Source organism: Pseudomonas sp. ML2-2023-3 (assembly GCF_037055275.1).
Lineage (GTDB): Bacteria > Pseudomonadota > Gammaproteobacteria > Pseudomonadales > Pseudomonadaceae > Aquipseudomonas.
In genome coordinates this window covers 240,687-298,357 of the sequence record NZ_CP146343.1, presented here as the reverse complement: position 1 = coordinate 298,357, position 57,671 = coordinate 240,687, and the positions used below count along the sequence as shown (strand labels likewise).

General features: G+C 59.9%; 42 protein-coding genes (2 of these 42 cut by a window edge). 15 read left to right on the top strand and 27 right to left on the bottom strand.

Features of this window, described 5'->3' with window-relative positions:
* The 13 genes in view from V6P94_RS01230 to V6P94_RS01170 are tightly spaced (at most 9 nt apart) and all read right to left on the bottom strand, a layout consistent with a single transcriptional unit that may run on beyond the window.
* Positions 1 to 595: the 5' portion of a sodium:proton antiporter gene (locus tag V6P94_RS01230; RefSeq protein ID WP_338648909.1), read on the bottom strand. Its footprint begins 569 nt before the window's first position; the window shows 595 of its 1,164 coding nt (coding positions 1-595); the start codon lies at positions 593 to 595; its stop codon lies beyond the left edge, outside the window.
* Positions 592 to 2,904, bottom strand: a complete 2,313-nt coding sequence (locus V6P94_RS01225) for an MMPL family transporter (protein ID WP_338648908.1) — start codon at positions 2,902 to 2,904, stop codon at positions 592 to 594. The genes V6P94_RS01230 and V6P94_RS01225 overlap by 4 nt, the downstream gene beginning before the upstream one ends.
* Complete coding sequence (locus V6P94_RS01220; RefSeq protein WP_326397235.1) at positions 2,894 to 3,592, bottom strand: outer membrane lipoprotein carrier protein LolA; 699 nt, start codon at positions 3,590 to 3,592, stop codon at positions 2,894 to 2,896. Before V6P94_RS01220 ends, V6P94_RS01225 begins: the two co-directional genes overlap by 11 nt.
* Positions 3,589 to 4,014, bottom strand: a complete 426-nt coding sequence (locus V6P94_RS01215; RefSeq protein ID WP_133076721.1) for a thioesterase family protein — start codon at positions 4,012 to 4,014, stop codon at positions 3,589 to 3,591. The genes V6P94_RS01220 and V6P94_RS01215 overlap by 4 nt, the downstream gene beginning before the upstream one ends.
* The gene (hutH, locus tag V6P94_RS01210; RefSeq protein WP_133076720.1) at positions 4,007 to 5,551 is read right to left on the bottom strand and encodes a histidine ammonia-lyase; all 1,545 of its coding nucleotides are present in this window, start codon (positions 5,549 to 5,551) and stop codon (positions 4,007 to 4,009) included. The genes V6P94_RS01215 and hutH overlap by 8 nt, the downstream gene beginning before the upstream one ends.
* On the bottom strand, positions 5,532 to 6,470 hold the full coding sequence (locus V6P94_RS01205) for a glycosyl transferase (RefSeq protein WP_338648907.1): 939 nt from the start codon (positions 6,468 to 6,470) through the stop codon (positions 5,532 to 5,534). Before V6P94_RS01205 ends, hutH begins: the two co-directional genes overlap by 20 nt.
* Positions 6,467 to 7,201 carry a glycosyltransferase family 2 protein gene (locus tag V6P94_RS01200; protein WP_219262171.1) on the bottom strand — a complete coding sequence of 245 codons (735 nt, stop codon included), beginning with the start codon at positions 7,199 to 7,201 and terminating at the stop codon, positions 6,467 to 6,469. The genes V6P94_RS01205 and V6P94_RS01200 overlap by 4 nt, the downstream gene beginning before the upstream one ends.
* Entirely contained in the window at positions 7,194 to 8,864 is a 1,671-nt protein-coding gene (locus tag V6P94_RS01195; protein ID WP_338648906.1) for an AMP-binding protein, read from the bottom strand. The genes V6P94_RS01200 and V6P94_RS01195 overlap by 8 nt, the downstream gene beginning before the upstream one ends.
* Positions 8,861 to 9,406, bottom strand: a complete 546-nt coding sequence (locus V6P94_RS01190; protein ID WP_133076716.1) for a hypothetical protein — start codon at positions 9,404 to 9,406, stop codon at positions 8,861 to 8,863. The genes V6P94_RS01195 and V6P94_RS01190 overlap by 4 nt, the downstream gene beginning before the upstream one ends.
* A complete protein-coding gene (locus V6P94_RS01185; protein ID WP_133076715.1) occupies positions 9,403 to 9,657 on the bottom strand; it encodes an acyl carrier protein in 255 nt (84 codons plus the stop codon). Before V6P94_RS01185 ends, V6P94_RS01190 begins: the two co-directional genes overlap by 4 nt.
* A 9-nt stretch (positions 9,658 to 9,666) precedes the next feature.
* Positions 9,667 to 9,927: a phosphopantetheine-binding protein gene (locus V6P94_RS01180; RefSeq protein WP_133076714.1), complete on the bottom strand. Its 261-nt coding sequence runs from the start codon at positions 9,925 to 9,927 to the stop codon at positions 9,667 to 9,669.
* Positions 9,902 to 10,714, bottom strand: a complete 813-nt coding sequence (locus V6P94_RS01175; protein WP_133076713.1) for a 1-acyl-sn-glycerol-3-phosphate acyltransferase — start codon at positions 10,712 to 10,714, stop codon at positions 9,902 to 9,904. The genes V6P94_RS01180 and V6P94_RS01175 overlap by 26 nt, the downstream gene beginning before the upstream one ends.
* Positions 10,690 to 11,409 carry a beta-ketoacyl synthase chain length factor gene (locus V6P94_RS01170; protein WP_338648904.1) on the bottom strand — a complete coding sequence of 240 codons (720 nt, stop codon included), beginning with the start codon at positions 11,407 to 11,409 and terminating at the stop codon, positions 10,690 to 10,692. The genes V6P94_RS01175 and V6P94_RS01170 overlap by 25 nt, the downstream gene beginning before the upstream one ends.
* Before the next feature lie 304 nt (positions 11,410 to 11,713).
* Here V6P94_RS01170 and V6P94_RS01165 point away from each other — a divergent pair, with 304 nt between their 5' ends.
* Positions 11,714 to 12,487: a ParA family protein gene (locus tag V6P94_RS01165; protein WP_133076711.1), complete on the top strand. Its 774-nt coding sequence runs from the start codon at positions 11,714 to 11,716 to the stop codon at positions 12,485 to 12,487.
* Here the strand turns inward: V6P94_RS01165 and trxC are convergent.
* Positions 12,484 to 12,924 (bottom strand): thioredoxin TrxC, encoded by a 441-nt coding sequence (gene trxC / locus V6P94_RS01160; protein ID WP_133076710.1) that lies wholly within the window; start codon positions 12,922 to 12,924, stop codon positions 12,484 to 12,486. The genes V6P94_RS01165 and trxC overlap by 4 nt on opposite strands.
* Before the next feature lie 53 nt (positions 12,925 to 12,977).
* On the bottom strand, positions 12,978 to 14,774 hold the full coding sequence (locus V6P94_RS01155; protein ID WP_219262168.1) for an SLC13 family permease: 1,797 nt from the start codon (positions 14,772 to 14,774) through the stop codon (positions 12,978 to 12,980).
* A 304-nt stretch (positions 14,775 to 15,078) separates the two neighbouring features.
* Between V6P94_RS01155 and V6P94_RS01150 the strand changes: the two genes are divergently transcribed.
* Positions 15,079 to 15,366, top strand: coding sequence for a type II toxin-antitoxin system HigB family toxin (locus V6P94_RS01150; protein ID WP_219262167.1), 288 nt, complete (start codon positions 15,079 to 15,081; stop codon positions 15,364 to 15,366).
* 5 nt (positions 15,367 to 15,371) lie between these two features.
* Positions 15,372 to 15,773 carry a type II toxin-antitoxin system HigA family antitoxin gene (locus V6P94_RS01145; RefSeq protein WP_133076707.1) on the top strand — a complete coding sequence of 134 codons (402 nt, stop codon included), beginning with the start codon at positions 15,372 to 15,374 and terminating at the stop codon, positions 15,771 to 15,773.
* Between the two features lie 9 nt (positions 15,774 to 15,782).
* Here V6P94_RS01145 and selO read toward each other — a convergent pair whose 3' ends face one another.
* The 3 genes from selO to V6P94_RS01130 all read right to left on the bottom strand — a co-directional run bounded on the left by selO (position 15,783) and on the right by V6P94_RS01130 (position 22,506).
* Positions 15,783 to 17,246 (bottom strand): protein adenylyltransferase SelO, encoded by a 1,464-nt coding sequence (selO, locus tag V6P94_RS01140; RefSeq protein WP_338648903.1) that lies wholly within the window; start codon positions 17,244 to 17,246, stop codon positions 15,783 to 15,785.
* A 134-nt stretch (positions 17,247 to 17,380) separates the two neighbouring features.
* Entirely contained in the window at positions 17,381 to 20,728 is a 3,348-nt protein-coding gene (gene mscK / locus V6P94_RS01135) for a mechanosensitive channel MscK (protein WP_133076705.1), read from the bottom strand.
* A gap of 35 nt (positions 20,729 to 20,763) precedes the next feature.
* Entirely contained in the window at positions 20,764 to 22,506 is a 1,743-nt protein-coding gene (locus tag V6P94_RS01130; RefSeq protein ID WP_133076704.1) for a potassium/proton antiporter, read from the bottom strand.
* On the opposite strand from V6P94_RS01130, the gene V6P94_RS01125 reads away from it, so the two are divergent.
* On the top strand, positions 22,490 to 23,434 hold the full coding sequence (locus tag V6P94_RS01125) for a hypothetical protein (protein WP_219262165.1): 945 nt from the start codon (positions 22,490 to 22,492) through the stop codon (positions 23,432 to 23,434). The genes V6P94_RS01130 and V6P94_RS01125 overlap by 17 nt on opposite strands.
* A gap of 87 nt (positions 23,435 to 23,521) precedes the next feature.
* Here the strand turns inward: V6P94_RS01125 and putA are convergent, their stop codons facing one another.
* A complete protein-coding gene (gene putA, locus V6P94_RS01120) occupies positions 23,522 to 27,475 on the bottom strand; it encodes a trifunctional transcriptional regulator/proline dehydrogenase/L-glutamate gamma-semialdehyde dehydrogenase (RefSeq protein ID WP_338648902.1) in 3,954 nt (1,317 codons plus the stop codon).
* A 458-nt stretch (positions 27,476 to 27,933) separates the two neighbouring features.
* On the opposite strand from putA, the gene putP reads away from it, so the two are divergent.
* Together putP and V6P94_RS01110 are read left to right on the top strand one after the other, a co-directional pair.
* On the top strand, positions 27,934 to 29,421 hold the full coding sequence (gene putP / locus V6P94_RS01115; protein ID WP_338648901.1) for a sodium/proline symporter PutP: 1,488 nt from the start codon (positions 27,934 to 27,936) through the stop codon (positions 29,419 to 29,421).
* 169 nt (positions 29,422 to 29,590) lie between these two features.
* A complete protein-coding gene (locus V6P94_RS01110) occupies positions 29,591 to 30,427 on the top strand; it encodes a 23S rRNA (adenine(2030)-N(6))-methyltransferase RlmJ (RefSeq protein ID WP_133076700.1) in 837 nt (278 codons plus the stop codon).
* Positions 30,428 to 30,555: 128 nt separating this feature from the next.
* Here the strand turns inward: V6P94_RS01110 and msrA are convergent, their stop codons facing one another.
* The 5 genes from msrA to aceE all read right to left on the bottom strand — a co-directional run bounded on the left by msrA (position 30,556) and on the right by aceE (position 40,086).
* The gene (msrA, locus tag V6P94_RS01105; RefSeq protein ID WP_338648899.1) at positions 30,556 to 31,203 is read right to left on the bottom strand and encodes a peptide-methionine (S)-S-oxide reductase MsrA; all 648 of its coding nucleotides are present in this window, start codon (positions 31,201 to 31,203) and stop codon (positions 30,556 to 30,558) included.
* A 67-nt stretch (positions 31,204 to 31,270) separates the two neighbouring features.
* The gene (locus tag V6P94_RS01100; RefSeq protein WP_219262162.1) at positions 31,271 to 33,964 is read right to left on the bottom strand and encodes a bifunctional diguanylate cyclase/phosphodiesterase; all 2,694 of its coding nucleotides are present in this window, start codon (positions 33,962 to 33,964) and stop codon (positions 31,271 to 31,273) included.
* Positions 33,965 to 34,139: 175 nt separating this feature from the next.
* On the bottom strand, positions 34,140 to 35,525 hold the full coding sequence (locus tag V6P94_RS01095) for an alkaline phosphatase D family protein (protein ID WP_338648898.1): 1,386 nt from the start codon (positions 35,523 to 35,525) through the stop codon (positions 34,140 to 34,142).
* 269 nt (positions 35,526 to 35,794) lie between these two features.
* Complete coding sequence (gene aceF / locus V6P94_RS01090) at positions 35,795 to 37,429, bottom strand: dihydrolipoyllysine-residue acetyltransferase (protein WP_326427516.1); 1,635 nt, start codon at positions 37,427 to 37,429, stop codon at positions 35,795 to 35,797.
* A gap of 11 nt (positions 37,430 to 37,440) precedes the next feature.
* Positions 37,441 to 40,086, bottom strand: a complete 2,646-nt coding sequence (gene aceE / locus V6P94_RS01085; protein ID WP_133076695.1) for a pyruvate dehydrogenase (acetyl-transferring), homodimeric type — start codon at positions 40,084 to 40,086, stop codon at positions 37,441 to 37,443.
* A gap of 383 nt (positions 40,087 to 40,469) precedes the next feature.
* Between aceE and glnE the strand changes: the two genes are divergently transcribed.
* The 9 genes from glnE to V6P94_RS01040 all read left to right on the top strand — a co-directional run bounded on the left by glnE (position 40,470) and on the right by V6P94_RS01040 (position 51,461).
* On the top strand, positions 40,470 to 43,412 hold the full coding sequence (glnE, locus tag V6P94_RS01080; RefSeq protein WP_219262159.1) for a bifunctional [glutamate--ammonia ligase]-adenylyl-L-tyrosine phosphorylase/[glutamate--ammonia-ligase] adenylyltransferase: 2,943 nt from the start codon (positions 40,470 to 40,472) through the stop codon (positions 43,410 to 43,412).
* Positions 43,413 to 43,530: 118 nt separating this feature from the next.
* Positions 43,531 to 44,454, top strand: coding sequence for a branched-chain amino acid transaminase (locus V6P94_RS01075; RefSeq protein ID WP_019825360.1), 924 nt, complete (start codon positions 43,531 to 43,533; stop codon positions 44,452 to 44,454).
* Positions 44,455 to 44,512: 58 nt separating this feature from the next.
* Complete coding sequence (gene waaF, locus V6P94_RS01070; RefSeq protein ID WP_219262158.1) at positions 44,513 to 45,547, top strand: lipopolysaccharide heptosyltransferase II; 1,035 nt, start codon at positions 44,513 to 44,515, stop codon at positions 45,545 to 45,547.
* Positions 45,548 to 46,609, top strand: coding sequence for a lipopolysaccharide heptosyltransferase I (gene waaC / locus V6P94_RS01065; RefSeq protein WP_219262157.1), 1,062 nt, complete (start codon positions 45,548 to 45,550; stop codon positions 46,607 to 46,609). It abuts the gene before it with no gap.
* A complete protein-coding gene (locus V6P94_RS01060; protein WP_219262156.1) occupies positions 46,609 to 47,730 on the top strand; it encodes a glycosyltransferase family 4 protein in 1,122 nt (373 codons plus the stop codon). Before waaC ends, V6P94_RS01060 begins: the two co-directional genes overlap by 1 nt.
* A complete protein-coding gene (gene rfaP, locus V6P94_RS01055; protein ID WP_338648897.1) occupies positions 47,730 to 48,536 on the top strand; it encodes a lipopolysaccharide core heptose(I) kinase RfaP in 807 nt (268 codons plus the stop codon). Before V6P94_RS01060 ends, rfaP begins: the two co-directional genes overlap by 1 nt.
* Entirely contained in the window at positions 48,536 to 49,270 is a 735-nt protein-coding gene (locus V6P94_RS01050; protein WP_019825369.1) for a lipopolysaccharide kinase InaA family protein, read from the top strand. The genes rfaP and V6P94_RS01050 overlap by 1 nt, the downstream gene beginning before the upstream one ends.
* Positions 49,267 to 50,019 (top strand): lipopolysaccharide kinase InaA family protein, encoded by a 753-nt coding sequence (locus V6P94_RS01045; protein WP_133076687.1) that lies wholly within the window; start codon positions 49,267 to 49,269, stop codon positions 50,017 to 50,019. Before V6P94_RS01050 ends, V6P94_RS01045 begins: the two co-directional genes overlap by 4 nt.
* Positions 50,019 to 51,461 (top strand): lipopolysaccharide kinase InaA family protein, encoded by a 1,443-nt coding sequence (locus tag V6P94_RS01040; RefSeq protein ID WP_338648896.1) that lies wholly within the window; start codon positions 50,019 to 50,021, stop codon positions 51,459 to 51,461. Before V6P94_RS01045 ends, V6P94_RS01040 begins: the two co-directional genes overlap by 1 nt.
* A 109-nt stretch (positions 51,462 to 51,570) precedes the next feature.
* Here the strand turns inward: V6P94_RS01040 and V6P94_RS01035 are convergent, their stop codons facing one another.
* The 3 genes from V6P94_RS01035 to V6P94_RS01025 form a co-directional block, all read right to left on the bottom strand.
* Positions 51,571 to 53,649, bottom strand: coding sequence for a TonB-dependent receptor (locus V6P94_RS01035; protein WP_338648895.1), 2,079 nt, complete (start codon positions 53,647 to 53,649; stop codon positions 51,571 to 51,573).
* A 149-nt stretch (positions 53,650 to 53,798) separates the two neighbouring features.
* Positions 53,799 to 55,859, bottom strand: coding sequence for a membrane-targeted effector domain-containing toxin (locus V6P94_RS01030; RefSeq protein ID WP_338648894.1), 2,061 nt, complete (start codon positions 55,857 to 55,859; stop codon positions 53,799 to 53,801).
* Positions 55,856 to 57,671, bottom strand: partial view of a dermonecrotic toxin domain-containing protein gene (locus tag V6P94_RS01025; RefSeq protein WP_338648893.1) — the 3' portion only. The gene runs 416 nt beyond the window's last position; the window shows 1,816 of its 2,232 coding nt (coding positions 417-2,232); its start codon lies off the right edge, out of view; its stop codon occupies positions 55,856 to 55,858. Before V6P94_RS01025 ends, V6P94_RS01030 begins: the two co-directional genes overlap by 4 nt.

Here is a 57,671-nt window from a genome sequence, read left to right as displayed (position 1 = left end):
GGGCGCGCAACAGCAGCGGCAGCAGGGCACCGGCCAGGGGCAGCAGCAAACTGCTCAGGTCCAGGCTGCCCTGGGCCAGGCCAAACAGGGTCCAGCATGTGAGGTCGATAAGGATCGCGCTTTGCACCAGGCGCCGAGTGGCGGCGGGCGGGTAATCGATGTGGCGCAAGTACAGGTACAACACCGGGATCGCGGTGATGGCAAACACCAGGCCCACCGCCAGTGAACTCAACCAGGGTTGTTCAGGCAGCAGCCAGACGGCGCAGGCCAGCCCGCAGGCGAAGGGCACGGCAAAGCTGGGCAGGGCGATCTTTACACTCTGGCGATCAAGGCGCAGATCAATCACGTCGCTCAAAATGGTGCCCAGCAACAGGGCAAAACTCAGGCTGTACAGGCTTTTGAGCCAGACCGGCGCGACCAGTTGGGCGCCGTCAAGCTGCCAGTGCGGTTCGATCCAGAACAGCATCAACAGCGGCAGGACGATGGATGCCAGCAATAACTGGCTGACAATCGGAATCACGCCGAAATGACGGCCCACGCGGGTGGCCAAGGCAAACAGGGCCAGGGCCAGCAGCCAGAACAGGGCTGTCATCATCGGCTGTGCTCCTGTCTGCCCGCCCAGGGCGCCAGGATAAAACTGAACGCCAGCCCCAGGCTGACCGACAAGCCGAAGTTGCTGACGGCAGGTGTGCTCGACACGGCCAGCAGGCCGAACGACAGCCATGTGGTCAATGCCGCCAGCAAGGTGCCGAGCAGGCTGACGGCGGCGCCGCCGATTTGCTCGCGCATCAAAATCGCGTAATCGACGCTGATCGCCGTCACCAGCAGCAGGCCGAAGAGGCTGAACAGCGTCAACGGCTGACCCAGCCAGCCCAGGCTTGCCAGGCTGCACAGCGCGGCCAGCAGCGGCAGTGCGACGATGCGCAGTGCACCGCCAAAACCGAACGGAGCGATCAGCAGCAATACGATCAAGGCACAGGACAGCAGCTTCAATTCGGCGGCGCTGATTTGCGTTGCGGCGAATACGTTATTCAAGTCGCCCAGGCGGTCGACCAGTTGTACGCCCGGCAGGTCTTGCGCTTGCACCCGCAGCAAACTGGCACTGCTCAACCCTTGCAGGCTGACCATGGCTGCAACGCCTTCGGCGTTCTTGCCTAGCCAGAGTGCGCGCCAGGGTTCGGCCAGCGGGCCGCTCAACGCGTCATCGATATGTTGCTCGGGCAAGGCCTGCAATTGCGCAACCTCGGCCTGCAGAGCGGTTTCAGGTACGCCCAGCTCCAGCAGCGGCTGCCAATGTTGCGCCAGCTGAGACAGCGCACTGCGCAATTGCTGTTGCTCGCCGGGCAGGCTGACCAATTGGTTCAGCGCCAGGTAGCCCTGCAACTTGCCCATGTGCACCAACTGATCGAGACGCTCGCCAAGGGCGGTTTGGCGCTCAAGCAATTGCTGCTCGTTGTCGGCCCGCACCAGGAAAAACTGGCTGGTGGGCTGGTAGCCGGTAATCCGTGCAATGGCCTGTGCCTCGGCCATCAATTGCGGTGGGGCGCCGACCCATTGGCGAATGTCGTTCTTGGTGGTCAGTTGCCACAAACCGGCCGCGCAAAACCCCAGCAGTAAAACCAGCAAGGCTGGCGTGGGGATGCGTTTGAGCAAGGCTTCGCGCACGTCGAGCAGCGATTGCGCAATACGCAGGGGCCATTGCGCAGGGCGCAGTTCCACACCTTTGAGCAGCGCGGGCAGCAGGCATACGGCGCTCAAGTAAGCACCGACCAGGCCTGCGGCGGAGAAGATGGCGATTTGGGTCAGCGCCGGGAACGGGGTGAAGGCCAGTGCCAGATAACCAATGCAACTGGTCGCCAGGCTCAGGCTTAAACCGGGCAATGTCAGGCGCAAGGCGGGCCAGCTGCGCCAGGGTTTCAGGCTCCAGCTTTTGGACAGGTAATGCAGCGGGTAATCCACCGCCACCCCGATCAGGCTGGAGCCCAGTACCAGCGTCATCACGTGCATGCTGCCAAAGAACGCGACGCAGGCCACGGCACCAAACAGCATGCCGACCAGCACGGGCACAAACGCCAGCAGCACCCGCCAGCGCCGGAACGCGAGCAGTAACAACAGTAGAATTCCGACGGTGGCTCCACCGCCGACCCAGGTGATTTCGCGGGTGGCTTGCTGTTGCCCGCTGGCCGCGTAGAGCAGGCCACTGGCAGCGAGCAGTTGCACATCGTGGGGTGCGATCTGCTGACGGCTATGCTCAAGCAGCTCGGCAACCCGCAGCGGCAGTTTCATGTCAAACGCATTGCCTTGGGTACGGGCGCGCAGCAGCACCCAGTGTTTGCCGTCGGCCTCGGCGACCAGCGCTGCGCTGCCTATATCGAGTTGCACTGCACCGCGCTGCGGCTGGCTGTTCTGGATGCGCCCGGTGAGACCCAGCCAGTCGTCCTGGCTCGGCACCAGGCTGAACCCGGTGAAGGGATCGAACAGGGCTTGTACCCGTTGCTGGATAAAGGCGTCGGGGTGTTCAATCAGTTGCGTGCGGTCGGCTGCAGACAGCATTGCCAATCGGCCGCGCAGCAGTTGATCACGCAGCGCCGGGAGGTCGGCCTGCAGGCTCCATTGCACCTTTTCAAACAGGCCGCTGGCTTGCCACTGCTGGCCCAATTGCTCAGCCGAGGCGATGGCTTGCTGGCGATCGCTACTGCCCACCAGCACCAGCATTTCGCGGTTCAGGGGTTCCTGCATGCGTTGTTCTGCGCTCAGCTCCAGCGCATCCGGTGAATCCCCTGGCACCAGTTCCATCAGGTTGGCCGACAGCGGTGCGCCGTGGCGCCATTGCCAGCCGGCGAGTGCAAGCACCGCCACCAGCAGGATCATGAAGCCACGGGGCAACCAGCGTTCATTGCGCAAAATCGTGCTGCTCCGTGTCACTCAAGGGTTGGTTGCTGACGCTGTTGTGCATTTTAAGCAGCGTGCTGTCGCCCTGGGTTTCTTGCAGTTCGATGCGTTGCACCAGTTCGCCGCCGCCGATGTTGATCTGCTTGAACACTTGCTTGAGCAGCAGTGAGCGTGGGGTCAGGGTCAGCGTCCAGTGGGCGGGTTCGCCTTGCAGTTGCAGGTCGAAGTCCCGTTGCAGGCCACTGCTGTCGCCTTGCAGCACGGCGAGGAACAAGCGGTTTTGCTCGGCGCCGGCGCTTTTGCCGGGCAGCATTTGCCAGCGCGTGCCGTCTCGCCGGGCGATGCCTTGGGACGTGATGCGGTAATCCTGTTGCAGCGGGGTTTTCAATTGCCAAAGCAGGCCGTGATCCTTGGCCAGTACAAAGGTACCGGTGCTGGTCAGCGGCTTGGGCAGGGCGCGCAGGTGTTTTTCCTGGATGAAATCACCGTGGATCACCTGGGGTTTGGCCAGTTGTTCGCTGAGTTGTTGCAGGTCGAAGGCGTGGGCCAGAGGAGTGAATCCGAGCAACAGCGTAACAATCAACCCCCTGTAGCCGCTGCCGAAGGCTGCGATAAGGGCCGAAGGCCCTTCGATATTGAAAAAGCGCGACCCCTTCGGGCTCGATCGCAGCCTGCGGCAGCGACTACCAAGGCGGTTCATGGCAGCATCCTCGCGACAGCGTCGGTGAAGCACTTGGGCGACACCAGTTGCATCTCCTTGCTGGCGATCTCGACCGCCACTTGCACCGTAACGGCCCGGGTCAGCCGCTCGCCTGTGGCCAGGTCGGTAATCAGGTAATTGACCTTCAGGCGGTTCTCCCACTCCACCAGGTTGGCGCGCACATTGATGCGCTGCCCAAACGTGGCCCCGCGGACATAGCGCAATTGCATGTCGATCACCGGCCACGCATAGCCCGCATCGAGCATGTGCGTGTAGTTGTGGCCGATATGGTCAAGTAACGCACAGCGCGCCACTTCGAGGTATTTGACGTAGTGGCCGTGCCACACCACGTGCAGGGTGTCGATGTCGAAAAACGGCACCAGCACTTCGGTATCAACGTGCAAAACGCCTTTGCTACGCATGCAGCCTCCAGTGTTGTTGGGCAATACGGCTCAGGCACAAGCGCAGTTCGGCTTCCAGGGCGCGGTCTTCGACCACCGGCGGGAAGTCCTTCGCCAATTCGGCGTGCATCCGGGCCAGTGCGGGTGGCAGCGGGCGGGCGTCTTCGGCGCGGCTGCGCAACCACACGCCCTGATTAGCCGCCAGCAAGGTGGCAGCAGCGACCTGTTCGGTCAGTTCAAGCACGCGGATCGCATCGCGGGCAGCGATGGTGCCCATGCTCACTTTGTCCTGGTTGTGGCACTCGGTGGAGCGCGAGAACACGCTGGCCGGCATGGTGTTTTTCAAGGCTTCGGCGGTCCAGGCGCTGGTGCCGATCTGCACCGCTTTAAAGCCGTGGTTGAGCATCGCCCGCTCGGCGGTTGCGCCCGACAGGTTGCTCGGCAGGCCGTGGTTGTAACGCACGTCCACCAGCAGCGCGAGCTGGCGGTCCAGCAGGTCGGCGACGTTGGCGACCAGGGTCTTGAGGCTGTCCATCGCAAAGGCGATATGACCGCCGTAGAAGTGCCCGCCATGCAGCACGCGCTCTTCTTCAGCGTCGATGATCGGGTTGTCGTTGGCGCTGTTGAGTTCAATTTCGATAAACCCGCGCAGCCAGTTCAGGCTGTCAGCCAGCACCCCCAGCACGTGGGGGGCGCAGCGCAGCGAGTAGCGGTCTTGCAGGCGATGCAAGGGCGCGGTCGGGGCGTCGATGGCCAGGTCCTGGCGAATCCAGGCCGCCACCTGCATTTGCCCCGGATGGGGCTTGGCGGCGAACAGGCGCTCGTCGAAGTGCTCGGGGTTGCCTTGCAGCGCCACTACGTTGAGGGCGGTGATGCGCGTGGCCAGTTTGAGCAGGTAGTCGGCGCGGGCATAGGCCAGGCACGCGAGGCCAGTCATCACGGCGGTGCCGTTCATCAGCGCCAGCGCTTCCTTGGGCCGCAGTACCAGCGGTGTCCAGCCCAGTTCCTGATGCACGTCGGCTGCGAGGCGGCGCTCACCCTTGAACAATACTTCGCGTTCGCCCGACAACGTGGCCGCCACATAGGACAACGGCGTCAGATCGCCGCTGGCGCCCACCGAGCCCTCTTCGGGAATCAGCGGCAGGATGTCGTGGGCAATAAAAGCCTGCAAACGTTCCAGCAACTCGATGCGCACTCCGGACACGCCGTGGCACAGCGACTGCAGGCGTGCAGCGAGCACGGCGCGGGTGGCCTGGGCGTCGAGCAGCTTGCCCAGCCCGCAGCCGTGAAAGGTGTAGAGGTGGCGCGGCAGCGCTTCAACATGCTCCAGCGGCACCGCCACCACGCACGAATCACCGTAGCCGGTGGTCACGCCGTAGATGACGCCTTCCTTGTCCAGCAGCGAGTCGAGAAAGCGTGCGCCCTTGGCGATGCGCTCGCGATAGTCGGCGTCGTCTTGCAGACGGGTCGGCGCCTGACGATTGGCCAGGGCCAGCACGTCTTCAATGCGCAACGGGGTTTGGCCGAAGGTTACTGGCTCATGCGGATGCGTCGTCATCGGTCTTCCAGAAAGGGTAAAAATTGAACCATTGTTGGGGCGCTTCAAGGCAGTAGCGCCCCAGGCGTTCGGCGTAGCGCGTGGCCCACTGGGCGATCACCTGCTCGCGGTCGCTGCGCCGCCAGAGTACGGCGTCGGTGAAGGGTTCGAGAATGACCCGGTAGCGTCCTTCGTGCTTGAGGCAAAACATCAGGTTGACCGGGCATTTGAGCAGCCCGGCCAACAGCCACGGGCCTTGGGGGAATGCGGCAGGGTGGCCGAGAAAGTCGACCTCGACATTGCGCCCGCCATGCAGCGGAACCCGGTCACCGGCAATCGCCAGCCATTCGCCGTCTTCCAGGCGCTGATTGAGTTGCAGCATCACTGCCGGGTTGAGCTCACTGACCTGAATCAGCCGTAAATGGCTGGCCCCGGCTTCGCCCAGCAGGCGGTTGAAGTGTTCGGCGTGCTTGGTGTGCACCAGCACGTTCATGGTCACCTGTTCGCCCAGCTCGGCCAGTGCGCGACACACTTCGAGGTTGCCCAGGTGTGCGCCCACCAGCATCTGGCCGCGTTCGCCGCGTAACTGATTGCGCAGCAGGGCGGGGTCGATGATGTCGATGTCTTCGATCTTGAGGCGCCCGTTCCACACGTCGAGCTTGTCGAGCAGGGCATCGGCAAAGGCCATGAACTGCCCGAACACCCGTCTGCGGGTGGGGCGCAGGTCGCTTTTCCCGCTCCAGTCGGCCAACCGCTGCTGGTACTGCCAGATGCTGCGCCGGGCACGGCCACCGAAGACAAAGAAGTACAGCACAATGGCGTAGAGCACCGGGCTGAGCAGGCGTCGGCCCAGCAGTTTGACGCCGAACGCAGTGAGCTTCATCAGCCGGAAACTGCCGCGCTCCTTGTGGTCAGCCCAATGCTGTTGAGGTTCGCTCATGCTTTGAAACGCCCCCAGAGGATGCTCGGCAAACGGATCAACATGCCGAAAAACAGTTTGGTGTGCATGCCGGAAATCAGCGCGTTGTCATGGAACAGGCGAAAGTGCGAGAGGCCGTCCTGGGGGTAATGGACCTTGGTCGGCAGCCAGCGCATGGGCTGGTTGCGCCACGCCAGGCGCACCAGAATCTCGGGATCGAAGTCCATGCGCTTGCCCAGTTTGACCGAATTGATCAGCGCCAGCGTCGGCGTCAGCGGGTAGACCCGAAAACCGCACATGGAGTCGGGAATCTGCAGCGACAGGCTGTTGATCCACACCCACACGTGGGTCAGGTAGCGCGCATACAGGCGGCCCTTGGGTACGCTGTCGTCGTATTGCGGATAACCGCAGATCAGCGCCTGGGGGTTTTGCTGCGACACCTGCATAAAGGTCGCGACGTCGCGCAGGTCGTGCTGGCCGTCGGCGTCTACTTGCAGGGCGTGGGTGAAGCCCAGCCTGGCGGCTTCCCGCAGCCCCGCCATGACCGCGCCACCCTTGCCCTGATTGATGGCCAGGCGGATGAGGAAAGTGTTCTCGCCCTGGGCAAGCTGTTCGAGAACGGCACTGCACGCGGGGCTGCTGGCGTCGTCAACCAGCACGCAGGGCAAGCCGGCGGCGAGCAGGGCGTCGACCACGGCCGGCACGGCGGTTTCGTGGTTGTACACCGGAATCACGGCGCAGGGGTTATGCATGGGCGGGCTCCAGCACGATGCGGCCACTGGAACAGGGCGCCGTCGCGTTGCGGTAGGCGAAGTGCAGCTTGCTGCGCTCACGGTCGAAACGCAGGGTCAGTTCGATGGCGTCGCCGGGGCGTACCAGTTGCTGGAACTTGAGCACTTCCATCCCGGCAAAACGCGGCGGCAGGTCGAGGAGTTGCTGACCCAGTGCCATTGCCCAATCCACTTGCACCACGCCCGGCAGTACCGGGGTTTTGGGGAAGTGACCACTGAAGTAGGCCAGGTCTGGCGGGATCGACAGGTTGAGGGTCCACTGGCCGTCATGTTCGGCTTGGCTCAGCACCTCGGGCATTTTAGGCCGGGGTGCCAGCAATAACGTATCGACCTGGGCCTGGGGCAGCTTGCCCTGGCTGTTGAGTGGCATCTGGCGCAACACGCGCCAGCGACGGGGCAAGGCCAGGGCTTCGCAGTGCTGGCTCAAGTGCTGGCGCAGGGTTTGGGTCAGGGCGCGACGACCGTGTTCACGCAGGGCAAACAGACCGCTGGGGCTGAGTACCAGCAAGGCGCCCAGGGACGCACGGTTTTCGTTGACCACGCCCAGGCGGGCTTCAGCCACCCAGTCGTGGTTGATCAGTGCGTGCTCGAGCATGGGCAGGGAGATGCGTTTTTCTTCCAGTTTGACGATGCGATCCAGGCGCCCGAGCAACTCGAAACGACCATCGGCCTCGATGCGAGCTGCGTCGGCAGTCTGTTCGATATGACCTGCGGGCAAGTACGCCGAGGCGATTATCAGGGCGCCATCTTCGCTCTGGCTCAGTTGCACATCGGCAAATGGTTGCCACAGGTTTGGGCCCTGACGCCACGCGATCCCACCGGTTTCCGAGCTGCCAAGGATTTCGGTCGGCCACTGGCCCAGACGCTCGAACAACCCTTGCGCCGCTTCTGCAGGCAAGGCGCCGCCCGACGAGAAAACCCGGCGTACCGGGCTCAGGGCGGGCCAGTCCAGGTTGTCGGCCATGCGCTTGAGCAGGGCAGGGCTGGCGACCCATGCGAATGATGAATGCTCGCGGCTGGCGCGCTGCATGTCTTCAGGGAACGCCAGTTGTTTGCGGACAAAGGTGCGGCCTGCGCACAGGGGCCACAACACGCGAAACAGCAGCCCGTAAATATGCTGTGCAGCCACGCTGGCAATGATGCACGCATCACCCAGATCGGCGCCCCACAGCTGTTCCAGCGCCTGGACTTCGTTGGCCATCTGGCGCAGGTTTTTGTCGATGCGCTTGGGTTCGCCGCTGGAGCCCGAGGTGCACAGGCTGAGCTGGCACTTGTCCAGATCCAGTTCTGCTGCCGGCACTGCATCGGCGTACAAGGCTTGCAGTTGGTCGCTTTGAGTTATCCACAGGTCAACCCGGTCATCCCAGCGCTGACGGGTTTGGGCTTGCAGGTCGGCAGGCAGCAGCACACTGACGCCGGCGCGCCATGCACCGAGTAAAGCCACTGCCAGTTCGCCAGCGTCCTCAAGGTGCACGGCAATGTGCTGCACGCCTCGCTGTTGCAGGCCGCCTGCCAGGCGCAAGGCCTGTTCACAGAGGGTGTCGTGGTTCAGCGCAGGGTCAACCGTAACGCGGCGCTCTGCGTGTCCCTTGAGCAATAGCTGCTCAAGTTTTATCCAATTCATGCCCGGCCTCTTACCTTTTGTCGTATCAGCCATTCAATGGCAAACAGCAGCCCCATCAGCCCGTAGGCGATAAGGCCGTTGTACAACGTCCACCAGCTCAGCGGCGCCCACAGCGTCAAACTGGCTGCGACTAACCCGTTGAGCATGAAAAACAGGCACCAGACCTTGGTCACCTGCCGTGTGTAATCAATTGCGATGTCGGGTAATACCGGCTCGCGCAAGCGGGCCAGGCGCTCGATTATCGGTGGCCCGAATTTCAGGCTCAGACCGAACAGGCAGAGCATGAACGTACTGATCAGGACCGGGTACCAGCGCAACAGTGCCGGGCTGTTGAACAGCGCCAGCAGGCCGCAGAACACCAGTGCAACGACCGCCATCCACAGGCTGCCGGGGCGCCGTTCTCCGGTCAGGGCACGGGCCAGCCACAGGCCGCCAAGCAGTAACGCAAACTGCCATGGGGCGAAATGGGCCATGCCGAAATACACCGCAAAGGGGTACAGCAGGCCCGCCAGCAACAGCCCAAGGCCAATCAGTCGACTCATGCGTCAGCGTGAACCAGGCGATAAACTGCCTCGACCACGTCATTGACGGTTCGCACCGATTTGAATTCTTCAGCGGCGATTCTTTTACCGGTTTTGCGCTTGATGTGGTCGATCAGGTCAACGGCGTCGATGCTGTCGATTTCCAGGTCCTGATACAGGTTGGCGTCCAGGGTGACGCGCTCGGGCTCCAGTTCGAAGAGTTCGACCAGGGCGTCGCGCAGGGTATTGAAAATGTCGTCACGGGTTTGCATGGTTCGGTCTCAGGCTGCCTGTTTGGCCGTGACAAAAGCCGCAAGGCTGGCCACGTTGGAAAAGTGATTGCGAGTGTCTTTGGCATCGGCGTCTATTTTGATGCCGTAGGTTTTTTGAATCGCCAGGCCCAGCTCAAGTGCGTCGACCGAATCCAGCCCCAGGCCATCGCCAAACAGGGTTTGTTCGTCACCAATGTCGCTGACGCTGATGTCTTCGAGGCCCAGGGCATCGATGATCAGCTGTTTAATGTCGCGTTTCAGATCGCTCATCTGTGGCGAGCTCCTTAATAAAGTAGTCATGCACGAAGTCATTGAGCAGGCGCGAGGCTTTAGGCGGCGGGCCAAGCGCGGTAAAGGTGTCTGGATCTATATCGGCGCCGACACGAATACTGAAGTGCACGCGCCGATAGGGGATGCGGTACCAGGGTTCGGCCTTGGTCAGCGTGGTGGGGCTGACCTTGATCACCACCGGGGTGAGGATTTTCGCACCCCGCAGTGCTATCGCGGCGGCGCCGCGATGAAAGGCAGGTGCCGTGCCCGGCTGCGTGCGGGTGCCCTCCGGGAAAATGATCAGGGTCTGGCCTTCCTGCAGCGCTCGCGCGGCGTTATCGAGCATGTCGACGCTGCCATCGTTGCTGATGTACTGCGTGGCGCGCACGGGGCTGCGGGTAAACGGGTTCTGCCAAAGGCTCTCTTTGACCACGCAATTGGCGTTTCTTACCAGGCCGATCAAAAAAACCACGTCGATAAGCGACGGGTGGTTGGCAATGATCATCTGGCCGGGTCGACCGAGCCGTTCGGCACCTTGTACGTCATAGGTCAGCACGCCCATGCGGGCCATGGTGCGAATAAACAGCCAGAACAGCCGGCTGACGGTTGCACGGGCACGTTCGCGGTGACGAACGGCGTTTCCCGGCAGGCAACCGAGTACCGGGAAAATCACGACCCGCAGGCACAGGCATCCGAGACCGAACAGTGTAAAGCTGATCGCCGTGGCGATCAGGCGCCAGACATAAGCATCGCGATGCTCGCTCACAGGCTGTGTTGCCAGTTCCATACGCGATCTTTCCAGGCATGCTGGAATGACGCCTGTCCATCGAACAGGTGGCGCAACAGGTTCAGGCTATGGGGCCACGGGGCTTTTTCGATGTCGGTGGTCGTGCTTGCGAGGGAGACCTGCCATTGCGTCCCGGGGGTCAGCAGCAGGCCGACGGCGTAAGGAAAGGGCACATCATCAATCCATTGGGCGTAGGCGTGTGGCGGTTGCTCTTCGGTGATGATCAGCAGTACGGCGGGCGCACCTTCATTCAACAGCGCGCAGGCCTCGATCAGGCCATGCTCCAGGCCATCTCCGGCAGCGGCAATGGCCGTCATCTCGCTGGTTTCGCCGCGCATGATCGACCACAGGCCAATGACCGCGTTATGCACCGAGAGGCTGAATTGTGTCGGGGACAGGGGCTGGCTGGCAGCGAGGTCGCTGAGGATGTCGAATGTGCGCGGGGTTTCGCCGTGGCGTGAGGCGAAGACCAGTGGCAGTGCCTCGTGGCCTTGTGCCAATGGCCAGCCGACGCTGAATGCCATCCGTGCCAGGCGGCTGAGGCGACGGCGTTGCATGGCGGGTAGAAACGAGACATCAGGTGCTGCGTTGCTGGCGGCGAGTACGCTGGGTTGCTGACTCCAGGCTTGCCAATCGGCCACGCTGTCGAGGCCCGGAGCCCAGGCGCGCCACGCGGCGATATTGAAATTGATCACTGGAGTTTCATCCCGCCCTTGCAGGCTTCCTTGATGCGAAAGTGGGCATCAGTCGATGCCACACCTGATACAGAATGGCGACATTATCCCGGTGCAGTTGGCTTGTAGCAAATATTGCTTACATTTCAAGTATGGTTTTTGCGTGATCTGAAAAATATAAGACTAATGCTTCCCATATGGCGGATATGTTCGACGACTATTGCGGTTAAATCTCTAATAGATGTAAGGCATTTCTCTGCGAGGTAGCTAAGCCGCACAAAGGCAATCTACACTCGGGGACACATTGGTACACGGAGGTTTTGAAATGCGTCGCGTGGTGTTCAACCAAAAAGGCGGTGTGGGTAAATCCAGCATCGCGTGCAATCTGGCTGCGGTCAGTGCCAGCGAGGGCTACAGGACGTTGCTGGTGGATCTGGACGCCCAGGCCAACTCCACTCAATACCTGACCGGACTCACGGGCGACGATATCCCGATGGGGATTGCCGACTTCTTCAAGCACAGTTTGTCAGCCGGGATCGGTTCGAAAAAAAATCGTGTAGATATTTACGAAACACCCTTTGAAAATTTGCACGTTGTCACCGCCACGGGCGAACTGGCTGATTTGCAGCCAAAGCTTGAAGCCAAGCACAAGATCAACAAGCTGCGAAAACTGCTTGAAGAATTGTCCGAAGACTATGACCGCATCTATGTCGACACACCTCCCGCATTGAACTTTTACGCCGTTTCGGCGTTGATCGCTTGTGATCGGGTGCTGATTCCATTTGATTGCGACAGTTTTTCGCGTCAGGCGCTTTACGGGCTACTGGCTGAAATCGAAGAACTGAAAGAAGACCACAACGAAGACCTGCTGGTCGAAGGCATTGTGGTCAATCAGTTCCAGGCCCGGGCCAGCCTGCCCCAGCAAATGCTCGATGAGTTGATCGCTGAAGGGCTACCGGTGCTGCCGATGTACCTGAGCAGCTCCGTGCGGATGCGCGAGTCGCACCAGGCCTGTCAGCCTTTGATCCACTTCGACCCGCGGCACAAACTCACTCAACAGTTTGTAGAGTTGCACGATTATCTGGATCAGAACGCTTAGGCACTGATGCCCTGGCTGCGCAGCCAGGCGGTAAGTTGCTGCAACGGCAGCGCACCGCTCTGGCGAGCGACTTCGCGGCCATTTTTAAACAGGATGAGGCTAGGGATGGAGCGTATCCCCAATTGTCCGGCCAGTTGTTGATTGGATTCGCTGTCAAGTTTGGCCAGTCGGCATTTGCCGATCAGTTGGCTGGCGGCTTGTTCAAATACCGGGGCAAAGGCTTTGCACGGTCCGCACCATTCGGCCCAAACATCCACCAGCAGCGGCAGGTCGCCCTTGATCTGGCTGGGGTAGTCGGTTTGTTTAAGATCGAAGGGCTTGGCGAGCAGCACCGCATTCTTGCAGCGCCCGCATTTGGGGTGCTCGCCGATACGCTCGGCGGGGATACGGTTAAGGCCGTTGCAGTGTGGGCAGGGGATCAGCAGCGGTTCGGTCATCAGTCATTCTCTACAAGGGGGGCGCATGAGCGTGCAGTTCAGCAGATGATTGCTCAACTCGCCACTGGCGTCAGCGGCCAGATCCAGGGAATCACCAGCATTGCCACTATCAGCATCAGTACATTCAGCGGGATGCCGATGCGCAAAAAGTCGCTGAATTTGTACCCGCCTGCGTTATACACAAAGGTGTTGGTCTGGTAGCCAATCGGCGTTGCGAAGCTGGCGCTGGCAGCGAACATCACGGCCACCACGAAAGGTCTGGGGTCCACACCCATCTGTTGCGCTACACCAATTGCGATCGGCGTCAGCAATACCGCCACGGCATTGTTGGAGAGGATCTCGGTGAGCAGGCTGGTCAGTAAATAGACAAACCCCAGCATCAGCAGCGGTCCGGCATTGGGGATGGCGGCCATGGTCTGGTTGACCACCAAATTGATCAGGCCGACTTTTTCCATCGCAATGCTGATGGCCAGCATGCCGAAAATCAGGCTCAGGATTTTCCAGTCCACCGCCTTGTAAGCGTCCTGCACATCCAGGCAGCGTGTGGCGACTACCGTCACTGCGGCGATGAGTGCCAGCCCTTCGATGGGCATGACTTCCAGCGCCGCAAGAATCATCACCGCCAGCGTCGAAATAATCGCAATCGGCGCTTTGTCGCGGCGATAAGCGCGCTCCAGGACGGTATTGAGGCTGATCAAGTCGCCATTTTCGGCGAAACGACGGATCTGGCTGGGCGTGCCCTCAACCAGGATCACATCGCCAAATTGCAGGTGCAGATCGTCGAGGTTGCCTTGAATGTTTTCGTCCTGGCGATGCACCGCGAGCACTGCAATGCCGTAACGCGCCGTCAAGTCGAGGTCGCGCATGGGGCGGTGGCTGTAGCGCGAGTTACGGCCCACGATGGCTTCGGCCAGGATCACGTCGTGGTTGCTGATGGTTTCGAACGCATCACCACGGTTGAAGGCCAGCACGCCGCTTTCGCGCAGCTCGACCACATTCTGTACCTGCCCGTGCAGCACCAGACGATCGCCGCTGCGCAACTGGGTGGTGGGCTCTGGCGTGGAAAGCTCTTGCTCGTCACGGAAAATCTTCAGGACTTGCAGGCCGCTGCCACCATTGAGATTGGCTTCAGTCAGAGTTTTGCCGATCACGGGCGAATGGTGGGGCACCAGCAGTTCGCTCATGAAGGTGCGAGTCAGGTCCGGGCGCAATTGCTTGGACAGGCTGTCGCGATCAGGTAGCAGGCGGTTGCTGAAAATCATCAGGTATACAAAACCCACGGCGGCAAACATCAGCCCGGCCTGAGTGATTTCGAACATGCCGAAAGGTGCGAGCCCGGCTTTGCGTGCAACCCCGTCCACCAGGATATTGGTCGAGGTGCCGATCATCGTCAGCATCCCGCCCAGTACCGTGGCGTAAGACAGCGGGATCAGCAGCTTGGACGGTGAACTGTGGGAGCGCTTGGCGAGGGCAATCGCCACTGGCGTCAAAATGGCCACCACGGGGGTGTTGTTCAGGAACGCCGAAATGACCAGCGCGGTAATCATCAGTCCGCCGAGCACCCGCAGCGGTTTGTCGCCCACCAGGTTGCCCAGCCAGTTGCCCAGGGCATCAATGCAACCGGTACGCTCCAGGGCGGCCGAGAGCACAAACATGCAGGCAATCGTGGCGGGAGCCGAGTTGCTGAGCACACTCAACACTTCGTGGGGCGTCAGAATCTGCGTGACCAGCAGGGCGGCAACACCAATGGCGGCTACGACATCGGCGCTCCACTTCTCGCGCACAAACGACACCAACAACCACACCAGCAGAGCGGCAACAAACAGCAGGGGGAGTGAGTCCCAGGACATGGGTCTTCCTTAATGCAACGAATCTCGTATGAGGTATCGGGCAGGCCAGAGCCGCCGCGCGGGCGTCACCATAATCAGGGCGCGTTAGTTCGTCTAAGACTGTTTAGGCAGGTTGATATGCGATTTTGTTATGGCAGGACGAGGCGACGTATTTGCTCATACAGTGCTGAGCCGGCTTCGCAGCTCTTATCTAGGCTTTGAAGCGAGACAGCGACAGCGCCATTGGTCGGGGGCGGGTTATCGCATATTGCGATTGAGTGATCCCTGACTTAACCTCCATAGCAAGATGCGATAGGGACGTTGCATGCGAGTGATAACAGCCAAGCGTATTTGGGAAGCGAAAGCACAATGGCCGCAATCGGCGAGCGCACTCGATGAGTGGTATCGCAAGATCAAGGTCCTCAACCCCCAGGACTTTGCCGCGTTAAGGTCGTTTTTCCCTGCTACCGACAAGGTCGGTTCGTTCCACGTTTTCAATATTGGAGGTAACAAGCTGCGGCTGATCGCCGTGGTGCGTTATCGGGTACAGCGCCTCTACATTCGTCATGTGCTCGATCACAGTGACTATGACAAGGGCAATTGGAAGGAGTAAGCACAATGAACGCATTGATCGCACAGGCGGCAGAACACTGGAAGTTCGTGGCGCCTTTACTACGCAAACCGAAAACCGAAGCAGATTACGATGAGTTGGTCGCAGCCCTCGACGGGTTGACCGACTTGATTGGCGACGATGAGAGTCACCCCTTGATGAGCCTGGTGGACATCATCGGTGACTGGGTTGAAGCCTACGACCTCGAGCATCGGCCGATGCCCAAGGTCAGTGGTGTCGATGTGTTGCGCTCGGTGATGCAGGAGCACGGGCTGACTCAAAGCGACTTGCCGGGCGTGGGTACCCAATCGGTGGTGTCCGAAATCCTCAGCGGCAAGCGCCAGCTCAACGTTCGGCAGATACGCTGGCTGGCGGACTACTTCAACGTGCCTGTGGATATGTTTATCTGAGGCTTTGCATTACGACGAGCAGCTGATTTCCAGGTGCTTTCCCCATTCAGGCGGGCGCTCGGCATAGGTTTCCATGCCCGGTTGCTCGGTGAACGGTCGGGTCAGCACGTTGTGCAGGCGCTGCACTTCGCTGTAATCCCCGGCTTGGGCGGCATCGATGGCTTTTTGCGCCAGATAGTTGCGCAGGATGTATAGCGGGTTGACCCCGTGCATGCGCTCACGGCGTGCGCTTTCATCACTCACGCCTTCACGGGCGACCCGGGCAACGTACTGCGCTGCCCATTCATCAAAACCCTTGAGGTCGACAAACTCGTCACGCAGGCGGGACACGGCCTGCTCTGCTGGCAAGTCGCCCAGGCGGCGGAAGAACAGGGTGTAGTCGATGCTGCTGCCTTGCATCCGTTGCAACAGGGTTTCGATCAATTGTTGATCACCGTCTTCGGCGGTGGTCAGGCCCAGTCGGCGGCGCATCAGGTCGGTGTAGTGCGCTTGATACAGCGGCAAGTAGAGCCCCAGGTTTTCGCGCAGGGCCTCAACGCTGATAAACGGCGTCAGGGCCTGGGCCAGTGCGCTGAGGTTCCACTGGCCGATAGGCACCTGATTGCTGAAGGAGTAACGCCCTTCGTGGTCTGAGTGGTTACAGACGAAATTGGCGTCGAAGTCGTCGAGGAAGGCGAACGGTCCAAAGTCGAAGGTGATGCCCAGAATCGACATGTTGTCGGTGTTCATCACGCCGTGACAAAAACCGTAGGCCTGCCACTTGGCAATCAGCTCGGCGTTACGCTCGACGATCTCGCGGAACATCGCCAGATAGGGCTCGGGTTGCTCCAGGCACTCGGCAAAGTGCAGGGTCAGTACATGCTCGCCCAACTGCTTTTGCTGCTCGGGGCGCTTGGTGTAGTAGAAGTATTCAAAATGCCCGAAGCGTACATGGCTGGGCGCCAGGCGCAGGACCATGGCCGCGCGCTCCTGGGTTTCACGCCACACCGGAGTGTCGGAGCCGATCACGCACAGTGCGCGGCTGCTGGGAATGCCCAGCGCGTGCAGTGCCTCGCTGGCGAGAAACTCGCGGATCGATGAGCGCAGCACGGCGCGACCATCGCCCATGCGCGAATAGGGCGTCATGCCGGCACCCTTGAGGTGCAAGTCCCAATGCTCGCCCGCCTCGTTATAGACCTCGCCCAGCAGCAGCCCGCGGCCGTCACCCAGTTGCGGGTTGTAGGAGCCGAACTGATGACCGGAATAGACCATGGCGCGGGGTTCGGCGTCGGCCCACAGGGTGTGACCGCCAAACAGCTGGGCGAACACCGGGTCCTGGGCCACGGCCGGGTCGAGGTCAAGCAGCGCCATGGCGGCATCGCTGGCAACCACCACGCGCGGTGCGTCGATGGGCTCGGGCAGCACGTGAGTTGAAAACGCGTCACCCAGTCGAGCGAAACGGTTATCAAAAGTCAGTTCGTCGAGGGCTTTCAATGACCGTCTCCAGTAAGCATTTTTAAAGGTGGGAGCGGGCTTGCTCGCGATGGTATCAACGGGCTTGGCCAGTTAAACCGATTTGCCTGCATCGCAGGCAAATCAGCTCCCACAGAGGTTGCATCAGCCTTGAGTCAGTCGAGCTTGCCCAACTGCGGCTTTTGCGGGGGTAGTGTCGGCTCGGGCGGGACTTCCGGCCCTACGGGCACCAACTTGTATTCCTGACCCTGCAAGTTCTTGAGGTACACCTCCATCTGTTGGAACGAGATGTTGATGTGGTGGTTCTTGAACTCGCGGTTGATAAAGCGGTTTACCTCGTCGATCACCGGGTTACGGTCGCCCAGGTCACGGACGTGCATGCGCAGTTCGTGGTCCAGGGTGCTGGCGCCGAAGTTGAGGAAGTACACGTGCGGCTCAGGGTCTTTGAGTACACGGGGGTTCTCTTGTGCAGCCTTGAGCAGCAGGCTTTTTACCAGGTCCAGATCCGAACCGTAGTCCACACCCAGTTTGAGGGTGACGCGGGTGATGGTGTCGGTCAGGGACCAGTTGATCAGTTGCCCGGTGATAAAGGTCTTGTTCGGGACGATGATGTCTTTGCGGTCGAAGTCGGTGATGGTGGTCGCACGGATGCGGATCTTGCTCACAGTGCCCGACAGGTTGCCGATGGTGATGGTGTCGCCAATCCGCACCGGCCGCTCGAACAGAATCATGATCCCGGAGATGAAGTTGGCGAAAATCTCCTGCATGCCAAAGCCCAGGCCCACCGACAGCGCGGCGACCAGCCATTGCAACTTGTCCCAGCTCACACCCAGGGTCGACAGGGTGGACACGAAGCCTACGCCGATGATCACGTAAGTCAGCAAGGTGGTGGTGGCGTAGGCGCTGCCCTGGCCCAGATCGAGGCGAGACAGCACCAGCACTTCCAGCAGCCCGGGAAGGTTGCGCGCCAGGGCAATACTGATGCCGATGATGACCAGTGCACCGATCACGTCGCCAATGCTGATGGGCACCATGCTCATGTTGGCGCCGGTGCCGCTGGTGTACTCGTACAGGGTGATGTTGTCGAGGTAGGAGAAGACCGAGATCAGGTCGGCCCAGACCCAGTACAAAATGCCGATAAAGCCCGCCAGCAGGGCCAGGCGAATCAGGCGCAGCGATTGTTGGTTGACCTGTTCGATGTCCAGGGTCGGTTCTTCAATGATGATGTCGTTGCCTTCGCCTGCTTCCTTGGCCGCCTGACGTTTGGCCAGTGCGCGTTGGTAGGCCAGGCGCCGTGCCGCTACCGCCAGGCCGCGCACGAAGGCCGCTTCGACCACCAGCCAGAGCATCAGCAGGTAGAGGGTGTTGATCAGTCGGTCGCTGAGTTTGAGCGCGGTGTAGTAGTAGCCAAAACAGACGGCAACGAACAATGCCAGCGGCAACAGCGCAAAGGCAAAACCGAGCAATTTGCGCAGGCGATAGGCTTTTGTCGCTGTCTCGAAGTCGTTGAGCAGCAGGCGGCACAGCAACCAGGCCATGGCGGCATAACAACTCAACACCACAAGGATGCCCAGTACGTCATCGGCCAGTGCAGCGGGTTGTTGCTCGGCAAAGGCGACCACGGCCACCAGGGCCAGGACGACAAAGCCCAGCTTGCGAATCCAGTTCTGCAGGAATGCGACCAGCGGTTTTTCCCAGCGGAAATGCAGTTCGGCCACGCCACCTGGCGCCAGAATCCGGTAAGCGGTGTAGAACACCAGCCAGGCTTCGGCCATCTGGATCAGCGCCGCGCCCGTATTGGCGTTCATGCCACGGGCATCGGTTTGCAGGGCATAGCCGCACAGCGCCAGAGCCAGCGAAATAGGCATCGCCAGCAGAATATTGATCAAAATGGCCAGTGGCGTATGCCATTGGCTATCGCGCTTGAAGTGACCAATGTCCTGATGGATTTTGTTCAATTTGCTGTAGAGGTAACGGCGCTTCCACAGCAAGGCCGCCACCACCAGCAAGAACGGTAGGAACAACAGTGGTCTCTGCACCAGACCTTCAGCCAGCTCGCTGACGCTGGAGCCCCACGGCAGGGTGGTGACTTGCTGTTCCAGCTGGCGCGGGGCAGTTTCCAGCCACTCCAGATCCAGGGGCTTGTTGCTGGGAATCCAGAACATTTGCTCGTCCAGCGTGGCACGCAGGCTCTGGGCGGTGCTGAGCAGTTGCTTCTGGTTCAGTTGCAGCGTGATCGATTCGTTGAGCAGGGAGCTCAACTCGCGATTCAGGCGGTCCAGCAAGTCACTGCGGGTGTTGACCAGTTCGAGCAGGGTCTTGCGCAGTTGAGGCGTGACTTGATCGGCAGGCTGGGTCGACAGCAGGTTGTCGACGTAGGATGTCGGGTTGCTGATCAGCTCCCGTTGCTGGTTGATTTCAAACTGATACAGACGAATATCGGCGATTTCGTCTGCCAGGTTCTTGTCCATTTTCTGCAGGCGCGGCAGGGCCTGTTTCTGCTTATAGAGGATCTTGGACAGCAGCAAACTGCCCTTGAGCACGTTGATCTGCTCGTCCAGCGCCTGATCGCTCTGGGTGACGTTGTCCAGTTGCTGCTTGGTTTCGAGGTTCTGCTGGGTGACTTCATTGAGGCGGTCGGTGCTGCGTAGCAGGTAGTCGGAAAGCTTGAGGTTGATCGCGCTTTCGGTCGCCAGCAGGCTGCTGCTGCCGGACTTTTGCGCCTCGATGGATTGTTCGGTCACGGTCTGCTGCGACTGCGCCAGACGCTTCTGGTTGATCAGGGTTTGCAGCTCCTGGATTTCCTGATCCTGACGCGTGGTTTTTTCCAGCAGCAAGTCATGCTGGCTGCCGCTCAGGTCTTGCAGCAGGCTGTTACCGGCCAGCTCCTGGCGGCGCAGGGCGATCAGTGCGGTGAGCGAGGCCACTTCGGCGTTGAGCTGGTTGCGCTGATCCGGGGTGAGCAATTTGCCATTGTCACGACCGGTTTTCAGGATGTTGTTGATCTGCTGAATACGCGTCTGGCTGGTGCTGATTTCGGCCTGAGCCCTTTCCGGGCGGGTTTGTGCGGCAATGCTCTGGCTGTTGGCAATGGCCAGGGCTTTTTGCAGTTCGCCCTGCTGCGTCGTGCGCTCAGCCAGCATTTGCTCCAGCTGCGGCACGGCCAAATCACTGTAGCGCTGGGCCACCGGCAGGGCTTTGCTGGCCTTGAGGCGGGCCAGTTCACGCTGGTTTTCGCTGGTCTGGCGCGGCGCATTGCTGAGCTGTTGTTTGACGTCGTTCAGGCGCTGTTCGTAATCGGCTTTGTTGTCCAGCAGGGTGAGAGTTTGCTGGAGCACTGCCTGCAGGGCTTTCTGGTCTGCATCTGGCAGCTTGCGATCGGCAATTTTGTCCAGGCTTTGCTGCACCGATTCGGAGGTAGGCGGTTCGGCCGCGTGTAGCGTGCCGACACAAAGGCTCAGACCGAGCAGGACTGTTGCGATGAACGTGCGCAGAGTTGGCATAGATACCGGTCAGACAAAGGTCAGAAAGTTGGAGTTTAGAGGAACAGCCCGGGCCCCGGTGCACTTCCTTCGGGGAATCTGACGCCCACTTTGGCTATCTTGTTCCCCTCCATCACGGCGACTGTCCAGATGGTGTTGTTCCACTCCACCTGATCGCCGACCACCGGCGCGCCGCCGACCTTGTGCGCAATAAAGCTGCTGAGCGGAATGTTGGGGTCGATGCCGTCCAGCTTCAGGCCATACAACGCCGACACAGCGCCCAGCTGGGCGTCGCCTTCGAGCACAAAGTCGCCAAAAAAGCGCAGATCCAGGCCACGGCTCGGAGGCTGGCTGAACAGTTTGCCCAGGGCTGGCAAGTTGTGTTCGTGACCGATGACGCAGAGCAAATCGCCAATTTCGAGGGTGGTGCTACCCGACGGATGGAGCAGTTTCTGATCGCGAAACAGGGCTGCGATACGGGTGCCCTCGGGCATTTTCAGTTCACGCAGGGCCGCACCGATGCACCAGTTTTGTGCGTCGAGGCGGTAAACAAACAGTTCCCACTCGCTGGTCACGTGAACTTCGAGGGCTGAGCGCGAGACCGGTGCCAAGTCCGGGGGTACGGTCACTTTGAGCAGCTTGGCGACCCAGGGCAGGCTGGTGCCTTGCACCAGAAGGGACACCAGCACGATAAAGAACGCCAGGTTGAAATACAGCTGCGCATTGGGCAGCCCGGCCATCAGCGGGAACACCGCCAGAATGATCGGTACCGCACCGCGCAGGCCCACCCAGGCAATAAAGGCCTTCTCGCGTCCGTGGAACGCTTTGAAGGGCAGCAGGCCCACCATGACCGACAGTGGGCGTGCGAACAGGATCATCCACAGGGCCAGTGCCAGGGCCGGAATCGCGATCGGCAGCAAGTCGTGTGGCGTGACCAGCAGGCCCAGCACCAGGAACATTCCGATCTGGGCCAGCCATGCCATGCCGTCGAGCATGTGCAAGATGCCGTGACGGCTGCGGATCGGGCTGTTGCCGATCACCAGGCCGCACAGGTATACCGCGAGGAACCCGCTGCCGTGCAGGGCGTTGGTGAGGGCAAAGACCACCAGGCCGCCTGCGATGACCAGAATCGGGTACAAGCCGTTGGCCAGGTTGATGCGGTTGACCATTTGCAGCATCAGCCAGCCGCCAGCCAGCCCGACAGCACCGCCGATACCGAACTCACTCAGCAGGTTGAGCAGCAGGCTCCAGTGAAGGCCGGTCTCGCCGCTGGCGAGCATGTCGATCAGGGTGACGGTGAGAAACACCGCCATCGGGTCGTTGCTACCGGATTCGATCTCAAGGCTGGCCGAGACCCGTTCGTTCAGGCCCTTGCCGCCCAGCAGCGAGAATACGGCTGCCGCATCGGTCGAACCGACAATGGCGCCCACCAGCAGGCCCTGGATCAAATTGAGGTTGAACAGCCAGGCGGCCATCATGCCGGTCAGCCCGGTGGTGATCATTACCCCCACGGTCGCCAGCGACAACGCAGGCCATAACGCCACGCGGAAACTGGAGACCCGCGTACGCAGGCCGCCGTCGAGCAAAATCACAGCGAGGGCGAGGTTGCCCACCAGATAGGCGGTGGGGTAGTTGTCAAAAATAATGCCGCCGCCATCGACACCCGCAGTCATGCCCACCGCAAGGATGATGACCAGAATCGGGATGCCCAGACGCGAGGACAGAGAACTTACCAGAATGCTTGCACCTACCAGCAACGCGCCGATCAAGAACAGGCTGTTGATGGTCGTCGCATTCAAAGGCAGTACTCCAGAAAGCTCAAAAGACAGGGCGCAAACGGCTCATGCAGTCTGCGTGCCAGCGATTCTAACCTGCGTTATTGGCGGGCTGTCAAAAAGGTTTTGTGCGGGGCGGCTGTCTTCCAAATCCAAGCAGGCTTACCACGCTGCATCTGATGCGTTGGCGCAGTGTCTTTTCATTTCTGACATGGCTAACGGCGATGGTTGGATACCGGCATGTGCACAGTATGGTGGGTATCAGGGCATCTTCCGACGAAATTACGAGATGCGGACTGCATTTCATTGTTGGGCTTATTTTGTCTACTTCCGCCTCAATTTAACTCTGCGGGGCGAAAAAATGCCGTTATCTCTATTGAAAAAAGATAATCCTGACTCAGAAGAATCAACACCTGCTCAGAGTGCGCACACGTTCTTTGTGATTTCCGTGAAGAAATTCATGGTTCTGTATTTCATGACGATGGGGCTTTATTCGATTGTCTGGTTTTACGAGCACTGGAAGCAGTATCGGTTGGCGACTGGAATCAAGGTTTGGCCGGCAGTTCGTGCTTTTTTCGGGGCGTTAATGATTTTCTCCTTGTTCTCTAAAGTCCAAAAGTCACTGAGTGAGTCGGGACGAGCTTACGAGTGGTCCCCAGTCATGCGTGGAGCATTGATTTTGGCCATAACAGTCGTGTGCATTATTTTTTCAGTGATAGGTAATGCCACCTTTATTCCTGCGTGGCTAGTTGTCGTCAATGTCATGATCTTAGGCGTACTCGGTTTTTTACTGGCAGGTGCCCAGAGAGCTATCAATTTTTTGGAAGCCGACCCCGAAGGCCATAGTAATTCGACTCTGTCGTTTGCCAACGGTATCTGGGCAGGGGTGTTTGGCTATTTATGGTTAGGTTGGATTATCATTTTTTTCACCGCAATTAATCTCAAGATCTGAGCCCTCTTTACGTTTGCAAAGCCTCAACGCATAAAAAAACCGGGCAACCCCTTCGGGTGCCCGGTTTTTTATTGCCCGATCAAACCATCAGCCGATGGTCATCAAGCTCGCGTTACCGCCAGCAGCAGCGGTGTTGACGCTCAGTGCGCGCTCGATCACCAGGCGTTCCAGGGCGATGTTGGTTTCGCCTTGGGACAGACCTTGCACGCCAACGATGGCGCCTGCGCGCTGGGCCACTTGCTTGCACACGTCACGCAACTGATCACAGTCACCGTGGTGCAGGACGGCGTCGAAGATCACGTCGTCCTTGGTCCAGTCAGCCACCAGGGTGATGCGTGCCTGCACCTCTTTTGGCAGACGGGCGTACAAGGCTTTGGCCAGTTCGCTTTGCGGCAGTACCGCGGTGCTGCCCACGGCCAGTACGGCAGCCAGTTGGGTCAGCAGGTCGCTTTCCACTTCAGCCAGGCACAACACGTGTTCGCGCGGCAGAATGGCGTAGCTGTTGCGTTCGCCGGTCGGGCCGTTGAGCAGGCGAGTGATGCCGCTTTGCGAGTGCGCAGCGTACTCGGTGCACAGTTCGGCCAGCGCCGGTTGCTGGTTGCTGGTTGCCCAGGTGTGCAGGGCACTGAGCGGTATGCTCAGGGCTTCGCGAGCCTGGGTATCCGGTGCGCTGATGGCATCGACCTTGGCGAACGATTGTTCGATCGCATTGCCCGGGCGGGTCGACAGCAGGCGGTACAGGTACAGCGGGCCACCGGCTTTCGGGCCTGTGCCCGACAAGCCTTCGCCGCCGAACGGTTGCACGCCGACCACGGCACCCACGATGTTGCGGTTGACGTAGACGTTACCGGCGTTGACGTTGTTGACCACTTTGGCAATGGTTTCGTCGATGCGGGTGTGTACGCCCAGCGTCAGGCCGTAACCCGAAGCGTTGATCTGTGCGATCAACTGGTCGATGTCTTTGCGCTTGTAGCGCACCACGTGCAGCACGGGCCCGAAGATCTCGCGTTCCAGTTCGTCGAAGCTTTCCAGTTCAATAAGGGTCGGCATGACGAAGGTGCCGCGCTTGCATTCTTCGATGTCGGCAATGGCCATCTGGTAAACAGTGCGGCCTTTGTCGCGCATGCCCTGGATGTGTTGCTCGATCCCGGCCTTGGCTTCGGCGTCGATCACCGGGCCAATGTCTACGTTCAGGCGTTCAGGATTACCCATGCGCGATTCGGCCATGGCACCTTTGAGCATTTCGATGACGCGGTCTGCCGAGTCTTCCTGCAGGCACAGTACACGCAGGGCTGAGCAACGCTGACCGGCGCTGTCGAAGGCCGAAGACACAACGTCGATAACCACTTGTTCGGTCAGCGCCGAGGAGTCGACGATCATGGCGTTCTGGCCGCCGGTTTCGGCGATCAGCGGGATAGGACGGCCTTGAGCATCCAGGCGGCCTGCCACGTTGCGTTGCAGCAATCGTGCAACTTCGGTGGAGCCGGTGAACATCACGCCTTTGACCCGATCGTCGCCGACCAGGCGTGCGCCAACCGTTTCACCACGGCCCGGCAGCAACTGCAGCACGCCTTGCGGGATGCCTGCTTCGAGCATGATGCGCACGGCCTGGGCGGCCACCAGCGGGGTTTGTTCCGCAGGCTTGGCCAGTACCGGGTTGCCGGCAGCCAGTGCCGCAGCCACCTGGCCGCTGAAGATGGCCAGCGGGAAGTTCCACGGGCTGATGCAGACCACCGGGCCCAGCGGGCGATGGGCATCGTTGGTGAAATCGTTGCGAGCCTGTACCGCGTAGTAACGCAGGAAGTCGACGGCTTCGCGCACTTCGGCGATGGCGTTGGCAAAGGTCTTGCCAGCTTCACGGGCCAGCAGGCCCATCAGTGGCTGGATCTCGCTTTCCATCAGGTCGGCGGCGCGTTCCAGGATCGCAGCGCGTTCGGCGGGCGGGGTGGCCTGCCAGATCGGTGCGGCGCTCAGGGCGCACTGGATAGCGTTGTCGGCGTCTTCAACGGTGGCTTCTTGCACATAGCCCACCACGTCACGCAGGTCAGCCGGGTTGAGTACCGCCGCAGGCGTTTCGCTGCTGGAATCGCAACCGAGCATCGGCGCGGCTTTCCAGTCGTTGTGGGCTGTGGCCAGCAAGGCGCAGGACAACGACGCCAAGCGGTGTTCGTTGGACATGTCGATGCCGCTGGAGTTGGCGCGTTCGCTACCGTACAGGTCACGCGGCAGCGGGATGCGCGGGTGCGGCAAGCCGAAGCCGCCTTCGGCCGTGGCCATCTGCTCGATCTGGCTCACCGGGTCGGCCACCAACTGGTGGATCGCGATCGTGTGGTCGGCGATGCGGTTAACGAACGAGGTGTTCGCACCGTTTTCCAGCAAGCGTCGAACAAGGTAAGCCAGCAGTGTTTCGTGGGTGCCGACTGGAGCGTACACACGGCACGGACGGTTCAGCTTGCCTTCGGAAACTTTACCTACAACCTGTTCGTAGAGCGGTTCGCCCATGCCGTGCAGGCATTGGAACTCGTACTGGCCGGGGTAGTAGTTCTGACCCGCGATGTGGTAAATCGCCGACAACGTTTGGGCGTTGTGAGTGGCGAACTGCGGGTAGATGGCTTCGGGTACGGCCAGCAGTTTTTTCGCGCAAGCGAGGTAGGACACGTCGGTGTACACCTTGCGGGTGTAGACCGGATAGCCTTCCAGGCCTTCGACCTGGGCACGCTTGATTTCGCTGTCCCAGTACGCGCCTTTCACCAGGCGGATCATCAGGCGATGACGGCTGCGGCGAGCCAGGTCGATCACGTAGTCGATCACGTAAGGGCAGCGCTTCTGGTAAGCCTGAATCACGAAGCCGATGCCGTTCCAACCCGCCAGTTGCGGCTCGAAGCACAGGCGCTCCAGCAGGTCGAGGGAGATTTCGAGGCGGTCAGCTTCTTCGGCGTCAATATTGAGGCCGATGTCGTACTTCTTGGCCAGCAAGGTCAGCGACAGCAGGCGCGGGTACAGCTCGTCCATGACGCGCTCGTACTGGGCGCGGCTGTAACGCGGGTGCAGGGCCGACAGCTTGATCGAAATGCCCGGGCCTTCGTAAATGCCACGGCCGTGGGACGCTTTGCCGATCGAGTGGATGGCTTGCTCGTAGGACGCGAGGTACTTCTGGGCGTCATGTTCGGTCAGTGCAGCTTCGCCGAGCATGTCGTAGGAATAACGAAAGCCCTTGGCTTCAAAGCGCGTGGCGTTGGCCAGAGCTTCGGCGATGGTTTCGCCGGTCACAAACTGCTCGCCCATCAGGCGCATGGCCATGTCGACGCCCTTGCGGATCATCGGCTCGCCGCTTTTGCCGATGATGCGGCTCAGGGAGGAGGTCAGGCCTGCTTCGTTGTGGGTCGATACCAGCTTGCCGGTCAGCAACAGGCCCCAGGTCGCGGCGTTGACGAACAGCGAAGGGCTGTTGCCCAGGTGCGGGTGCCAGTTGCCGGTGCTGATCTTGTCGCGGATCAGGGCGTCACGGGTGCCTTTGTCCGGGATACGCAGCAGCGCTTCGGCCAGGCACATCAGCGCCACGCCTTCCTGGGACGACAGGGAGAATTCTTGCAGCAAGCCTTGGACGATACCGGCGCGGCCACCGGCGCTCTTCTGATTGCGCAGTTTTTCGGCAATCGAGGCGGCTAGGGTCTGGGTGGCTTCGGCCATTGGGGCAGGCAGGCGTGCTTGCTCCAGCAGCATCGGGACCACTTCGGGTTCCGGGCGGCGATAAGCGGAGGTGATCGCGGCACGCAGTACGGACTGGGGCAGGATGCTTTCTGCAAATTCCAGGAAGCACTGATGCGCGTGATCGGCGTGCACGTCGTCGGCGTCATCGCTGGCGCTGCCAGGGATACCGCTCAACTCGGTCAGGGTTGCACCACCCTCGAGTTTTTCCAGGTAATTGAAGATTGCCTGCTTGATCAGCCAGTGAGGCGTGCGATCAATCGAGGTCGCGGCAGCCTTGAGGCGCTCGCGGGTAGGGTCGTCAAGTTTGACCCCAAGGGTGGTGGTAGCCATATTTTTATCCTCATGGGTGCCACATTTGCGTGGCAGCAGCTGGCGGCAAGATTAGCGCTGCGCTGAAAGAGGTGCAACCTAGTGCAACCCGTTTTTTTGCGGATTGTTCTACGCTTCGTCAGGAATTTTTGAGCAAGGCGGGATGGGCGCACTGGTGCGGTGCTTTTTAATTGGATTTGCGCCGTTTTAGCTCCGAAAAGGAGCAAAAACATCGAATTGGGTTGAAAAGACGACAAGGTGCAACTTGTGCGGTAGAAACTGGTTGCACCTTATTTGGTTTGTTGCATAGCATTCGCGCCCAAGGTGCAACCTGCTAAAAGACGGGTTCATCGGCTGATGGGTTTCCTGGGGAAACATCAGTCATAAATGCGCGGCAAGGTTGATCGTCTCAAACAGGACGTTTGTGAGCGTACGGCCAGACCGCCGCTAAACATAAAAACAATGCCAGGGCTTTATCAATGAGTGTTAGTAACCCAACCCTGATCACGTTCGTGATCTATATCGCGGCAATGGTGCTGATTGGCCTCATGGCCTATCGCTCCACCAACAACCTTTCTGACTATATTCTCGGTGGCCGCAGCCTGGGCAGCGTTGTCACTGCATTGTCTGCTGGCGCCTCCGACATGAGCGGCTGGTTGTTGATGGGTTTGCCGGGCGCGATCTACATGTCCGGTCTGTCGGAAAGCTGGATCGCCATCGGCCTGGTGGCCGGTGCTTACCTGAACTGGTTGTTTGTTGCCGGTCGCCTGCGGGTGCAGACCGAGCACAACGGTGATGCGCTGACCCTGCCGGATTACTTCTCCAGCCGTTTTGAAGACCACAGCGGCTTGCTGCGGATTATTTCGGCCATCGTGATTCTGGTGTTCTTCACCATCTACTGCGCTTCCGGCATCGTGGCCGGTGCCCGTCTGTTCGAAAGCACGTTCGGCATGTCTTATGAATCAGCCTTGTGGGCCGGCGCTGCGGCGACCATTGCCTACACCTTTATCGGCGGCTTCCTGGCCGTGAGCTGGACTGACACCGTTCAAGCCACCCTGATGATTTTTGCGCTGATCCTGACGCCCATCATCGTACTGCTGGCCACTGGCGGCGTAGACACGACGTTCCTGGCCATCGAGGCCAACGACCCAAGCAACTTCGACATGCTCAAGGGCACGTCCTTTATCGGCATCATCTCGCTGATGGGCTGGGGCCTGGGTTACTTTGGCCAGCCCCACATCCTGGCGCGTTTCATGGCCGCTGATTCGGTCAAGTCGATTGCCAACGCACGTCGCATCTCCATGACCTGGATGATCCTGTGCCTGGCCGGTACGGTGGCTGTAGGTTTCTTCGGTATCGCTTACTTCTCGGCTCACCCGGAACTGGCAGGTCCTGTGAACGAAAACCCTGAGCGCGTGTTCATCGAACTGGCCAAGTTGCTGTTCAACCCGTGGATTGCCGGTGTACTGCTGTCGGCCATTCTGGCTGCGGTAATGAGCACCCTGAGCTGCCAGTTGCTGGTGTGCTCCAGCGCACTGACCGAAGACTTCTACAAATCCTTCCTGCGCAAAAACGCCTCCCAGCTTGAGCTGGTATGGGTGGGCCGGATCATGGTGCTGGTGGTTGCCTTGATCGCTATCGCGATGGCTTCCAACCCGGAAAACCGTGTATTGGGTCTGGTGAGCTACGCGTGGGCAGGCTTTGGTGCTGCGTTCGGTCCAGTGGTGCTGATCTCGGTACTGTGGAAAGGCATGACCCGTAATGGCGCATTGGCCGGTATTTTGGTGGGTGCGTTTACCGTGATCGTGTGGAAGCATTTCGCACTGTTCGGCCTGTACGAAATCATCCCGGGCTTCATCCTGGCCAGCCTGGCCATCGTGCTGGTGAGCCTTGCGGGCAAAGGCCCAAGCAAGGGCATGGTTGAGCGCTTCAATGCTGCCGAGAAGGATTTCCAGCAGAACCACTGATCGGGTAAGCGCATGCGCTGACTTGAAGGTGTACTGAAACGGCCCGTCTCCAGGTGAGACGGGCCGTTTTTTTTGCTTGGGCCTTGCTCACCGTATCTCGGAAAATCGGCCTGCCACCTGACGTCAGGTTGTGTACAAGGTAAACTTCGCCCCCTGCGCAGGAGCAACCATGAACTATCGTCACGCCTTCCACGCCGGCAACCATGCCGACGTCTTCAAACATATCGTCTTGACCCGCCTCATCGCCCTGATGTCGCGCAAAGAGCAGCCTTTTGCCTACCTCGATACCCACGCCGGTATTGGTCTGTACGACCTCAAGGGCGATCAGGCCAGCCGTACGGGTGAGTATCTGGAAGGCATCGCACGGTTGTGGGGCCAGAAAGACCTGCCTGCAGTGACTGATGACTACATGCAAGTGCTGCACAAGATGAACCCCGATGGCGAGTTGCGCTATTACCCGGGTTCGCCGGAGTGGGCGCGTCGCCTGACCCGTTCCCAGGATCGCGTGCTGTTGAACGAAAAACACCCCGAAGACGGTGTGTTGCTCAAGGACAACATGAAAGGCGATCGCCGTGTAGCCGTGCATTTGGGCGAAGGCTGGCATGTGCCGCGGGCGCTGCTGCCGGTGGCCGAGAAGCGCGGGCTGATGTTGATCGACCCGCCGTTCGAGAAACTGGACGAGATGAAACGCTGCGCGGAATCGTTGAAAGACGCGATCAGCCGTATGCGTCAGACCGTGGTGGCGATCTGGTATCCGATTAAGGACAAGCGCCAGTTGCGCCGTTTTTATCAGGACCTGGCGGGTTCGGGCGCACCGAAACTGCTGCAGGTCGAATTGTTCGTGCATCCACTGGATACGCCCAACAGCCTCAATGGCTCGGGCTTGGCGATTGCCAATCCGCCTTGGGGTCTGGAAGAAGAACTGCGTGAACTGCTGCCGTGGCTGGCCAAGAAACTGGGGCAAACCCAGGGTGGCTGGCAGATGGAATGGTTGATCGCTGAGTAAGCTGATGTTGTAGTCGCTGACGAGGTACGAGGCTGCGAAAAGGGCCGAAGGACCTCCAGAATGCCGGGGCTGCTTCGCAACCCATCGCAGTCTCGTTCCTCGTCAGCGACTACAGGAGTAGCCTTTGATCAAATCGGGCAGGTCACGCCGGTGCCGCCAATGCCGCAATAGCCTTGCGGGTTTTTCGCCAGGTATTGCTGGTGGTATGCCTCGGCGAAGTAGACCGTAGGCGCCTGCTCTATTTCAGTGGTGATGGTGCCCAGGCCAGCCTTGTCCAGTTCGGCCTGGAACACTTTTTTGCTCTCCAGTGCCTGCTCAAGTTGTTCAGGGGTGGTGCAGTAGATCACCGAGCGGTACTGGGTGCCGATGTCGTTGCCCTGACGCATGCCCTGGGTCGGGTTATGCAGTTCCCAGAACATGGCCAGCAATTGCTTGTAGCTGACGATTTCTGGTTCGTAGACCACCAGCACCACTTCAGTGTGGCCGGTCAGGCCCGAGCAGACTTCTTCGTAAGTCGGGTTTGGAGTGTAGCCGCCCGCATAGCCCACAACGGTGCTGACCACGCCTTCACGTTCCCAGAACTTGCGTTCTGCACCCCAAAAACAGCCCAGGCCAAAAATCGCAAAGTTCACATTCTTCGAAAACGGGCCCAGTAGCGGCTCGCCGGTGACGTAGTGGGTTTCCGGCAGCTGTACGTGGGTGTCGCGGCCCGGCAGGGCTTGTTCTTTAGTAGGGAGCACGTTTTTATTCACCAGGATTTCCGAGCGCAAGACCATGGTTCAAGTCCTCTCAGTCAGAGTGTAGGAAGTCAGGCCGCTAGTGTGCCCGAGTGTTGCCGCGCTGTCAGGCCACGGGGCCACGGGGGTAACGCTTGAGCTTTTCTATCAGTTCGCTGCCGGGGATCGGACGATCGAACAGATAGCCCTGGCCCACATCACAACGATGGCGGCGCAGGAATGCCAACTGTGCAGCGGTTTCAATGCCCTCGGCAACCACTTTGAGCTTGAGGTTGTGGGCCATGGCGATCACGGCGGAGGTGATCTCCATGTCGTTCTGGTTGTCGGGGATGTCTTTGATGAAGCTGCGGTCGATCTTGATGATGTCGATCGGAAATTTCTTCAAGTAGCTGAGCGAAGAGTAGCCGGTGCCGAAATCGTCCATTGCCAGGGTCAGGCCGAGCTTCTTCAGCTGATCGAGTTGCAGGCGGGTGTCGTCGGTGGCTTCCAGCAGCAAGCCTTCGGTCAGCTCCAGCTCCAGCAGTGCGGCCGGGAGCTGTTCTTCCTTGAGGATGCTGGCAATCGAGGCCACCAGGTCCGGGTCGGAAAACTGCTTGGGTGAGACGTTGATCGCCACTTGCAGGTTACCCAGCCCGGCCAGGCTCAGTTGCTTGCTCATTCGACAGGACTGGCGGGCGACCCATTTGCCGATGGGAATGATCAGCCCTGTTTCTTCGGCCACGCTGATGAACTGGTCCGGGCGGATCATTCCGTTCTTGGGGTGGTTCCAGCGCAGCAGGGCTTCCATGCCCAGCAATCGCCCGGTGCGAAGGCACAGCTTGGGCTGATAAAACACTTCGAGTTCATTTTGCGTGAGGGCACGGCGCAGGTTGTTTTCGACAAACAGCTTGTAGCTTGCTTCGGCATTCAGGGCTTCAGTGAACACTTGCACCTGATGCTTGCCGCAGGCTTTGGCCTTGTGCAGCGCCAGGCCTGCGTTGCGCATCAGGGTTTGCGGGTCACGGCCGTGCAAGGGGGCACAGGACACGCCGACCGAGCCGGTAACGCTGATCAACTGGTTGTCGACGAACATCGGCTTGTCGAGGGTCATCAGCAGTTGGCTGGCAATCTGCTGGCCTGTCACCAGGTCTGTGTCGTCCAGCAGTACCGCGAATTCATTACTGGCAAAGCGCGCCAGACCGTCGCTGGGGCTCAGGCTGTTGCGCAGGCGGCGGGCCAGGCTGATCAGCAGCTTGTCACCGGTCTGGTGGCCGAGGCTGTCGTTGATGCGTTTGAAGTTGTCGATGTCCACCAGTAACAGGCAAACCTGTGTGCTGCTGTTGCGGGCGAAACGCTCGTCGAGGCTGCGGATAAAAGCCGGGCGATTGCCCAGATTGGTCAGGTTGTCGGTGTAAGCGAGGCGCTCGATACGCTGCTGCGCCAGCTTGGCGTCGGTGATGTCTTCGTAAATACCGATGTAGTGGGTCAGTTCCCGGTTGTCGTCATAGACCTTGGAGATCGACATCTGGCCCCAGTAGGGCTCCAGGTTTTTACGCCGACTTTTGAACTCACCCTGCCAGCTGTTGCCATTGCTCAGGCTTGAATGGGCATCGAAGAGTAACTCGCTGAGGTTTTCCAGCGCGGGTAGCTCGGACAGCTTGTGGCCCTGGACTTCCTCGGTGCTGTACTGGGTGATGGCGGTAAAGCTGGGGTTTGCGTATTCCACCACGCCGTCGCAGTTGACCAGCAAAAAGGCGTTGGCGCTTTGCTCGACCGCACGCTGGAACAGGCGCAGGGCGTTGGTGGCGGTCCGTCGATTGTGGTTGTTGATAACCTGGGCAAACTGGTCGGCCAGTTCGCCGGCAAAGGCGATCTCATCCGCCTGCCAGATGCGTGTTTTGCCGATTTGTTCCAGGCACAGGACGCCGACGACCTGCCCATCGATGCGTATGCCTGCATCGAGCATGGCACTGGCTTCGCATCGCCCCAGGCTTTCCACCAGCTTGCGGGTACGCGGGTCGCGACTGGCATTCTGGGCGTCGATCGAGCGGCTGGTGTGCAAGGCTTCGAGGTAGTCGGGGAAGAGGCTGGCGTCGAAGATATCTTGTGCGATGTGGGCCTGGGTCTCGTGCTGGAAAGCTGAAACCGGCACCAACTGGCTGCCTTCGAGGTTCCACAGGCTGGCCCCGTCGATTTGATAAATGTCGCAGGCACTGCGTGTTATCAGTTCGGCGGCTTCTTGCAGCGAGTTGTGCTGGCTGTACCGGTGGCGAGCCAGACGCAGAATTAAATCCTGCTGGGCGCGTACGCGCTCCAGGTGCTGGAGCTGATCGTGTTGGGCGCGCTGATTAAGTGCCAGTGCGATCTGCAGGCGACTGTTTTGGGTCTCAAGCTCGGCCACAGGCGCCGGCAACGGGCTGGCAGCGCTGTCTTCAACCGCGAGCAGGTAGCCGCGCAAGAAGTGACGGTTGTGCTGCTTGTACGCTTCGCCCAGCTCCATCAGGTTCAGTGGGCCGAGAGCGGTGTGCAAGGTGTAATGCACCACGTAGTGGTGGCTGGTTCTGAGCTGGTACTCAATGGCATCGTGCAGCCGATAGCGGGCCTGGGGCTCCATCAAGCTGGCATAGGGCGAGCCAACCAGCGCGCACAGCTCTGCCGCGGGTACACCGAATTGGCGTTCGCAGTGAGGGTCGAGGTAGAACATGGCCCAGCTGGCTTCGTTCAGCCGTTCGAAACGCAGCATGCCAAGTCTGGAAGGCACGGGGAGCTGGGTTACGACCTCGGCTGCCATCCGCGGGGCAGCATCGGGTTGGCTTTTCATTGGGGCACTCGCTTCACAAATGCGGATTGCGCACGGGCTGTCACCCTGTTTCTGTGGTTTGCGGCAAGGTTGCATCATGCTCACGGCGCTGACAAGTGAACATAAAGGCTAAGTGCTATAGGGGCTTATCGGCCGGCCAACGGATTTCTGCAGGTCGACCCACAAGGTTTAGCACTTATGTCAGCGTAATGGTCGCTGACTCGATGATTTGGCCATTGTTATTGTGAAAATCGACCTTGAGCTTCTGGCCTTCAATGGTCAGGCAGGCGAAGTTGTCCTCGCTCACCACTCGGCTGGTGAGTGTGAGCGAGTAAGTGCCTGTACCGATCGTCGTCAGGGGGCCGTTGACGATCAGGTCACGGGCTTTGGCATACGGCAGCAGCTTGGTATTGCACAAGGGTGAAGACACGATGCTGTGTACGACAAACCCCGGGCTTTTGCTGTGGCGCAGTTGGCAAGTCAGAGAGCCATGAATGTCACCGGAGACAAACACCACGTTTTTGATGGCGTTGGAGCGAATGGTTTCAAGTATCCGGTTGCGCTGCGCCGCGAATGCCTTCCAGCCGTCATCGCCGCGCTGTTGATCGGGCATGAACATGACGCTGCTGACGATGAACTTCACCTTGGCCGTGCTGTTGATCAGCCATTTCATCAGTGCGTATTCCTGCTGGGTGCCAATCATGCTTTTGGCATTGCCGGACAGGGTGCGTTCAGTGCGGCAGTCCATGACAAACCAGTCGATATCGCCGTCGCCAAACGAGTACCAGTAGTGCTTCAGATTGCGGTTGATGCGTCCATCTGGGCGCAGTTCGTGTGCGGGACCGTGGCTGCATTGATAAATCTCATAAGCCGTCATGGCGTTGTTGTAGAGCTTTCGATCAGTGCTGTTCTGATTGGCTGGCCAGTTATCCTCGATTTCGTGGTCGTCGAGCATCATGTAGGTCGGTGTGCCCGACATCAGGTTGCGGATATGGGGTTGTGAAAACGCCGCCTGGTATTTTTTGCTGATGGCAGCGAATTCTCGGTCTGGCAACAGGACATTCAGGTCGTCGACATACACCTGGTCGCCGGTCATCACGACGGCATCGAGGGGCCGCTGCTGGTTCAGCGAGCCAATGGCACTGAAGATTCTGTCCCCCAGTTCGGGGGCCGAAGGTATGCCTGCCGTCAGCCTGAGGTAGCGGCACGAGCCTGTGACATAGCGACGTATACGGTTGGGTTGGTTGGACGTGGTCTTGAAAGTGTAAAGGTGTGGCGGCCACTTGAGCGGGATCTGCTTGACGGTTTCGGGTGTGTGGTCATGGCGCTCGGTGGAGAACCAGCCTGCCTGGTATTCGTAGCGGGTGTCGGCGCTCAGCCCGCTCAGGACCAGGGTGTCGGACATGTCGAACTCAGTGCTCAGCCTTGAGTACACGCCTGCTGACCACTGGCTTTGACCGACCTTTCGATGCCGGATGCCCGCGAATACAGCGTTTTTTTTATCGGATGCGCCGCGTACAAAAATACGGGCGTGTTGTGCAGTGGTAAATCCCAGAATCGGGCCTACGGTAGGTCTGTTCACATCGAAATTCTTTCTGATGTAAGGCGCTATTTGTCGCGCGGTTAAAGTCCTTTGGTTAACCGTAGAAGTCGCAGGGGGAAGCTACCCACTCCTGGATTCTGCGTGGGTTGTAGTGCGGCGCTGGTGCGAGTGGTGGGAGATTGTGTGTATGGGAATGGCTGAATCGCAGGCAAAAAAAGCCCCGCCAAATGGCGGGGTTGAGGTACGAGCGTGGCGCTCGGAAAACAGTGCGCTACCCCGGCCTTCGGTGAGGAAGGCCGGGGCGGGGCTTACAGCAGGATCGTGCGGATGTCGCCCAGCAACTGGCTCAGACGCTGGGTGAAGCGTGCAGCAGCGGCGCCGTTGATCACACGGTGATCGTAGGACAGCGACAGTGGCAGCATCAGCTTCGGCTGGAAGGCTTTGCCGTCCCAGACAGGCTGGATGGTTGCCTTGGAAACGCCGAGGATCGCCACTTCCGGTGCGTTGACGATCGGCGTGAAGCCGGTGCCGCCAATGTGACCGAGGCTGGAAATGGTGAAGCACGCGCCTTGCATGTCGTCTGCGGTGAGCTTCTTGTCGCGGGCCTTGGCAGCCAGCGCAGCCGCTTCAGCAGCCAGTTGCAGCAGGCTCTTCTGATCAACGTTCTTGATCACAGGGACCAGCAGGCCATCCGGGGTGTCAACGGCGAAGCCGATGTTGACGTACTTCTTGCGGATGATCGCTTTGCCGCTTGGCGCCAGCGAGCTGTTGAAGTCCGGCATTTCCTTGAGCAGGTGCGCGCAGGACTTGAGCAGCAGAGGCAGTACGGTCAGTTTCACACCGGCTTTTTCTGCGACGGCTTTTTGCGCAACGCGGAAGGCTTCCAGCTCGGTGATGTCAGCCTGGTCGAACTGAGTCACGTGCGGGATGTTCAGCCAGCTGCGGTGCAGGCTCGACGCGCCGATTTGCATCAGGCGAGTCATGGCCACTTCTTCAACTTCGCCGAAGCGGCTGAAGTCCACAACCGGGATTGGCGGAATACCGGCACCGCCGGTAGCGCCTGCAGCCGGAGCTTCCTTGGCCTTCTGCATCATGGTTTTGACGTAAGCCTGCACGTCTTCCTTGATCACACGGCCGTGTGGGCCGGTTGGGCTGACCGCGCTCAGCTCGACGCCGAATTCGCGGGCCAGTTGACGCACGGCCGGGCCGGCGTGAACTTTGGCACCCTTTGGCGCAGGCGCGGCGGCCGGGGCAGGTGCTGCCTCGGCTTTGGCGGCCGGTGCCGGGGCAGCAGCAGGCGCTTCAGCTTTTGCCGCAGCAGGAGCAGCAGCCTGGGCTGGAGCGGCTGGCGCAGCAGCGCCGGCAACCTTGAGCTTGAGGATGAAATCGCCAGTGCCGACTTCGTCATCCAGCTTGACCGAAATGCTCTCAACCACACCGGCGGCTGGCGATGGAATTTCCATGCTGGCCTTGTCGGATTCGAGGGTGATCAACGATTGATCAGCCTCAACGGTATCGCCGGCCTTGACCAGGACTTCGATGATTTTGGCCTTGCCCGACGAGCCGATATCCGGGACGTGGATGTCCTGGATGGTGGCAGCGGCAGGTGCAGCCGGGGCCGCAGGGGCCTCGGCAGCAGGGGCAGCAGCAGGTTGTTCGGCTGCGGCCGGAGCCGCTGCAGGGGCTGCAGCTTCAGGCGCCGCAGCGGCGCCCTCGACTTCCAGTTCCAGCAATTCGTCGCCTTCTTTCAAGCGGTCGCCCAGCTTGATCTTCAGGCTTTTGACGATACCGGCTTTAGGAGCAGGGATTTCCATGCTCGCCTTGTCCGATTCCAGCGTCAGGATGCTCTGATCGGCTTCGATACGGTCGCCGACTTTTACAAACAGCTCGATGACTTCACCGTCGCCGCTGCCGATGTCAGGTACTCGAATGAGTTCGCTCACAAATATTCTCCTCAGCAGTCCAGTGGGTTGCGTTTTTCCGGGTTGATGCCGAACTTGACGATGGCTTCTGCAACCACCTTGGGTTCGATATCGCCACGGTCAGCCAGTGCTTCCAGGGCTGCCAACACCACGAAGTGACGGTCTACTTCAAAGAAGTGACGCAGTTTTTTGCGGCTGTCGCTGCGGCCGAAACCGTCAGTGCCCAGCACTTTGAATTCCTTGACCGGTACCCACTGGCGAATCTGTTCAGCGAACAGCTTCATGTAGTCGGTAGAGGCAATGACCGGACCTTTACGGCCAGTCAGGCACTCTTCAACGTAGCTCAGCTTAGGCTTCTGGCCCGGGTGCAGACGGTTGCTGCGTTCAACGGCCAGGCCGTCGCGACGCAGTTCGTTGAAGCTGGTAACGCTCCATACGTCAGCACCGATGTTGAACTGTTCACGCAGGATGATCGCCGCTTCACGGACTTCACGCAGGATGGTGCCGGAGCCCATCAGCTGAACGTGGTGCGCCGCTTCCTTGGTGTCTTCCTCGAGCAGGTACATGCCCTTGACGATGCCTTCCTCGACACCGGCCGGCATGGCTGGCTGCTGGTAAGACTCGTTCATCACGGTGATGTAGTAGAAGACGTCCTGTTGCTCTTCGGTCATCTTCTTCATGCCGTCCTGAATGATCACCGCCAGCTCATAGCCGTAGGTTGGATCAAAGGTGCGGCAGTTCGGGATGGTACCGGCCAGGATGTGGCTGTGACCGTCTTCGTGCTGCAGGCCTTCACCGTTGAGCGTGGTGCGCCCGGCGGTGCCGCCGATCAGGAAGCCACGGGTGCGGCTGTCGCCAGCGGCCCAGGCCAGGTCGCCAATACGCTGGAAGCCGAACATCGAGTAGAAGATGTAGAACGGCAGCATTGGCTGGTTGTGGTTGGAGTACGAAGTACCGGCGGCGATGAAGGAGCTCATGGCGCCTGCTTCGTTGATGCCTTCTTCGAGGATCTGACCTTTTTTGTCTTCGCGGTAGAACATCACCTGGTCTTTATCGACTGGCTCGTAGAGCTGGCCGACGGACGAGTAGATGCCCAACTGGCGGAACATGCCTTCCATACCGAAGGTACGGGCTTCGTCCGGGATGATCGGAACGATGCGCTGACCGATTTCCTTGTCCTTGACCAGCTGCGCCAGGATGCGCACGAAAGCCATGGTGGTGGAAATTTCACGGTCGCCGGAGCCGTCAAGGATGGCCTTGAGGGTGTCCAGTGGCGGGGTCGGAATGCTGGTGCTCAGAGCACGACGCTGAGGAACGAAACCGCCCAGTGCAGTGCGGCGCTCGCTCAGGTAGCGGGCTTCAGCGCTGCCTGCTTCAGGTTTGAAGAATGGCAGGTTTTCGATTTCGTCGTCTTTGACCGGGATGTCGAAACGGTCACGGAACAACTTCAGGCTTTCAACATCAACTTTCTTGGTGTTGTGCGCCGTGTTTTTCGCTTCGCCAGCGCCGGTGCCATAACCCTTGATGGTCTTGGCCAGGATGACGGTTGGCTGGTTCTTGTGGTTGACCGCTTCGTGGTACGCCGCGTAGACCTTGTACGGGTCGTGGCCACCACGGTTGAGTTTCCAGATCTCGTCGTCGGACAGATCAGCAACCATCGCCTTGAGTTCTGGCGTGTTGAAGAAGTGTTCACGTACGAACGCGCCGTCTTTGGCTTTGTAGTTCTGGTACTCGCCGTCGATGACTTCGTCCATGCGACGTTGCAGGATACCGTCGACGTCCTTGGCCAGCAGTGGGTCCCAGAAACGGCCCCAGATGACTTTGGTCACGTTCCACTGAGCACCGCGGAATACGCCTTCGAGTTCCTGGATGATCTTTCCGTTGCCGCGAACCGGGCCATCAAGGCGCTGCAGGTTGCAGTTGATAACGAAGATCAGGTTGTCCAGGTTTTCACGGCCGGCCAGGGAGATCGCGCCCAGGGATTCTGGTTCGTCGCACTCGCCGTCGCCCAGGAAACACCAGACTTTTTGCTTGCCTGCCGGGATGTAGCCGCGGGCTTCCAGGTACTTCATGAAGCGAGCCTGGTAGATCGCCTGGATCGGGCCAAGGCCCATCGATACAGTCGGGAACTGCCAGAAATCAGGCATCAGCCAAGGGTGCGGGTAGGACGACAGGCCCTGACCGTCTACTTCCTGGCGGAAGTTGTTCATTTGTTCTTCGGTGATCCGGCCTTCCATGAACGCACGGGCGTAAACGCCTGGCGAGGTGTGACCCTGGAAGTAGATCAGGTCGCCGCCGTGTTCGTCGGTCGGGGCCTGGAAGAAGTAGTTGAAGCCGATGTCATACAGGGTTGCGCTGGAAGCGAAGCTGGAGATATGACCGCCCAGGTCAGAATCTTTCAAGTTCGTGCGCATCACCATGGCCATGGCGTTCCAGCGAACCAGCGAGCGAATGCGGCGTTCCATGAACAGGTCGCCAGGCATGCGTGCTTCGTGGGTTACAGGAATCGTGTTGCGGTAAGGCGTGGTGATGGCATACGGCAGCTGCGAACCGGTGCGGGTAGCGAGCTCACCCATACGGGTCATCAGGTAGTGAGCGCGGTCTTCGCCTTCTTTGTCGAGAACCGATTCCAGGGCGTCCAGCCATTCCTGGGTTTCGACGGGATCGAGGTCTTGCATGGCTTGCTCCAGGGCGGATAGGCTTCCAGAATCGGTTGCCTGAGTTTGCGACTGGCCTTGTGGGCAGACGACATAAATTCTTGGATGGCCGGAGGTTGATTCCAGCGGCGTGTAGTTTTACTACAAATCGTCGGCCATTTCAGCCTTTCGAGTGTGTGGCTCAGTAGTAAAACTACAGGATTGGTCCTGATAGCCATCAGTTTGGTTGTGCGAAAAATCGATATTGTTGGTGTGTTTCTCGTCATTCAGCCTTATGTGCGCAGGCTGGATGCTAAACAATATGCGCTTACAGCTATTTATAACCTTTGTTCGACAGTCGGATTAAACCGCTGTTTCTTCCTGTCACCGTACTCGGCAACACCATCGCCGATCAAGGATAGACCATGAGCCTTCCGTCGCTTGCACCCATTCCAGGTCTTTTACAGCCATTGGCCAGTCGCGCCGAGCAATCCTGGCGCACGGCGGTCGCCGGGCTTGAGGGCGAACAGGGGCTCGATGACTGGTCGGCGCAGCGCTGGTTGGCATTTAACCGGGTCAGTGCCGCGAGTGACTTCTTTATAGAACAGTCATTACGTGACCCTTTGATGTTGCTTGAGCTTGCGGGCTCAGGCGAACTGGACCGCAGCTTTGCCCCCGGCGAGTTGTGTGCCCAGATCAGCGTTGCGGCGCAGGCTGCACCCACCGATGACGAGCTGGGCCGTGCACTGCGCCGCCAGCGTACCCGTCAACAGATCCGGATTATCTGGCGTGACATCAACCGCCAGGCCGACTTGATTGAAACCTGCCGCGACCTGTCGGACATGGCCGATGCCAGTATCGATCAGGCTTATCGCTGGTTGTACCAACGTCATTGCCAGCAGTTCGGCACGCCCACCGGGCATCGCAGTGGCGAGCCGCAGCAGATGGTGATTCTGGGGATGGGCAAGCTGGGTGCCGTAGAGCTGAACCTGTCTTCGGACATTGACCTGATTTTCGCCTACCCCGAAGGCGGCGAAACAGTGGGCGCCAAGCGCCCGCTGGACAATCAGGAGTTTTTTATCCGTCTGGGGCAGCGCCTGATCAAGGCCCTGGACCCGATGACCGTCGACGGTTTTGTGTTCCGCGTCGATATGCGTTTACGCCCGTACGGCTCGTCCGGCTCATTGGTGCTGAGCTTCAATGCGCTGGAGCAGTACTACCAGGATCAAGGCCGCGACTGGGAACGCTACGCCATGATCAAGGCCCGGGTCGTGGCCGGTGATCAGGCGATGGGTGCGCAGTTGCTCAGTTTGCTGCGCCCGTTCGTGTACCGACGCTACCTCGATTTTTCGGCGATTGAAGCGCTGCGCACCATGAAACAGCTGATCCAGCAGGAGGTGCGGCGCAAAGGCATGGCCGACAACATCAAGCTGGGGGCGGGCGGGATTCGTGAAGTCGAGTTTATCGCCCAGGCATTCCAGCTGATCCACGGCGGCCGTGACCTCAGCTTGCAGCAACGCCCGCTGCTTAAAGTGCTGACGACCCTGGAAGGCCAGGGGTATTTGCCGGGCGAAGTGGTTAATGAACTGCGCGAAGGCTATGAGTTCTTGCGCTACACCGAGCACGCGATCCAGGCCATAGCAGACCGCCAGACCCAAATGCTTCCCGACACCGGGCAGGATCAGGCGCGCATTGCATTTATTATGGGGTTTGACACTTGGGCGGCATTCCACGAGCAATTAATGGCGTGGCGCGGTCGCATCGACTGGCATTTCCGTCAGGTCATTGCTGACCCTGATGAGGAAGAAGTCATCGATGAAGGTGAACTGATCGTAGGCGGAGAGTGGTTGCCGTTGTGGGAGGAGGTCCAGGACGACGCCGCTGCCTGTGTCCAGCTGGAAGAGGCCGGGTTTGTTGATGCCCCCAAAGCCTTGAAGCAACTGGCGGCCCTGCGTTCCAGTCCGCAATTGCGTGCCATGCAGCGTTTGGGGCGCGAGCGCCTGGATGCGTTTATCCCGCGTTTGCTGGCCCAGGCCGTAGAGCACGCCAACCCCGATCTGGTACTGGAGAGGGTGTTGCCGCTGGTCGAGGCGGTGGCCCGACGTTCGGCTTATCTAGTGCTGTTGACCGAAAACCCCGACGCATTGCGGCGTTTATTGACGCTGTGCGCTGCGAGCCCGTGGATCGCCGAACAAATCACCCGCTTCCCGTTGTTGCTCGATGAGCTGCTCAACGAGCGTCGACTGTTCAAGCCGCCCCTGGCGCCAGAGCTGGCGGCCGAGTTGCGTGAGCGCCTGACACGTATCCCCGAGGACGATCTTGAGCAGCAGATGGAGGCCTTGCGTAACTTCAAGCTGGCCCACCGCCTGCGGGTTGCTGCCTCGGAAATCGCGGGCAGCCTGCCTTTAATGAAAGTCAGCGATTACCTGACCTGGCTGGCCGAGGCGATTCTGGAGCAAGTGCTGGCGCTGGCCTGGCGCCAGACGGTGGCCAAGTACGGAACGCCCCAGCGCACGGACGGCAGCTTGTGCGACCCCGGCTTTATTATTGTTGGCTACGGCAAGGTGGGCGGAATCGAGCTGGGACACGGCTCGGATCTGGACCTGGTGTTTATCCACGACGGTGACCCGAATGCCGAAACCGATGGCGCCAAGCCGATTGATGGCGCGCAGTTTTTCACCCGGTTGGGTCAGCGCATCATTCACTTGCTGACGGCCCAGACCAACTCCGGGCAGCTGTATGACGTCGATATGCGCCTGCGTCCCTCAGGTGCATCGGGATTGCTGGTCAGTTCCCTTGGCGCCTTTGAGCGCTATCAGGAAAGCGAGGCCTGGACCTGGGAGCACCAGGCGCTGGTGCGGGCGCGGGTGCTGGTGGGCTGCAAGCAAGTGGGCAGTGCGTTCGAAAAAGTACGTGCCAGCGTGCTGGGGCGTGAGCGCGACCTGCCTGTCCTGCGCCAGGAGGTCAGCGAGATGCGGGCCAAAATGCGTGGCAATCTTGGTACCCGGATAACGGCTGCCGGAACGGCTGAAAACGCCTTCGAGGCCACGGTGCCGTTCGACCTCAAGCAAGATGCCGGAGGTATCGTCGATATTGAATTTATGGTGCAATACGCGGCCCTGGCGTGGTCCAGGGAACATCCGGCGTTACTGCGCTACACCGATAACATCCGCATTCTGGAAGGGCTGGAGCAGGTCGGGCTGATGCCCGCCACTGATGCCAACCTGTTGCGCGAGGCTTACAAGGCCTTTCGCACCGTCGCCCACCGTCAAGCCTTGCAAAAGGAGGCCGGCGTGGTCACGGGGGATCAACTTGTAGTCGAACGTCAACACGTGCGACGCATATGGTCCGAGCTGGGATTGAGCTAGTTCGCTGGCTTAAGTACAGAGTTAAAGCTGTAAGAACGTATCCGGCGGGTCCATAAGGCCCGTCCAATTTGCCTGACGCCTCGTGGCGCGGGTGCTGGATTCTTTGAGGAGCGTAATGATGTCGATGGCTGATCGTGATGGTGTGATCTGGTATGACGGCAAGCTGGTGCCGTGGCGTGATGCTACGACGCACGTGCTGACCCATACATTGCACTACGGCATGGGCGTGTTTGAAGGTGTACGCGCTTACGAAACCCCGCAGGGCGCGGCGATTTTCCGCTTGCAGGCGCACACTGACCGCCTGTTCGATTCGGCCCACATCATGGGCATGAAGATCCCGTTCAGCAAAGACGAAATCAACGAAGCGACCCGCATTGCGGTGCGTGAAAACAACCTCGACAGCGCCTACATCCGCCCGATGGTGTTCTACGGATCCGAAGCCATGGGCCTGCGCGCCACTGGCCTCAAAGTCCACGTGATCATCGCGCCGTGGAGCTGGGGTGCCTACATGGGTGCCGAAGCGCTGGAAGTCGGGATCAAGGTGCGCACCAGCTCCTTTACCCGTCACCACGTGAACATTTCCATGACCCGGGCCAAGGCCAACGGTCACTACATCAACTCGATGCTGGCCCTGCAGGAAGCGATTTCCGGCGGTGCCGACGAAGCGCTGTTGCTGGATCCGGAAGGCTTCGTGGCCGAAGGCTCGGGCGAGAACGTGTTCCTGGTCAAGGATGGCGTGATTTACACCCCGGACGTGACGGCTTGCCTGAACGGCATCACCCGCAGCACGATCCTGACCCTGGCCACTGAGCTGGGTTACAAGTTTGTTGAAAAACGCATTACCCGCGACGAGGTGTATATCGCCGACGAAGCGTTCTTCACCGGCACTGCCGCTGAAGTGACGCCGATTCGCGAAGTCGACGGGCGTCATATCGGTATCGGCCGCCGTGGCCCGATCACCGAAAAACTGCAAAAAGCCTATTTCGACCTGGTGACCGGCAAGACAACGGATCACCCAGAGTGGCGTACACTGGTCAAATAAAGCGATATGGCACTACAGCAGGGAGGCGAATGCCTCCCTTGCTTGTTTATGGAAACTTATGAATATTTTGATCGTTGGGCCCAGCTGGGTCGGTGACATGGTGATGGCGCAGACACTGTTTCAGTGCCTCAAGCAGCGCCACCCGCAGTGCGAAATCGATGTGCTGGCCCCCGAGTGGAGCCGGCCCATCCTTGAGCGCATGCCGCAAGTGCGCAAGGCCTTGAGCTTTCCGCTCGGCCACGGCGCGCTTGAACTGGCCACGCGACGCAAGATCGGCAAGTCCCTCAAGGGCCAATACGATCAGGCAATCTTGCTGCCCAACTCGCTGAAATCAGCCCTCGTGCCGTTCTTTGCGGGCATCCCCAAGCGCACCGGCTGGCGTGGCGAGTTTCGTTATGGCGTGCTCAACGATGTGCGCAAACTCGACAAAGAACGCTACCCGTTGATGATCGAGCGTTTTATGGCGCTGGCCTATGAGCCGGGTGCCGACCTGCCCAAGCCTTATCCGCGCCCGGCCTTGCAGATCGATCCGCAAAGCCGTGCCGGCGCACTGGCAAAATTTGGCCTGGAACTGGACCGCCCGGTGCTGGCGCTGTGCCCGGGTGCCGAGTTTGGCGAGTCCAAGCGCTGGCCGTCCGAGCACTACGCCAAAGTTGCCGAGCAAAAGATCCGCGAAGGCTGGCAGGTGTGGTTGTTCGGCTCCAAAAACGATCACGCTGTGGGCGAAGACATCCGCTCGCGGTTGATCCCCGGGCTGCGTGAAGAGTCTGTCAACCTGAGCGGCGAGACCTCGCTGGCCGAGGCCATTGATTTGCTGTCGTGCGCCGATGCCGTGGTATCCAACGACTCCGGGCTGATGCACGTGGCTGCTGCGTTGAACCGCCCGCTGGTGGCGGTCTACGGCTCCACATCGCCGGGTTTTACCCCGCCGTTGGCCGACAAGGTCGAAATCGTGCGCCTGGGGCTCGAGTGCAGCCCGTGTTTTGATCGCACCTGCCGCTTTGGCCACTACAACTGCCTGCGCGAACTGATGCCGCAGCCTGTGGTTGAAGCCTTGCAGCGTTTGCAGGGCTCACCGGTCGAGGTCAACTAGGTGCGCGTTCTGTTGGTCAAAACCTCATCCCTTGGGGATGTGATCCATGCCTTGCCCGCGTTGACCGATGCGGCGCGGGCGATTCCGGGCATCACGTTTGACTGGGTCGTGGAAGAAGGCTTTGCCGAAATTCCGACCTGGCACCCGGCAGTGGGCAAGGTTATTCCGGTAGCGATTCGCCGTTGGCGCAAAAATATCTGGGAAACCATCAAGAGCGGTGAGTGGCGTCGCTTCAAGCAAAGCCTGCGCGCCGAGCAATACGACCTGGTGATCGATGCCCAGGGCCTGGTCAAAAGTGCCTGGCTGACCCGCTATGTAAACGCCCCGGTGGCCGGTCTGGATAAAGACTCAGCCCGTGAACCGCTGGCCAGCCGCTTTTATCAGCGTCGTCTGGCGGTGGCTCGCGGGCAGCATGCGGTCGAGCGTTTACGCCAATTGTTTGCCGTGGCGCTGGGCTACGACCTGCCCAAAGGGTTGGGTGATTATGGTCTCGACGTTGAGCGCCTGATTGAATTACCGCGCAAGAAGCCTTACGTATTGTTCTTGCACGGCACCACGTGGGACACCAAGCACTGGCCCGAAGTGTACTGGCGTGACCTGGCCCTGCGCATGGGGCACATGGGTGTCGAAGTGCGCTTGCCCTGGGGCAACCCGGCAGAGAAGGCCCGTGCCGAGCGCATTGCCAGCGGTTTGAGCAACGCAGTGGTGCTGCCCAAGCTGAATCTGGCGGGGGTTGCCAAGGTACTGGCCAGCGCCAGCGCCTGTGTCGCGGTCGATACCGGGCTGGGGCATCTGGCGGCGGCGCTGGATGTACCGACCATCTCCCTGTTTGGCCCCACCAATCCGGGCCTGACCGGTGCCTATGGCAAGGTGCAAATCCACCTGGCCAGCGATTTTCCGTGCGCACCGTGCCTGCAGAAAAAATGCACCTACACTCCGACTGCACAGGACCAGCAGCGGTTTGATCTGAAAAACGAGTGGCCGTTGTGCTTCACCCGTTTGAACCCTGAGCGTGTCGCGAGTCGATTAAGCACGTTGTTACTGGCTGAGGAACTGCGCTGATGCAACTGGCTTTTGTGCTATACAAATATTTCCCGTTTGGCGGGCTGCAACGCGATTTCATGCGCATTGCGCTGGAGTGCCAGAAACGTGGCCATCAAATTCGCGTCTACACCATGATTTGGGAGGGTGACATTCCCCCCGGTTTTGAAGTGCTGGTGGCGCCGGTCAAGGCGTTCCACAACCATACCCGCAACGAAAAAATGCTCGCCTGGATGCAGGCCGACCTGGCCAAACGCCCGGTGGACCGCCTAGTCGGCTTCAATAAAATGCCGGGGCTGGACGTGTACTACGCGGCCGACGGCTGTTTTGAAGACAAGGCGCAAAACCTGCGCCATTCGTTCTATCGCTTCTTCAAGCGTTACAAGCACTTTGCCGAATACGAGCGGGCAGTGTTCGACAAGAACGCCAAGACTGAAATCCTGATGATTTCCGAAGTCCAGCAGCCGCTGTTTATCAAGCATTACGACACGCCGCTCGAGCGCTTCCACCTGTTGCCGCCGGGCATTGCTCTGGACCGTCGTGCGCCCGCCAATGCAGCCGAGATTCGCGCCGGGTTCCGGCGTGAATTCAACCTGGCAGACGACGACCTGCTGATGGTGCAGATCGGTTCCGGGTTCAAGACCAAAGGCGTCGATCGCAGCCTTAAAGCCCTGGCGGCGTTGCCGGGCGAGCTTAAAAAGCGCACCAGGCTGTTTGTCATTGGCCAGGACGATCCCAAAGTCTTTCAATTACAGAGCGCCACGCTGGGGCTGGGCGATCACGTGCAGTTCCTCAAGGGGCGCAGCGATATCCCGCGCTTCCTGCTGGGCGCAGACCTGCTGATTCACCCGGCCTATAACGAAAACACCGGCACCGTGCTGCTTGAAGCGCTGGTGGCAGGGTTGCCGGTGCTGGTCAGCGCCGTCTGTGGCTACGCCCATTACATCAGCGACGCCGATTGCGGCCGTGTACTGGACGAGCCGTTCGAGCAGGCGCAACTCAATGAATACCTGACACGCATGTTGTCCGACGATGCTGCGCGCGCGGCCTGGAGCCAAAACGGCCTGGCCTACGCGCAGACGGCCGACCTCTACAGCATGCCGCAGCACGCTGCGGATGTGATTCTGGCGGAGCAACACTGATGAAACTGATTCTTGCCGAACCGTTCAAGAGCTTGTGGGCAGGACGCGATGCGTTCACCGAAGTCGAGCGCCTGGAGGGCGAGGTTTACCGCGAGCTGGATGGCCGACGTACCTTGCGTACTGAAGTCGGGGGCCGCGGTTATTTTGTGAAAATCCACCGTGGCATTGGCTGGGGTGAGGTGTTCAAAAACCTGCTCACGGCCAAGCTGCCAGTGCTGGGCGCGGGCCAGGAATGGCGGGCAATCAAGCGTCTTCACGAAGTCGGCGTACCCACCATGACCACCGTCGCGTATGGCGAAAAGGGCAGTAATCCGGCGGGGCAGCACTCGTTCATCATCACCGAAGAGCTGGCACCTACGGTCAGCCTCGAAGACTTCAGCCTCAACTGGATCAAGCAGCCGCCACAGCCAGCCCTCAAGCATGGGCTGATCGCCGAAGTGGCGCGCATGACCGGCATGATGCACCGCGCCGGGGTTAACCATCGCGACTGCTACATCTGCCACTTTTTGTTGCACACCGACAAACCGGTCACGGCCAAGGACTTCCGCCTGTCGGTCATTGACCTGCACCGTGCCCAGGTTCGACCGGTCATCAGCAAGCGCTGGCGCAACAAGGACCTGGCCGCGCTGTACTTTTCGGCGCTGGACATTGGCCTGACCCAACGGGACAAGCTGCGCTTCCTGCGGGGTTACTTCCAGATGCCGCTGCGTCAGATCCTGCGCGAAGAAGCCCGCCTGCTGGCGTGGCTGGAAGGCAAGGCGAGCAAGCTTTATGAACGCAAACTACGTTATGGGGATGCACTGTAATGGCGGGTTGGAATCTTGAACCCGCTTACAGTGCACTCGCTTCTGATTTTGGCAGTCTGGAAGCGGTATTTGCCCTCCAGGGCGAGCACCTGACCCGCGATCCTCTTTCGGAAGTGATCCGTGTGCAGCGCGATGGCGTCAATTATTACGTCAAGCGCTATACCGGTGCGGGCAAGGGCTTGCGCCGCTATCTGGGCCGCCCTCGGGTCAAATCCGAATGGCAGAACCTCAAGCGTTTCGACAAGTGGGGCATTCCCACCGCCGAAGTCGTGGCATGGGGCCTTGAGCGCAGTGGCTTTGCCTACTCCCGTGGCGCCATGATCACCCGTGAGCTGCCCAATACCCGCGATTTGTCCGAACTGGCGGACCACCATGATCCGTTGCTCAAGGACCGTGCCTGGGTCGACTGCGTCAGCCGCCAGTTGGCGAAATGCACCCGGATCATGCACAACCATCGCTTTACCCATAACGATCTGAAGTGGCGAAACCTGCTGGTCGACGATCAGCCCAAGCTGTTTTTGATCGACTGCCCGAACGGTGACTTCTGGCGCGGTTTCTGGCTCAAGTACCGCATCACCAAAGACCTGGCGTGCCTCGACAAAGTGGCCAAGTACCATTTGTCCTACACCCAGCGTTTGCGTTTCTATTTCCAATACACCGGGCGCACTACGCTCAATGCGGCGGACAAGGAGCGTGTTCGTCATATCGTGCGTTTTTTTGAGGGCCGGGAATGACTGATTTTTTAGCGGATGCGGATCGGGCTTTGCTTGAGCGCAACGGACTGGCCGACTTCGATGCGCTGTGGGCTGTGCAACTGGAAGCCGTGGACGAGCCCAACACCAGCGGTGGTGGCTGGAGCAGCGTGTTTCGCATGGACCTCGAAGGCCAGGGCTTTTACCTCAAGCGTCAAAGCAACTACCTGACCCGTACCCTGCACCGGCCATTGGGCGAGCCGAGCTTCGCCCGCGAATTTCGTAATATTCAGCGTTATCAGCAAATGGGTATTCCGGCGCTGGAAGCGGTGTTTTTTGGCGAGCGGAAAGTGCCTGGCGAACATCGCGCGGTGCTCATGACCCGTGCGCTGGATGGCTGGAATGACCTCGATTCGTTGCTTGAACAATGGCCGCAACTGACCCCTGAGCAGCAGCAGGCAATTTTGCGTGAATGCGGCCTGTTGGCGCGTCGCCTGCACGCTGCGCGTCAGGTTCATGGCTGCTTTTATCCCAAGCACATTTTCTTGCAGGCTGACGGCTTGGGTTATCGCGCCCAATTGATCGATCTGGAGAAAACCCGGCCTTTGTTGCTGGGCCAGCGTGACCGGGTCAAGGACATCGAGCCGTTGCTGCGTCGGGCCCATGCCTGGAGCGATGCCGAGGTGCGGGTGTTGCTCGCTGCCTATCTGGATCAGCCTGTCGACAGTGGTCTGGTGGATGCCTGGCTGGCGCGACTGAACGTGCGTCGCAGCCACAAGGGAGCGCGCTGATGCGTTTGTCCGAACTGCAAAAGGCGGGTCGTGCGCCGGGCTTGCCGCTGAGTATCGAACTGGCCGACGCGGCCGGGCCTGCGCAATTGCAACTGCTGAGCTTGTTGCGGGTATTGCCCGGGCAGCGTTACGTAGGCGCCGGGGTGTGGCGCGGGCGTACGGTGCTGGCCAAATTGATGGTTGGGAGCAAGGCTGCGCGCAACTTCCAGCGAGAGTTGACGGGTGTGCGCCTGCTGGCTGATCAAGGTTTGACCACGCCGAAGTTACTGGCTGATGGTTTGCAGGAAGGCGAGGGCGGCTGGTTGCTGTTCGAGTTTCTGGAAAATGCCCAGAGCCTGGGTGACGCCTGGGGCGCGGTGCAGTCGCTGCCGGTTTTGGCAGATGAGCAAGTGGCCGTACTGGCCCAGGCGCTGGCTGCCATTGGCCAGATGCACCTCAAGGGCCTCTGGCAGGAAGACCTGCACCTGGACAACCTGTTGCGTCAGGGCGCCAAACTGTACTTGATCGATGGCGCGGGTATTTGCGTCGAAGAAGCCGGCAAGCCGCTGTCGCGACAAAAAGTCCTGGAAAACCTCGGCGTGTTCTTCGCTCAGTTGCCTAAAAGCCTTGAGCCATTTATCGAAGAGTTGCTGGTGCACTACCTGCTCAGCAATGGTGAGCACGCCTTGCCGCTCGAAGCGCTGCTCAAGCAGATCGAGAAGGTTCGTGCCTGGCGCCTGAATGATTTCTTGAACAAGGTGGGTCGCGACTGCTCGTTGTTCAGCGTTGAGCGCACCGCCTTTGTCCTGCGTGCGATTCGCCGTGAAGAAGAGCCTGCGATGCTGCCGGTTCTGGCTCACGCCGATGCCTTGCTGGATCAGGGCCACTTGTATAAAACCGGTGGCGCGGCCAGTGTCGGCAAGGTTGAAGTGGCGGGCCGCACCCTGGTGGTCAAACGCTACAACATCAAGGGTTTTGCCCACTGGCTTAAACGCTTCTGGCGCCCGAGCCGTGCCTGGCACTCATGGCGCGAGGGCAATCGACTGGCGTTACTGGGCATTGCCACGCCCAAGCCGCTGGCACTGCTGGAAACCCGTTTTCTGTGGTTGCGGGGCAAGGCGTATCTGGTGACAGAGTTTTTGCCGGGGCCGGACATCATCGAGCGTTTTGCACCCTATGTTGAGCGGGGGGATGCGCCGGAGTCCGAACTTCAGGCGCTGGATCATCTGTTTGCCGATTTGATCCGCGAGCGCATCAGCCACGGTGACCTCAAGGGGCATAACGTGTTCTGGGATGATGGCCGTTGGGCATTGATCGATCTGGACTCGATGTGCCAGCACGCCAGCCTGAGGAGTTTCGCCACCGCGTACGCCCGTGACCGGGCGCGCTTTATGCGCAACTGGCCGGTGGACAGTGCGTTGTATCAGCTGATTGACGGGCGCTTGCCCAAAGACCTTGGCTAAGACTCTGTGGGAGCAGGCTTGCTCGCGATGCAAGCGCTGCGGCCTGTCAGGCTGACCGCGTTGATGCCATCGCGAGCAAGCCCGCTCCCACAGGAGCGTGCCCGTGCTGTCAGAAGCTGTACTGGGCTCCGGCTCCGGCATACCACGACCGTCCCGGCGCGGCTTCGTAGAAGCGGCTGTTACCGTCCGCCACGATCACCGAACCCACGTACTGACGGTCCAGCAGGTTGTCCAGGCGCAACGTCTGGTGGAAGGTCCAGTGTTCCACCTTCTGCTCAAACTTCGCCCGCCAGTTGAATACGGTGTAGGCCGGAGCTGCCTTGGCGGTGTTGGTGTCTTCGACATACACCTTGCTGCGGTACATGCCTTCAACGGCGGTGCTGAGCCAATCCACCGGTTTCCAGTTCACTTCGGCAAACAGCGTGGTCTGTGGAACACCGGGCAAGTAGTTGCCTTTGTCGACCGTGCCTTTGGTGCTGGCAAAGTCACTGTCGTAGGTCGCTTGCAGACGGGTATAGGCCAGGGTTGAGGTCCAATGCTCGGCCAGCTGGCTTTCGATGCCCAGTTCAAAGCCCCGGCGCAGGGTGCGGCCAGCGTTTTGGTAAACAGTGCGCCCGTCTTTTGAACTTTCTATTACCAGCTCATCTTCAGTGGTGATCTGGAACACAGCAGCATTAATTCGGGTGTTGTTGATCTGTGCCTTCAAGCCAATTTCGTACTGAGTGCTTTCAGAGGGCTTGAGGCCAAAGTTGAAACCTTTTCCGCCTGGCGCATAAGCCAGCTCTGCCTGTGTCGGCGTTTCAAAGCCCTTGCCCGCGCTGACATAGCCATGCAGCTCAGGAGTGAAGGCGTACATCACGCTCATCGACGGCGTGGCTTTTTCATAGCGTTTGGTGCCGCTGTCGTCGCCGTTGCTCAAAAATTGATCATCGACGTCCATTTCCATGGTGCTGTAGCGCAAGCCGGCCTGCACGGTCCAGTTGTCCAGCGCCCAGTTGGCCTGCACATACGGGTCGAGGCTGCGGGCGGTGTCCACTTCATCGCGCACCAGTGCGCCTTTGACCCCCAATTGGTTGCCCAGATAATTGTTATAGCCGTGACGGCTGTCCTGGCTCTGGTCGAAATCCAGGCCGCCGATCAGGGTCAGGTCCCCAGGCACGCCATACACCGGTTGCAACCAGCGCAGGCTGCCGCCGTAGAACTTGCGATCGAATTGAACGACGCCGCCGCCCTGTTCGTTACCCGGCGTTCCTTTGGGAATCGCCAGATACTGAATCACACTCCGGGTGCCGGTATAGGCATTGACCTGCAGGGTCGCGTCGCCGATATAGCGCTCGTAGTTCATCCCCAATTGTTGATGGTCGATGCTTTTACGGGTGTTGTAGGTCAGGGCGTTTGGCGTTACCGAGCGCGGGTCGGCCTTGTAGGCGGCCCAGCTTTGGCCCAGCGGGTCTTGCGTGCCGTTCTGCTCAAGGCTGCTGTAGATCAGCGCCAGCTTGCTGTCTTCATCGGGCTTGAGGTTGAGCTTGGCAAACGTCTGGTCGCGGCGAGCGGCACTGTGGTCGCGGTAGCCGTCGGTGTCCATGCGCGAGGCGTCAAGCACAAAGCCCACGTCATCCGTGGCGCCCTCGGCGGTGAGGTGGTTCTTGTTCATGCCGTCGCTGCCGATCAGGGTTTCAGCGCCAATGCGCGGCGGACCTTCGCCGTCGCGGGAGAACATCTGGATCACGCCACCGGCGTTGCTGCCGTACAGGGTGGCTGCCGGGCCGCGCAGTACTTCAATGCGCTCGGCGGTGTCGAGGTTGAAGGTCGCCGCCTGCCCCTGGCCGTCCGGGGTGCTGGCTGGAATGCCATCGGCAATCAACTTGATGCCACGTACACCAAACGCCGAGCGGGCGCCAAAGCCACGGGACGAGATCTGCAGATCCTGGGCGTAGTTCTGACGGTTTTGCACCACCAGCCCTGGCACGCGGGACAGCACCTCGGAGGCATTGATGCCTAGCTGGCCATCCTTGATTTGCTCCTGGTTAATGCTGTCGACCGAGTACGGCAGGTCGAAACTCGGGCTGGTGCTGCGCGAGCCGGTGATGACGCTGGGGTCCAGTTCAAGGGGAGCTGCGCTGAGGATGGGTGTCAGGCAGAGGCCAGGCAGTAACAGGGCAACGTGAGCAGGTACGAAATATTTCATGGGCAAATCGGGGTTCCGTGTGACGCGACCCGTCCAGGGCAACGGGATGATGCTAGCAGAGGGCGCGCAGTTTAGCGGCTGAGGGCGGGATATCCAGTAAAACCGGGCAACGAGGGCGATATAGGGCGCCCTCGTGCGCAGGTGACGGGTTACTGCATCTGCGTCATGTTCATGTCCTGCAAGTCATGTATCAGATCTTGCAGGCGGTCGTAGCGTTTCTGGTGGACGGGTATCCAGTTGGGCCGCTCGATATAAAACTGGCCGCCAGGATCTGTCTGCACCGGGGTGTGCACCATTTCGTGGTTGCTCGCTCGATGGATCAGGTGTGCGCCGTCCGGCGTGGCGCTTTCAAACCTGAACATGCCGGGTGCGATGAGCCGTTCATTGTTCTGGGCCGGGGACAGCGCGGGTATTTGCGGTTTGGTGCCGGCAATATCCATTTGCAGCCAGTAATCGTTCTTCAAGAAGGTGAAGTCGCGGTGTGTGTGATCTGTAGGCACGACTTCGCCTATGTTCAGGCGAACCCCACGGCTGGAGCCGGGGAACGTGTCTGAAATCCGCACGCCAATCGCGCCCTCAAGCTCCGCCAGGCCGGGCACACCCTGATAGGTGTTGGCGTGGGTATTGCCGGTGAGGGCAATCCATTTTCTGGTACCGGTTTTGACCTGATGTGCGCGGATTACCTGTGACGCAAAGTAGCTGAACATTTCATAGCGAATAAGCTCGGCAGGACTGCCGGCCATGCCACTGGCTTCAGGGTGCAGGCCCCTGTGGTTGTAACTGGCCGCGCAATCAGTGGCGATGACTTCGATGCCATGTCGCCTGGCCTCGCGCACCAGCTTGCTGTACGTGTGGGGGCTTGCGGGATTGATCCCGTGACCCGCGTCCTGGGCTTTGAGGAACTCATCCAGGACAATCGGCATTTTTCCGGTTTTAAAGAAATCGTCGAGAAAGGTCTGATGAAAATCAGTTTGCAGGTGTTCCAGGTAAAGCACTTTCACATCAAGCTCAGCGAGCTTGCTCATTTGGGTGGTGAGCAGTTTTTTGCCTGACTGATTGGAATGGACTTCGCCGATTACGACGCCGTCGGTGTATTCATAAAGGTGTTTGAACAAGTCCTGCGGGCTTGTGGCCGCTGGAACGATGGGGCGAGTGACGCGGGGTTTTGCGGGCTTTGTGGCCAGGAAAGCCCGTGCGTCAGCCAGTAATCGCAGCCTGAAATTCGAAAAAAACTGGCTGGTGCGGGTGATCTCTGCATTGGGTGAAATCCAGTTGGCATCCAGTAAACCTTTGTGGTTCCTGACCAGATCCTGAACCCTGCCTTTGTACTCCGATGGCAAATCATAGGGGCTGTGGATAACGTCAGGCACGGCTTCAGGTAGACGGGCGCCATCACCCAGCAAGGGACTCCAGCGTTTGGTGTTGTCGGCCAGGCGGTGTTTGATTTCCCAATAACCGGCCGTACGGCGCAGCTTGTAACTGCCGCTGACGCCACTGCTTGAGCCTGCGGGCAGTTGCAAATACCAGTGACGGCCGAGCCAGCCGCTGTACACCTCAAACACCACGCCGTCTTGCTGGATATACCGGTTGTGGCTGACGCGGTAGACGCCCTGGGCGTCAGGGGTGAGGCTGTCGAGATTGACGCTGCTGATACGGGCGCTTTCGATGACGCGCTCAATCCCGGTTTTGAGCAACGGCGTGGTCGGGTCCACATCCCATATGCCAGCCGATACCTCGCGAACCGGGAGGCGGCTGCGCGCATCCGGTTTGCGCTCATCCATTACGCGCCAGCGCTCATCCAGGGTGTCGTACCGGCAGGGGTAAAGTCTGCCCTGCCGGTCTTTGAGGTAATGGTGAGTTGAGCCTGCGCCCGTTGTGCTGAACTCATAGATTCCAGAACCGTATTCGTCACCTCTGCGCAGCGTGAGCCCCGCTGCTGCGTGACGGCTCGCCGCGCCGGGACTCAGCGTTGGTGCGGGCTGTCTGGCACGTTGGCGGATGGATCTGCCAAACACCGCAGAGCCGGCAAAGTCCGAGGCGCCGTCAGTCAGGTGGGTGATGGACTCCATGAAGTGCAACAGGGCTTCGTGCCCTTCATCGCGTTGCAAGGCATCGACGCCCTGATAAATCTGGTAGATGAACCGTGCCAATGCAATGGGCAGCAGCACCTTGGTCGGCAGCACGAAGGACACCACATCAATCACGGTCAAGGCCGTTTCCCTGGCGGTATTGAGGTTGCTTTCCCAAGTGGAAGTCGATTGATCGTCGGCCTCGTGAATGGCATGCAAGGCTTCGGTGTCGTAGGACGCCTCCAGCAGGTGATGGCTGATCGGTTGCAGTGAACGTTGCTCTGGCTGAGTCCCGCTTCGATCAGTGGCTTGATGTACGGTTTTTGCGCGGTGGTCACGCGGCGCATGACGTAGGTGCGTAAATGTGCACGGGACAGGACTCGACCCAGCTCATTGCGCGAAGGCACAGTGGCAAACCAGCGCTGGTCAGGGGCGTCTGGCAAGTAGCACACGAGGTTGGTCGAACCGGTGGAGGTGAACACCAGCGCGCCCGGCAGTGGCTTGTAGCGCAGCATCAACAGGTGGGCTTTGATCTGCGCGCCGTTGACCAGCGGGCGGCTGCTTTCAACGGGGTAATCCAGTGCCACCTGAACCCATGCCGCCTGCTCGGCACCCAGGGTGCCCGCCATGCTGGCTTCCAACAGGTCCAGGTTCAGCTGTGCGGCGCGCAGGGCAACGTAATGTTCCTTGCGCCAGCGTGCCTGGGCGGAGTTGACCAGCAGATGGTTGAGTCTGGCTTTGTAGCTCTGGCCAATATCGAGCTGGCGTACCAGGGTCTTGAGGTAGCTGCTGGTGAGAATGGGGTGGGGGGTGCCGTGGGCATCCTTGACCTGAGCCGTCAGGGCAAATGTCACATCCCATATGCCCACATTGGACAGCGCCAACTCACTCAGGCTGCGTCGGGTGGTCTTATAGGTGATCGTAGGTCCGGTTCGGTCCACGCTGGCGCCAGCGGCAAATCCGGAGCCGGTGATCGGGTTAATCACCGCGCCGGTTTGCAGCGCTTCGGTAGTCGAGATGAAGACGGTGTCGGGGTCTATATCAATGCCGTGATCGGCTTTGATCTGTTGCTTGAGCCGGGCTCTGGCGTAACCAAGCAGGGTGTTGATTTGCCCGATTTCTGCCAGGGGCTCGGTGTCGGGAGCCTCTGAAGCCGCGCGTTCATGGTTGAGGCGCTCAACCGCCAGGCGCCATTTTGTCTTGTTGGCCTCGGACGCTGTTTTGAGCCACTCGGGCAGCTGAATCTCCAGCAGCCGGGTATAGCGGGCACGCAACAGGCTGGCGGGCTTGATGGGCAGGCTTGAATTCAGGGACTGATCGACCATCTCGACCAGTTGCTCAAGCGTGGCGCCTGGCTGATCAGTGCGCATGGATGCCCAGGCATGGCGCATGTCGCGCTTCTGTTTTTCGATCAGTTGCTCGCTGTAAAACGTCTTTACTTGCTGCTCCGGCACCGGGCTGTAGTTCACCTGCTCAAAGGCCTGTGCGCCGATACGTTCTTCTGCCAGCACGCAATCGAGTAACGCCTCCCGCTGACGCCCGTCCTTGAGTCGCGCGCTCAACTCTTGGGTCAGCGCTGCCAGTGAGGTGAAGGCTTCGAGCCCGGCGTTGGGGGTGTAGAGCACCACTGTGCGCGGGGTTTGGTCTTGCACGATGCGCGTGTCCAGAGGGTCGGCAGAAGCCCGCGGCAAATCTTTGGTGGTGATCACCAACACGCCGTGCAACAGCGAGGCGGGCTGAGGGGGCCGGCCATGCAAGGTCAGCGTGTAAAACCCGTAGGCGCTTGGCGTTGATGGCTGTGCAGACAGGGGGAACACCTGATCGATAGCGTTCATGGCTTGCGGGCTGAGGGTTCTGTCCCCATGGCGCAGGGTTGCTTCAGACAGGATCAGGTTCAGGGTAAAGCGTGACAGCCAGCTTTTCGGGGTGAGGGAGTCGAGGTCCTCATGGGGC

Coding starts and splice junctions, on each gene's coding strand:
- V6P94_RS01220 (WP_326397235.1), bottom strand. CDS start 3,592: ATGAACCGCCTTGGTAGTCGCTGCCGCAGGCTGCGATCGAGCCCGAAG.
- V6P94_RS01145 (WP_133076707.1), top strand. CDS start 15,372: ATGAACGCATTGATCGCACAGGCGGCAGAACACTGGAAGTTCGTGGCG.
- msrA (WP_338648899.1), bottom strand. CDS start 31,203: ATGGTCTTGCGCTCGGAAATCCTGGTGAATAAAAACGTGCTCCCTACT.
- V6P94_RS01165 (WP_133076711.1), top strand. CDS start 11,714: ATGCGTCGCGTGGTGTTCAACCAAAAAGGCGGTGTGGGTAAATCCAGC.
- V6P94_RS01060 (WP_219262156.1), top strand. CDS start 46,609: ATGCAACTGGCTTTTGTGCTATACAAATATTTCCCGTTTGGCGGGCTG.
- V6P94_RS01215 (WP_133076721.1), bottom strand. CDS start 4,014: ATGCGTAGCAAAGGCGTTTTGCACGTTGATACCGAAGTGCTGGTGCCG.
- V6P94_RS01205 (WP_338648907.1), bottom strand. CDS start 6,470: ATGAGCGAACCTCAACAGCATTGGGCTGACCACAAGGAGCGCGGCAGT.
- V6P94_RS01100 (WP_219262162.1), bottom strand. CDS start 33,964: ATGAAAAGCCAACCCGATGCTGCCCCGCGGATGGCAGCCGAGGTCGTA.
- hutH (WP_133076720.1), bottom strand. CDS start 5,551: ATGACGACGCATCCGCATGAGCCAGTAACCTTCGGCCAAACCCCGTTG.
- V6P94_RS01110 (WP_133076700.1), top strand. CDS start 29,591: ATGAACTATCGTCACGCCTTCCACGCCGGCAACCATGCCGACGTCTTC.
- V6P94_RS01175 (WP_133076713.1), bottom strand. CDS start 10,714: ATGGAACTGGCAACACAGCCTGTGAGCGAGCATCGCGATGCTTATGTC.
- V6P94_RS01185 (WP_133076715.1), bottom strand. CDS start 9,657: ATGCAAACCCGTGACGACATTTTCAATACCCTGCGCGACGCCCTGGTC.
- aceE (WP_133076695.1), bottom strand. CDS start 40,086: ATGCAAGACCTCGATCCCGTCGAAACCCAGGAATGGCTGGACGCCCTG.
- V6P94_RS01040 (WP_338648896.1), top strand. CDS start 50,019: ATGCGTTTGTCCGAACTGCAAAAGGCGGGTCGTGCGCCGGGCTTGCCG.
- V6P94_RS01050 (WP_019825369.1), top strand. CDS start 48,536: ATGGCGGGTTGGAATCTTGAACCCGCTTACAGTGCACTCGCTTCTGAT.
- V6P94_RS01180 (WP_133076714.1), bottom strand. CDS start 9,927: ATGAGCGATCTGAAACGCGACATTAAACAGCTGATCATCGATGCCCTG.
- V6P94_RS01035 (WP_338648895.1), bottom strand. CDS start 53,649: ATGAAATATTTCGTACCTGCTCACGTTGCCCTGTTACTGCCTGGCCTC.
- V6P94_RS01155 (WP_219262168.1), bottom strand. CDS start 14,774: ATGTCCTGGGACTCACTCCCCCTGCTGTTTGTTGCCGCTCTGCTGGTG.
- putP (WP_338648901.1), top strand. CDS start 27,934: ATGAGTGTTAGTAACCCAACCCTGATCACGTTCGTGATCTATATCGCG.
- waaF (WP_219262158.1), top strand. CDS start 44,513: ATGAATATTTTGATCGTTGGGCCCAGCTGGGTCGGTGACATGGTGATG.
- V6P94_RS01150 (WP_219262167.1), top strand. CDS start 15,079: ATGCGAGTGATAACAGCCAAGCGTATTTGGGAAGCGAAAGCACAATGG.
- rfaP (WP_338648897.1), top strand. CDS start 47,730: ATGAAACTGATTCTTGCCGAACCGTTCAAGAGCTTGTGGGCAGGACGC.
- V6P94_RS01200 (WP_219262171.1), bottom strand. CDS start 7,201: ATGCATAACCCCTGCGCCGTGATTCCGGTGTACAACCACGAAACCGCC.
- V6P94_RS01075 (WP_019825360.1), top strand. CDS start 43,531: ATGTCGATGGCTGATCGTGATGGTGTGATCTGGTATGACGGCAAGCTG.
- V6P94_RS01045 (WP_133076687.1), top strand. CDS start 49,267: ATGACTGATTTTTTAGCGGATGCGGATCGGGCTTTGCTTGAGCGCAAC.
- glnE (WP_219262159.1), top strand. CDS start 40,470: ATGAGCCTTCCGTCGCTTGCACCCATTCCAGGTCTTTTACAGCCATTG.
- putA (WP_338648902.1), bottom strand. CDS start 27,475: ATGGCTACCACCACCCTTGGGGTCAAACTTGACGACCCTACCCGCGAG.
- V6P94_RS01190 (WP_133076716.1), bottom strand. CDS start 9,406: ATGAGTCGACTGATTGGCCTTGGGCTGTTGCTGGCGGGCCTGCTGTAC.
- V6P94_RS01195 (WP_338648906.1), bottom strand. CDS start 8,864: ATGAATTGGATAAAACTTGAGCAGCTATTGCTCAAGGGACACGCAGAG.
- V6P94_RS01125 (WP_219262165.1), top strand. CDS start 22,490: ATGGTCGTCGCATTCAAAGGCAGTACTCCAGAAAGCTCAAAAGACAGG.
- mscK (WP_133076705.1), bottom strand. CDS start 20,728: ATGCCAACTCTGCGCACGTTCATCGCAACAGTCCTGCTCGGTCTGAGC.
- trxC (WP_133076710.1), bottom strand. CDS start 12,924: ATGACCGAACCGCTGCTGATCCCCTGCCCACACTGCAACGGCCTTAAC.